The organism is Granulicella sp. dw_53 (genome assembly GCF_018449545.1).
In the GTDB taxonomy this organism is placed as follows: domain Bacteria; phylum Acidobacteriota; class Terriglobia; order Terriglobales; family Acidobacteriaceae; genus Edaphobacter.
This window is the reverse complement of the sequence record NZ_JAAVUR010000001.1, coordinates 633,955-691,625: the sequence shown is the minus strand read 5'-3', so window position 1 is coordinate 691,625 and position 57,671 is coordinate 633,955. Positions and strand designations below refer to the sequence as shown.

At 56.3% G+C, this 57,671-nt stretch carries 46 protein-coding genes and 1 pseudogene (2 of these 47 only partly in view); 22 read left to right on the top strand and 25 right to left on the bottom strand.

All coding sequences use genetic code 11. The features are described 5' to 3' along the window. On the top strand, nt 1-760 hold the 3' portion of the coding sequence (locus HB393_RS02905) for a CBS domain-containing protein (RefSeq protein WP_255550723.1). The gene continues 506 nt to the left of window position 1, outside the view; 760 of the gene's 1,266 nt are visible here — the last part of the coding sequence; the start codon falls outside the window, past its left edge; its stop codon occupies nt 758-760. A gap of 27 nt (nt 761-787) precedes the next feature. Further along, the gene (locus HB393_RS02900; RefSeq protein ID WP_213803620.1) at nt 788-2,041 is read left to right on the top strand and encodes an Nramp family divalent metal transporter; all 1,254 of its coding nucleotides are present in this window, start codon (nt 788-790) and stop codon (nt 2,039-2,041) included. A gap of 617 nt (nt 2,042-2,658) precedes the next feature. Here HB393_RS02900 and HB393_RS02895 read toward each other — a convergent pair. The 7 genes from HB393_RS02895 to HB393_RS02865 all read right to left on the bottom strand — a co-directional run bounded on the left by HB393_RS02895 (nt 2,659) and on the right by HB393_RS02865 (nt 9,170). Next, entirely contained in the window at nt 2,659-3,138 is a 480-nt protein-coding gene (locus HB393_RS02895) for an NUDIX domain-containing protein (RefSeq protein ID WP_213803619.1), read from the bottom strand. Nucleotides 3,139-3,226: 88 nt separating this feature from the next. After that, nucleotides 3,227-4,108 carry an alpha/beta hydrolase gene (locus tag HB393_RS02890; protein ID WP_213803618.1) on the bottom strand — a complete coding sequence of 294 codons (882 nt, stop codon included), beginning with the start codon at nt 4,106-4,108 and terminating at the stop codon, nt 3,227-3,229. Between the two features lie 414 nt (nt 4,109-4,522). Next, nucleotides 4,523-5,224 carry an alpha/beta hydrolase gene (locus tag HB393_RS02885; RefSeq protein WP_213803617.1) on the bottom strand — a complete coding sequence of 234 codons (702 nt, stop codon included), beginning with the start codon at nt 5,222-5,224 and terminating at the stop codon, nt 4,523-4,525. A gap of 380 nt (nt 5,225-5,604) precedes the next feature. Then, nucleotides 5,605-6,333 (bottom strand): HAD-IB family phosphatase, encoded by a 729-nt coding sequence (locus HB393_RS02880; RefSeq protein ID WP_213803616.1) that lies wholly within the window; start codon nt 6,331-6,333, stop codon nt 5,605-5,607. Between the two features lie 234 nt (nt 6,334-6,567). Continuing rightward, nucleotides 6,568-7,209 carry an outer membrane lipoprotein chaperone LolA gene (gene lolA / locus HB393_RS02875; protein WP_213803615.1) on the bottom strand — a complete coding sequence of 214 codons (642 nt, stop codon included), beginning with the start codon at nt 7,207-7,209 and terminating at the stop codon, nt 6,568-6,570. Then, nucleotides 7,209-7,754 carry a prepilin-type N-terminal cleavage/methylation domain-containing protein gene (locus tag HB393_RS02870; protein ID WP_213803614.1) on the bottom strand — a complete coding sequence of 182 codons (546 nt, stop codon included), beginning with the start codon at nt 7,752-7,754 and terminating at the stop codon, nt 7,209-7,211. Before HB393_RS02870 ends, lolA begins: the two co-directional genes overlap by 1 nt. 90 nt (nt 7,755-7,844) lie before the next feature. Continuing rightward, complete coding sequence (locus tag HB393_RS02865) at nt 7,845-9,170, bottom strand: pitrilysin family protein (RefSeq protein ID WP_213803613.1); 1,326 nt, start codon at nt 9,168-9,170, stop codon at nt 7,845-7,847. A 101-nt stretch (nt 9,171-9,271) separates the two neighbouring features. Between HB393_RS02865 and rlmN the strand changes: the two genes are divergently transcribed. After that, nucleotides 9,272-10,561, top strand: coding sequence for a 23S rRNA (adenine(2503)-C(2))-methyltransferase RlmN (rlmN, locus tag HB393_RS02860; RefSeq protein WP_213803612.1), 1,290 nt, complete (start codon nt 9,272-9,274; stop codon nt 10,559-10,561). Here the strand turns inward: rlmN and HB393_RS02855 are convergent. Continuing rightward, nucleotides 10,485-11,087 (bottom strand): GNAT family protein, encoded by a 603-nt coding sequence (locus HB393_RS02855; protein WP_213803611.1) that lies wholly within the window; start codon nt 11,085-11,087, stop codon nt 10,485-10,487. The two genes, rlmN and HB393_RS02855, sit on opposite strands and share 77 nt — an antisense overlap. A gap of 81 nt (nt 11,088-11,168) precedes the next feature. Between HB393_RS02855 and HB393_RS02850 the strand changes: the two genes are divergently transcribed. Further along, a complete protein-coding gene (locus HB393_RS02850) occupies nt 11,169-11,567 on the top strand; it encodes a DUF202 domain-containing protein (protein WP_345944989.1) in 399 nt (132 codons plus the stop codon). Between the two features lie 355 nt (nt 11,568-11,922). On the opposite strand, the pseudogene HB393_RS02845 reads toward HB393_RS02850, so the two are convergent. Next, a pseudogene (locus HB393_RS02845) lies at nt 11,923-12,249 on the bottom strand (transposase); the annotation flags it as partial. A 347-nt stretch (nt 12,250-12,596) separates the two neighbouring features. Next, nucleotides 12,597-13,319, bottom strand: a complete 723-nt coding sequence (locus tag HB393_RS02840; protein ID WP_213803609.1) for an HAD family hydrolase — start codon at nt 13,317-13,319, stop codon at nt 12,597-12,599. A gap of 97 nt (nt 13,320-13,416) precedes the next feature. On the opposite strand from HB393_RS02840, the gene HB393_RS02835 reads away from it, so the two are divergent. The 4 genes from HB393_RS02835 (at nt 13,417) to HB393_RS02820 (ending at nt 21,404) form a co-directional block, all read left to right on the top strand. Beyond that, nucleotides 13,417-15,516, top strand: a complete 2,100-nt coding sequence (locus HB393_RS02835; RefSeq protein WP_213803608.1) for a hypothetical protein — start codon at nt 13,417-13,419, stop codon at nt 15,514-15,516. Nucleotides 15,517-15,663: 147 nt separating this feature from the next. Beyond that, a complete protein-coding gene (locus HB393_RS02830) occupies nt 15,664-19,002 on the top strand; it encodes a serine/threonine-protein kinase (RefSeq protein ID WP_213803607.1) in 3,339 nt (1,112 codons plus the stop codon). Nucleotides 19,003-19,065: 63 nt separating this feature from the next. Then, complete coding sequence (locus HB393_RS02825) at nt 19,066-19,347, top strand: hypothetical protein (protein WP_213803606.1); 282 nt, start codon at nt 19,066-19,068, stop codon at nt 19,345-19,347. A gap of 275 nt (nt 19,348-19,622) precedes the next feature. Continuing rightward, on the top strand, nt 19,623-21,404 hold the full coding sequence (locus HB393_RS02820) for a hypothetical protein (RefSeq protein ID WP_213803605.1): 1,782 nt from the start codon (nt 19,623-19,625) through the stop codon (nt 21,402-21,404). A gap of 66 nt (nt 21,405-21,470) precedes the next feature. On the opposite strand, the gene HB393_RS02815 is transcribed toward HB393_RS02820, so the two are convergent. From HB393_RS02815 to HB393_RS02760, 12 genes are all read right to left on the bottom strand, one after another. Next, complete coding sequence (locus HB393_RS02815; RefSeq protein ID WP_213803604.1) at nt 21,471-22,961, bottom strand: MraY family glycosyltransferase; 1,491 nt, start codon at nt 22,959-22,961, stop codon at nt 21,471-21,473. Between the two features lie 32 nt (nt 22,962-22,993). After that, nucleotides 22,994-24,229: a glycosyltransferase family 4 protein gene (locus HB393_RS02810; RefSeq protein ID WP_213803603.1), complete on the bottom strand. Its 1,236-nt coding sequence runs from the start codon at nt 24,227-24,229 to the stop codon at nt 22,994-22,996. After that, the gene (locus HB393_RS02805; protein WP_213803602.1) at nt 24,226-24,822 is read right to left on the bottom strand and encodes a WcaF family extracellular polysaccharide biosynthesis acetyltransferase; all 597 of its coding nucleotides are present in this window, start codon (nt 24,820-24,822) and stop codon (nt 24,226-24,228) included. Before HB393_RS02805 ends, HB393_RS02810 begins: the two co-directional genes overlap by 4 nt. Beyond that, on the bottom strand, nt 24,819-26,072 hold the full coding sequence (locus HB393_RS02800; protein WP_213803601.1) for a glycosyltransferase: 1,254 nt from the start codon (nt 26,070-26,072) through the stop codon (nt 24,819-24,821). Before HB393_RS02800 ends, HB393_RS02805 begins: the two co-directional genes overlap by 4 nt. Continuing rightward, nucleotides 26,069-27,364, bottom strand: a complete 1,296-nt coding sequence (locus HB393_RS02795; RefSeq protein WP_213803600.1) for a glycosyltransferase family 4 protein — start codon at nt 27,362-27,364, stop codon at nt 26,069-26,071. Before HB393_RS02795 ends, HB393_RS02800 begins: the two co-directional genes overlap by 4 nt. Then, nucleotides 27,357-28,724: a hypothetical protein gene (locus HB393_RS02790; protein ID WP_213803599.1), complete on the bottom strand. Its 1,368-nt coding sequence runs from the start codon at nt 28,722-28,724 to the stop codon at nt 27,357-27,359. The genes HB393_RS02795 and HB393_RS02790 overlap by 8 nt, the downstream gene beginning before the upstream one ends. Then, complete coding sequence (locus tag HB393_RS02785) at nt 28,717-29,697, bottom strand: glycosyltransferase family 4 protein (RefSeq protein ID WP_213803598.1); 981 nt, start codon at nt 29,695-29,697, stop codon at nt 28,717-28,719. Before HB393_RS02785 ends, HB393_RS02790 begins: the two co-directional genes overlap by 8 nt. A gap of 404 nt (nt 29,698-30,101) precedes the next feature. Beyond that, the gene (locus HB393_RS02780; protein ID WP_213803597.1) at nt 30,102-31,310 is read right to left on the bottom strand and encodes a glycosyltransferase family 1 protein; all 1,209 of its coding nucleotides are present in this window, start codon (nt 31,308-31,310) and stop codon (nt 30,102-30,104) included. Continuing rightward, nucleotides 31,300-32,931, bottom strand: coding sequence for an oligosaccharide flippase family protein (locus HB393_RS02775; protein WP_213803596.1), 1,632 nt, complete (start codon nt 32,929-32,931; stop codon nt 31,300-31,302). The genes HB393_RS02780 and HB393_RS02775 overlap by 11 nt, the downstream gene beginning before the upstream one ends. Continuing rightward, nucleotides 32,928-35,270, bottom strand: coding sequence for a polysaccharide biosynthesis tyrosine autokinase (locus HB393_RS02770; protein ID WP_213803595.1), 2,343 nt, complete (start codon nt 35,268-35,270; stop codon nt 32,928-32,930). Before HB393_RS02770 ends, HB393_RS02775 begins: the two co-directional genes overlap by 4 nt. 35 nt (nt 35,271-35,305) lie before the next feature. Then, the gene (locus tag HB393_RS02765; RefSeq protein ID WP_213803594.1) at nt 35,306-36,325 is read right to left on the bottom strand and encodes a polysaccharide biosynthesis/export family protein; all 1,020 of its coding nucleotides are present in this window, start codon (nt 36,323-36,325) and stop codon (nt 35,306-35,308) included. A 221-nt stretch (nt 36,326-36,546) separates the two neighbouring features. After that, complete coding sequence (locus HB393_RS02760; RefSeq protein WP_213803593.1) at nt 36,547-36,948, bottom strand: helix-turn-helix transcriptional regulator; 402 nt, start codon at nt 36,946-36,948, stop codon at nt 36,547-36,549. 480 nt (nt 36,949-37,428) lie between these two features. On the opposite strand from HB393_RS02760, the gene HB393_RS02755 reads away from it, so the two are divergent. Beyond that, nucleotides 37,429-38,622, top strand: coding sequence for a glycosyltransferase (locus tag HB393_RS02755; protein ID WP_213803592.1), 1,194 nt, complete (start codon nt 37,429-37,431; stop codon nt 38,620-38,622). On the opposite strand, the gene HB393_RS02750 is transcribed toward HB393_RS02755, so the two are convergent. Together HB393_RS02750 and HB393_RS02745 are read right to left on the bottom strand one after the other, a co-directional pair. Continuing rightward, on the bottom strand, nt 38,588-40,318 hold the full coding sequence (locus HB393_RS02750; RefSeq protein WP_255550721.1) for a tetratricopeptide repeat protein: 1,731 nt from the start codon (nt 40,316-40,318) through the stop codon (nt 38,588-38,590). The two genes, HB393_RS02755 and HB393_RS02750, sit on opposite strands and share 35 nt — an antisense overlap. A 306-nt stretch (nt 40,319-40,624) precedes the next feature. Continuing rightward, complete coding sequence (locus tag HB393_RS02745; protein ID WP_213803591.1) at nt 40,625-41,764, bottom strand: hypothetical protein; 1,140 nt, start codon at nt 41,762-41,764, stop codon at nt 40,625-40,627. Between the two features lie 271 nt (nt 41,765-42,035). Here HB393_RS02745 and flgM point away from each other — a divergent pair, with 271 nt between their 5' ends. From flgM to HB393_RS02685, 12 genes are all read left to right on the top strand, one after another. Next, complete coding sequence (flgM, locus tag HB393_RS02740; RefSeq protein WP_213803590.1) at nt 42,036-42,317, top strand: flagellar biosynthesis anti-sigma factor FlgM; 282 nt, start codon at nt 42,036-42,038, stop codon at nt 42,315-42,317. Between the two features lie 134 nt (nt 42,318-42,451). After that, the gene (locus HB393_RS02735; RefSeq protein WP_213803589.1) at nt 42,452-42,880 is read left to right on the top strand and encodes a hypothetical protein; all 429 of its coding nucleotides are present in this window, start codon (nt 42,452-42,454) and stop codon (nt 42,878-42,880) included. Nucleotides 42,881-42,936: 56 nt separating this feature from the next. Next, a complete protein-coding gene (locus HB393_RS02730) occupies nt 42,937-44,205 on the top strand; it encodes a TolC family protein (protein ID WP_255550720.1) in 1,269 nt (422 codons plus the stop codon). Further along, a complete protein-coding gene (locus HB393_RS02725; RefSeq protein ID WP_213803588.1) occupies nt 44,202-45,314 on the top strand; it encodes an efflux RND transporter periplasmic adaptor subunit in 1,113 nt (370 codons plus the stop codon). Before HB393_RS02730 ends, HB393_RS02725 begins: the two co-directional genes overlap by 4 nt. Before the next feature lie 3 nt (nt 45,315-45,317). Further along, nucleotides 45,318-48,368 (top strand): CusA/CzcA family heavy metal efflux RND transporter, encoded by a 3,051-nt coding sequence (locus HB393_RS02720; protein ID WP_213803587.1) that lies wholly within the window; start codon nt 45,318-45,320, stop codon nt 48,366-48,368. Between the two features lie 198 nt (nt 48,369-48,566). After that, nucleotides 48,567-48,947: a copper resistance protein CopC gene (locus HB393_RS02715; protein WP_213803586.1), complete on the top strand. Its 381-nt coding sequence runs from the start codon at nt 48,567-48,569 to the stop codon at nt 48,945-48,947. Continuing rightward, a complete protein-coding gene (locus HB393_RS02710) occupies nt 48,947-49,858 on the top strand; it encodes a CopD family protein (RefSeq protein ID WP_213803585.1) in 912 nt (303 codons plus the stop codon). The genes HB393_RS02715 and HB393_RS02710 overlap by 1 nt, the downstream gene beginning before the upstream one ends. Nucleotides 49,859-49,880: 22 nt before the next feature. Beyond that, a complete protein-coding gene (locus HB393_RS02705) occupies nt 49,881-50,300 on the top strand; it encodes a hypothetical protein (RefSeq protein WP_213803584.1) in 420 nt (139 codons plus the stop codon). A 39-nt stretch (nt 50,301-50,339) separates the two neighbouring features. After that, a complete protein-coding gene (locus tag HB393_RS02700; protein ID WP_255550719.1) occupies nt 50,340-53,249 on the top strand; it encodes a TonB-dependent receptor in 2,910 nt (969 codons plus the stop codon). Between the two features lie 45 nt (nt 53,250-53,294). Further along, nucleotides 53,295-54,566 carry a glycoside hydrolase gene (locus HB393_RS02695; protein WP_213803583.1) on the top strand — a complete coding sequence of 424 codons (1,272 nt, stop codon included), beginning with the start codon at nt 53,295-53,297 and terminating at the stop codon, nt 54,564-54,566. Between the two features lie 132 nt (nt 54,567-54,698). Continuing rightward, nucleotides 54,699-55,733 carry an L-threonine 3-dehydrogenase gene (tdh, locus tag HB393_RS02690; RefSeq protein ID WP_213803582.1) on the top strand — a complete coding sequence of 345 codons (1,035 nt, stop codon included), beginning with the start codon at nt 54,699-54,701 and terminating at the stop codon, nt 55,731-55,733. Between the two features lie 56 nt (nt 55,734-55,789). Then, entirely contained in the window at nt 55,790-56,545 is a 756-nt protein-coding gene (locus tag HB393_RS02685; RefSeq protein ID WP_213803581.1) for a TIGR00266 family protein, read from the top strand. A gap of 101 nt (nt 56,546-56,646) precedes the next feature. On the opposite strand, the gene HB393_RS02680 is transcribed toward HB393_RS02685, so the two are convergent. Then, nucleotides 56,647-57,522, bottom strand: a complete 876-nt coding sequence (locus HB393_RS02680; RefSeq protein WP_213803580.1) for a hypothetical protein — start codon at nt 57,520-57,522, stop codon at nt 56,647-56,649. A 122-nt stretch (nt 57,523-57,644) separates the two neighbouring features. Here HB393_RS02680 and HB393_RS02675 point away from each other — a divergent pair, with 122 nt between their 5' ends. Beyond that, a protein-coding gene (locus HB393_RS02675) for an ATP-binding cassette domain-containing protein (protein WP_213803579.1) crosses the window boundary here: on the top strand, nt 57,645-57,671 show its beginning. Its footprint extends 786 nt past the window's final position; only the first 27 of its 813 coding nucleotides appear in the window; its start codon is at nt 57,645-57,647; its stop codon lies off the right edge, out of view.

Below are 57,671 nucleotides of genomic sequence, written 5' to 3'. Positions count from 1 at the left end.
ATGGAACTTCGTCGACCTGATCGACCGCGATCCGGCCAGAAGAGTGAAGCTCAAGATCGAGCAGGACAAGCTGGCCAGAATGCATCCGTCCGATCTGGCTGACATCCTGGAGGAGCTCGCTCCCGCTGAACGTCAGGCTCTCTTCATCAGCCTCGATGAGGAGGTTGCTGCGGAAGCCCTCGAAGAGGTCACTCCGAAGATGCAGCAGACTCTTATCGAGTCTCTCGACTCGGATCAGGTCGCTGGAATTGTCGAGGAGATGGATCCTGGCGCTGCTGCCGATCTTCTCTCTGAGCTCTCCGATGAGCGCTCCGAAGCCATTCTGCAGGGAATGGATCCCGAGGAGCGACAAGAGGTCGAGGAGCTGCTGGAGTTCTCTGGTGACTCGGCTGCTGGCCGCATGACGACAGAGTATCTTGCACTTCCGCAAGGTTCTTCGGTTGCTGACGCAATCGCAGCTCTACACAAGTACGAGGGAGATGTCGACGCGGTGAACGAGATCTACCTGCTTGATCCAGAGGATCGAATCGTCGCGCTGATTCCTCTCGCTCAACTTGTGCTGGCTGGAGCGGAAGCGTTCCTGGACGATCTTCCTCATGGTCACATCGTAAGCTGTAATGTAGATGCCAATGGGCGAAAGGTAGCCGAGTTATTTGACAAGTACAATCTGCGAGCACTTCCGGTGCTGGACTACGAAAAGAAGCTGGTTGGCGTGGTCCATGCCGATCAAGTCATTGCGTTGTTGCGGGCCAATCGATAAGCAAGGAGCGTCGAGGTTGGGACAGCGATGAAGGGTTGGCGCAGCTGGCGGACGCGTATCTTCCTGTTCCTGGCGGTTCTGGGACCAGGATTCATCACGGCCAATGTCGATAACGACTCGGGCGGAATCCTTACCTATTCGCAGGCCGGAGCGCAGTTTGGCTACAGCTTGCTGTGGACGATGATTCCGATCACGCTGGCGCTGATCGTGGTGCAGGAGATGTGCGCTCGCATGGGCGTTGTGACAGGCAAAGGCCTGAGCGACCTGATCCGCGAGGAGTTCGGGTTGAGGATCACGTTCTTCATCATGATCCTGCTGGTGTTGGTGAACTTCGGCAATGTTGTGGCCGAGTTTTCGGGTATCGCTGGAAGTATGCAGTTGTTTCATGTCACTAAATACATCAGCGTTCCTGTTTGCGCGTTTCTGGTTTGGGCTCTTGTGGTGAAGGGCGACTACAAGAGCGTTGAAAAGATCTTTCTGGTTGCGAGCGTTTTTTACATCGCTTACATCGTGGCCGGCGTACTTAGCGGTCCGGATTGGCATCTGGCGCTGGTGGAGACGGTGAAGTTTCCGGCGCGGAGCGTGTGGAGCGACCGGAGCTATGTGTACATGACGGTCGGAGTGATCGGCACGACCATCACGCCGTGGATGCAGTTCTATCTGCAGTCCTCGATCGTGGAGAAGGGCATCACTGTTCGTCATTACAAGGCCTCACGGTTGGATGTGATCGTTGGCTCGATCTTTACTGACGTAGTTGCCTGGTTCATCGTCGTGGCGTGCGCGGCGACGTTGTATACGCATGGAGTGCGCAACATCGGCGATCCTTCGGACGCGGCGGAGGCGATGAAGCCTCTCGCGGGTCAATACGCGTTTATCCTGTTCGCGGCCGGGTTGTTCAACGCTTCGCTGTTTGCTGCTTCCATCCTGCCGCTTTCGACCGCTTATACGGTTTGCGAAGGGCTGGGCTTCGAGAGCGGGCTGGACAAGGGCTTCAAAGAGGCTCCGTTCTTCTACTGGCTATACACGCTGCTGATCTTCTTCGGCGCTGCCATTGTGCTGATTCCGGCGTTTCCGCTGGTGAAGTTCATCATCCTGTCGCAGGTGTTGAACGGGATCCTGCTGCCTGTGGTGCTGATCTTCATGCTGCGGCTGATCAACAAGCAGGAGTTGATGGGGAAGTACACCAATTCCGTTACTTTCAACGTCGTTGCGTGGCTTACCGCGGGAATCGTGATTGTGCTTTCCCTGATCCTGGTGTGGAACGGGCTGCACGGGTCTTGAGGCTGCGGGGTGACCCCCTCCCCCCTTGCCTGGGTGTAACCGCCTTTTATTTCAGTGAGATGCGCGACGGGTGGAGCTGTAAATTCTTCTATCGGCAGGGCTTGTGTCCAAATATGTGTCCGGCAAAGAGTTATGCGTTCTCTTCCGCCTGTGCGTCCCCGATTTTTTTCTCTCTGGTTCTATTTTACGAAATGGGCCGAAACTAAAGTGCCACTTTGGATGGGTATATTTTTTGGTTGTAAGTCTTTTGTTTCTTGTTATATGGGTGGAGATTGAGGTGCGGCGTTGTGTGTTTTGGGGTTGACATGGGATTTTGTTGGGTTTTGGGGGGATAAAGACTAGGGAGGGGCTGAGGGATGGGTTACTTCCCACCCTTCGCATGAGACAAGGGCGCGAAGGATGGGGCACCCGGGCTTTTGTGGCTGGGACGGAGGTTGTCGAGGTTGTTCGGGTTGTGTCCATTCCTCCGCGTTTTTGGGCGGAGTAAGGAAGGCGGTCGGGCTTTCGCCCGATACCCCACCCTATTTGCGATGAAGCTGCAAAAAGGGTGGGGCACCCGGATTGTGCCGGGGGTGGATTTTGGGTGATGTTTGTATCTGGGGCGGGTGGGTGGGTGGTTAGAGGAGGCGGCCTTCGGCCAGGTCGCGGATCAGGCCGTGGTCGGCGGCGAGGAAGTCGAAGCCGGGTAGTTCGGCTAGGGGCGCCCAGCGCATGTCGTTGAAGATGCGGTTGTTGAGGTCGCCGTTGAATTGGTCTACTACGAAGAACTGGAGGTCGATGGCTCCGCCGTTGCGGTATTTGTGGCGGATGCGGGCGACGCGGCGTCCGATGGTGGCGGCGATGCCGAGTTCTTCGTCCAACTCGCGGGCCAGAGCCTGTTCGGCGGTCTCGCCGGGTTCAATCTTGCCGCCGGGGAACTCCCACTTGAGGCTCATGGGCTGGTCGGGACGGCGCTGGCAGACCAAGACCTCTGTCTGAAGCGCTGCCGACTCTTGCTGGTTGGAGGAGTTGCGCAGGATCAGAGCCGCGACCACAAGCCGGAGTGGTTTGAGGGCTGTCGATTCACCGTTTCCGAGCTTTCGTATGGTCTCTTTCACCTGTCTACATGGTTAGACGGGGGAAGGACTGTAAAGGCTTCAGAGGGATGGCGCAGGGGCTTGGCGACAACGGTTCCTCGAGAGGCTTTTATGTCTGGAGATGCCGGAGTATGTTCGTGGCGACTTCGTCCGGGGCTTCGCGATGAGGGAAGTGACCCACCCCATCGAGGAGGATGCGTTGGTAGCCGCCGGTGAAGCATCTCTCGAGTCCTTCCGATTGGCTGGGCGCATCGCAACGGTCAGATGCTCCCTGAAGCATGAGGGTGGGGGTGGATATTGATTCTGTCTCGGCGAGCTTCTGTTGGAGGAGCTCGTATCGTGGATCCCAGGTTTCGCCGGTGCGCCAACGGGAGCGGTATGCGTTGCCTGTGATGTCGACCCAATCTGGATTGAGAAAGGCTTTTGCGGTCTCGGAGAACTCTGTCTCGTCGAACCAGCCGAGAGGACTCCAGGTGTCCCACTGAATGCGCGCGAAGCCGACAGGGTCGTCCTGGACCTTGGCCAGACCGCCTTCCACGCAGAGGAACCACTGGTACCAGAAGCGTCTTGACTGATCGAAGGATGGGACTGTGAAGAGGCCGTGGGGCTGGTAGGCGAGGGCCAGGGCGCTGACCGAGGTGATTCGCTGGGGGAAGAGGGCGACGAGGGTATAGGCGGCGCGGGCTCCCCAGTCGTGTCCAACTACGGCGAAGCGCTCGACTCCGAGGCGGTCCATGAGGTCGATTGCGTCTTGGGCGAGGGCGACCCCGGTGCCTACTCGAGGAGTGTCGGGATGCAGAAATCTGGTTGGCCCTGTGCCGCGCAGGTAGGGGGCGATGGTGCGCCAGCCTTGGGCGTGTAAGCGTTGAGCTATGGGGTTCCAGCCGCGTGGGGCGTCCGGCCATCCGTGGAGGAGAAGTACAGGTGAGCCGTCTTGCGGGCCTCCTTCTTCGTAGGCGATCTCCAGAATATCGGTGCGGATTGTCTTCAATGTTCTTCTCCGTGTCGTCGGAGTATTGGATGCGTTGGATTTGGGAGAGAACGTGTGTCGAGGGATTGAAAATGAGTGCTGTTTGGAAGGGATGACCGGAGCTAAAGCCTCGCTCAATCCCAAGACATTGGTCGTGGATTTTGAGTGCCTCGTGGAAGAGATTGGCGCTTCGGGCGAACCGCGGGTCCTTCGGCTGCGCCCCTCGCGATGAGACTGCGAGGGGATTCGCTCAGGATGACAAATTTGTTCGTTAGGGGAAGGATTTGTGAGGATAGAGCGAAAGCTAAGGTTGTTGATGGGAGAGGGGCGAAAGACAACGGCCAAGTGGTTAAGGAGCGGTTGTGGCCGCTTCTATCGTGTTTGCGCAATCAGCGTGCGCTAACGGCAAGCCCTACTTAGAGACCGTATGCCCAACTAGACGTACTCAAGTAACAATTCCGTTAGTTCGCCGGGACGATCGAGCATAACGGCATGTCCGCAGTCGACCGTGCTGGTCTTCCATCCTTTGGCCTTTGCCCGGTCGTGCGACGGTTGAAGGATTGGAGGATAGCCCGTGGCAAGAATATGGGTGACATTTTTAATGTCAGCAAACCGCTGCGTGAGTTTGATGGGCTCTTCCCAGCATGCGAGCGACTGTGAGGTGCATTGTGCGTCGACCCAGGCTGAGTCCTGTTGATTCACATTGAAGAATTCAGCGGGAGTGGGTGCGACCTTCCAGCCGTCGCCGCTCTCTTGTGTCTGTTGGCGTACGAACTGTACCCAATCTTCCCTGGCGAGATCAAAGAGGCATTCTCCGTCTTCGAGCACAAAGGCATCGAGATAGATGAGTGCGCGAATCTTATCGCTGATCTGGTCGGCGGCTCCGCTGATGACGCAGCCACTATAGGAGTGGCCGCAGAGAATCACGTCCGAGAGCCCTTCCCATTTTATTAAGTTCACGACGTCGTTAATGTGAGTGGAAAGATTGACGTCGCGCGAGTTGAGGTGGGAGCGTTCGCCTACTCCGGTGAGGGTCGGGGTGAAGACTTCGTGGCCCGCTGCCTGGAGTGCTGTGCGCACTCGTTTCCAACACCAGGATCCGTACCAGGCGCCATGTACAAGGACATAAGTTGCCATAAATTTTCTCTTTGCAATATTTCTGGATTATCGACTTCGGTGTATTAGGGAAACACGCGAGGGCCCTGTTTATTCGTCATGAGGGCGAATGATTTTAGGTGGGGATAGGTGGGTACTGAAGCTGTGGGCTGGGATGTGCCAGGGCAGAGGAATGAGGTCCCACCCTTCGCTAGATACAAAGGCGCAAAGGATGGGGCACCCGGGCGTTTGTGCTGGGGTGAGGAGAACAACGGCAACCGCGGGTCCTTCGACTGCGCCTCTCGCGATGAGACTGCGAGAGGCTACGCTCAGGATGACAAATTTATGATTGAGCGTGTGCTTAAGCGTGAGGAAGATCCAGCTAAAGCGCTGTGCTAATCCCGAAGACTGCTGATATCTGTTTAGGGTTGGGGTGGGGCTACCGAGGAGGGGTAGTAGACGGGCCAGCCCTCGTCGGCGGCGCGTTCGAGCAGGGCGGGGGTGGGGTTGATGGGGAAGGCGCGGCGGGCGATGGCGAGCATGGCGGCGTCGTGGACGGAGTTGCCGAAGACGGCGTCGGGGTGGGGGATGCCGGCGCGGAGGAGAGAGGCGACTTTACCCTCGTCGGTGGGGACGTCGGTGAGGGTCTCGGTAACGAGGCCGTTGACGACCTGCACGCGGGCGGAGAGGACTCGGTTGGCGGGGATGTTGAATCGCTGGACGCCCTCTTCGATGACCCAGTCGTTGGTGGAGCTGACGGCCCAGATGTCGACGCCTTTGGACTGGAGGGCGGTGACGAGCTCGAGCATCTCGGGGAAGATGTTCTTTTCGATGCGGGCCTGGAAGAAGGCGCGGGCGGCGGAGCGCATCTCCTCTTCGCGGAGGCCGTGGTACATCTGGACCATCTGGCCGCAGATGTCGAGCTCGGAGACCTCGCCGCGCTTGTAGCCGCGGTATTTGGCGTCGATCCAGTCGGCGGTCTCGCGGGAGACGAGGCCGGTCTCGATGGTCCAGGTCATAAAGGAGGAGCCTGCGTCACCGGACCAGAGGGTGCCGTCGCAGTCGAAGACGGCTACGGTGGGGGAGAGCTGGTGGACGGCGGCGTGAAACTCGGAGGTGTTCAGGTATTGCGTGGAAAGTGTGTTCGACACGGGAAACCTTTTTCTTTGCAACGTTCGTGCTGCTGCAGATGGCCTGCCATTTGCAGGCGGTTGGGTGATTTTACCTTATGGGTCTTATGGGATGAGGTCGATTCGATGGCTGGAGTGTTGCAGTTTGGTAATTTCGAGGCGGTGGGACGGCTTAACACCGATTGGCGCCGATGGCACCGATTTTTAAGGCGTAACGGTGATTAGGGGGATAAAAAGCTGATAGGAGGGATGGTGCTAGATGGGGGAGATGCCTTCGATGATGGTGACGCCGTCTGGGGGGGTGAAGAGGAAGTCGCTGTCTTTGACGGGGGCGTTTTCCTGCATGTCGGAGAAGGCGAACTCGGTGATTGCGCCGTCGACCTCTTCGAGCCGCATCTGTTGGATGGCGCCGGTGGGGGTTACGACCAGGGTAAGGAGCTTGAGCCGCTGGGCCATGCCTTTGGGGACGCCGGCGATGCTGAATCCGGCGGGGTCGGGGGTGACGGTGATGTGTTCGAGCTCTTTGGAGAGCTGGGTGTGGCCGAGGAGGAAGCGGAGGGGGGAGCGGAGGTCGTCGAGCTGTTTGGCGGGGATGCGCTGGGCCTGGGAGTCGCCGGGGGTGTAGAACCAGGCGAACTTGCCGTCGAGGACGAAGATCTTTCCGACGGGCTGGGCATAGCTCCAACGCATGCGGCCGGGCTTCTTGAGGACGAGGGTTCCCTCTTCGGCGCGGTCCATGCCCATGCCGGTGTAGCGCTCACGGTAGTGGGTGCGGAGGCTGGTGAGGTGGTTGTAGTGGTCGTCGACTTTGCGGAGGATGGAGGTGTCGCTCTGCGCATCCAGGGGCGCGCAGAGGACGAGCAGAAGAGCGAGGGAGAGCTTAGGTGAGGACCGCATTACTGGAGGGCGACGGTGCAGTTCGTGCCTCCGGTGGGATCCTTACGGATGGTGTTGTTCTCGTCGGAGCAGAAGCCGTTGTCGCCGGTCTTGCCGATGGCCTGGGGGACGGCGGTGATCTCAAAGGAGGTGTACATGTCCTGATTGTTGACGGTCACCTTGCTGCAGTTGGTGATGGCGAAGGTGTAGCCGGCCTTCTGGCCTGCGGCGAGGTCGGGGGCGACGAGCTGGGCGGCCTGGGCGGTGGGGGCACCGGATTTGGGGTCTCCGCCGAGGGAGGCGAGGGAGCAGGCGAAGCCGTTGGCGGGGTAGGCGGAGTTGTACTGGAGCTCGGCCTGGGCGATGGTGCGGACGGACTGGGCGGCGGAGGTCTCGTTGGCCTGCTTGCGGAGCTTGAGGAGCTGGGGGACGGCGAGGGTCATGAGGATGAGCATGACGGACATGACGATGAGGAGCTCGATGAGGGTGAAGCCTGCTTCGGGGCTGACGTCCAGATGGCGAATGGCTCGGTTGCGTAGATTCAGGGCGTTGCTGGTCGGATTCATTGGGTGTTCTTCCTCGATCTCGGTGGTTCTTACGGCCTCAGTACGATTGGTGCGTTTGCTTCACACGTCCAAACTTTACCAGCAGATGGGTTAGCAGGCCAGATGCTCGCGTTCGATCTTCATGGTTCCGAGGTTGCCGAGCAGGGTGAGGGCCATGAGCTCGGGGCGGAAGAGCTGTTGGGCGAGGCGCTGGATGGTGGCGGGAGTGACGGCTTCGATCTCACTGGTGATCTCCTCCACGCCAAAGAAGCGGCCGAAGTACATCTGCTGGCGGGCGAGGTTGGCCATTCTGCTACCCGAACTTTCGAGGCCGATGACGATGTTGCTTTTGAGCTGATCCTGGGCGCGTTTGAGTTCCGCCTCGGAGACGGTCTCTTGTTTAAGACGGGTCAGTTCGACGAGGGTAAGCTGGAGGAGCTTTTCGGTCTTGTCGACGGAGGTTCCGGCGTAGACGGAGAGCGAGCCGGTGTCGTCGAAGGGGTTCATCTCGGAGTAGATGGAGTAGGCGAGGCCCTGGTCTTCGCGGATGGATTGGAAGAGGCGAGAGCTCATGCCGCCGCCGAGCATGGTGTTGAGGAGGTAGACGCCGTAGCGGTCGGGGTCGTTGACCGGGGGCGCGGGGACTCCGAGGCAGAGCTGGACCTGCTCGAGGGATTTTTTGCGCTTGAGCGTGATGTGGGGGTTGGAGACGGGCGGCTGGCGGGTGGTGGCGGGTGTCGTGGTGGAGGCCAGGGAGTTGAAGTGGTGGGCTACCTGCTCGACGAAGGCGTCGTGGTCGAGGTTGCCGGCGGCGGAGAAGACCATGTTGCGGGGGGTGAAGCGGTCGGCGTAGAAGCTGAAGAGGGTGGGCTGGTCGAAGCTAGAGACGGTCTTGGCGGTGCCGAGGATGGGGCGGCCGAGGGCGTCGTTCTTCCAGAAGTTCTGGGTGAAGAGCTCGTGGACGAGGTAGTCGGGGTTGTCTTCGTCCATCTTGATCTCTTCGAGGATGACGCCTTGCTCGCGGGCGATGTCCTCGGGCGTGAAGGTGGGGTGGAGGACGAGGTCGGAGAGGAGATCGAGGGCGGGGGGGACGTTCTCGTCGAGGACCTTGATGTTGAAGCAGACCATCTCTTTGCCGGTGAAGGCGTCGAGGTTGCCGCCGATGGTGTCGACCTCGCGGGCGAGCTGCTGGGCGGAGCGGGAGGTGGTGCCCTTGAAGACCATGTGCTCGACGAAGTGGGAGATCCCGTTGAGGGGGGCGGACTCGTCGCGGGAGCCGGTGCCGATCCAGGCGCCCATGGAGACGCTGCGGACGTGGGGCATGGACTCGGTGAGGACGAGGAGGCCATTGGGGAGCACGGTCTTGCGGATGTTGCGGGGGGTCTGATTCAGGGTGAAGGGGGTGGTGCTGAGCTGATCTGTGGCGATTGCTGGCATGCTTCTCCTAGTGTGTCTATTGTTTCACAGCGAAGGGAGGGATTGGGCTGGGCACGGTAGACTGGAGTGTAGGCCTTCCCAAGGTGGATTTGAACGGATACATGGAACAAGAGATATCGAATTCGGAGTTGCTGGTAGGGCAGGCGAAGGCGGATGCCGGGGATAAGGCTGCTCCGCGGGCGCTGTTCGGTTTGACGCGGGCGGAACTGACGGACCTGCTGGCGGGGTTGGGGCAGAAGGGCTATCGCGCAGTACAGCTTGGAGATGCGCTCTATAAGCAGCGGGTGAGTGGGCTGGATGAGGTTACGACGTTTCCGGTAGCTTTGCGGGAGGCTTTGCGGGGTGAGGGCTACTCGGTGGGGTTGCCGGAGATTGTGCAGGCGGCGAAGTCTGTGGATGGGACGGAGCGCTATCTGATGCGGATGGCGGATGGGGAGACCGTCGAGACGGTCTGGATGCCGGATGGGGATGGTGGCGAACGGGGGGACGGGTCGGAGGCGGCAGCTGAGGAGTCGGGCGAAGAGGTTGCGGCTGAAGAGGCGGTGAGTGGCCGGAGGGTCGATACGAGGAATTGGGGGGCGTTGGCTCCGCAGGGATTTCGGCGGGCTACGATCTGTATTTCCAGCCAGGTGGGGTGCGCGGTGAACTGCCAGTTTTGCCTGACGGCGAAGCTGGGGATCAAGCGGAATCTTACGGCGGGGGAGATCGCCGGGCAGGTGGCGGCGGTGCTGAACCGGCATGGGATTCAGATTGGCAAGGACCGGATCAACCTGGTGTTTATGGGGATGGGTGAGCCGTTTTTGAACTATGCGGCGTTCATGAAGTCGGTGCAGGTGTTGGTGGAGGGGATCGGGATCTCGGAGTCGCGGATGACAGTCTCGACCTCTGGGATACTGCCGGGAATCGAGGCGTTTGCGAAGGAGACGCTGCGGCCGAAGCTGGCTTTGAGTTTGAATGCTTCTAACGACGTGGTGCGGGAGCAGGTGATGCCGATCACGCGGAAGTGGAATATCGCGAAGTTGCTGGAGGCGGTGCAGAAGATTCCGTTGAAGACGCGGGAGTGGGTGACATTCGAGTATGTGCTACTGGGTGGGGTGAACGATCAGCCGGAACATGCGCGCGAGGTGCTGGCCCTGCTGGCGGGGATCCGGGCCAAGGTGAATCTGATTGTGTGGAATCCGGGGCCGGGGATTGACTACCATCAGCCGGAGCCGGAGGATGTGGTGGTGTTTCAGAAGATGCTGATCGCGGGTGGGATTCCGACTTATATCCGCAGGCCGCGGGGGCGTGATATCTATGCGGCTTGTGGGCAGCTTAAGCGGACGGTGGATGCGCCTGTGCCAGCCGGTGCTCTAGTTGAGATTTCACCTGCGGCCAGTCTTCCTGGATGATGCTGAACCATACGCTGTGGCGCTGGGAGCCGTTGTCCATGATGTAGTGGTTGCGGAAGGTGCCCTCGTATTGTGCGCCTAGTTTGCGCATGGCGGCTTGCGATTGCAGGTTCTCGTGGTGGGTCTTGAGAGCTACGCGGCGGAGGTTGAGGGTCTCGAAGGCGTAGGTGAGTTGGAGGAGCTTGGCTTCTGGGTTGGCGTGGGCTCCGTGGTATTGGGGTGAGAGCCAGGTGTTGCCGATCTCGACGGTGCGGTGGTGGAGATCGAGGTCCATGTAGCGGGTGCTGCCTATAACTTTATTTTCGGACTTGAGGATGGTGACCCAGGGTATGACGGTGCCTGCTTGTTTCAGGGCTAGGGCGGTCTCGGCCCATTTGCGGAGGTCTTGTGGGGTGTTGACGGGGGTATTCATGTAGCGCCAGATGCGGGGATCGAAGGCTACTTGTTCCAGGGCCGGGAGGTGGGCAAGGGTTAGGGGTTCCAGGCGGATGCGTGGGCCTTCTAGGGTGGGAGTGGTGGGTTTCATCGGCTGTCTGTGTTGTCCATCGGCTTAGAAGAGCCTACCTCATGGGAGAGCGCGTAGTCCCAGGGCTCGAGATTGGGCTCTGTGGGTACAATTCAGGCTATGGATGGGAGCGGGGAGAAGGATCCGAGGATTTATTTTGCGGCGGAGCGGACGTTTCTTGCCTGGATTCGCACTGGTCTGGGGTTGATGGGGGTGGGCTTTGCAGTTAGCCGATTTGGACTGTTCTTGCGGGAGATGAGTGCCAGCCAGGCGCATTCCGTGACGGATACCCATCCGCTCTCGGTTTGGTCTGGCGTTGCGCTGGTGTTCATGGGGGTGATCGTTAATCTCAATGCGGTCGTGAGTCATGTGCGGGTGGTGCGGGAGCTGAGTTCGGGTAGTTGGGTTCCGGGGCGGGTTTCGCGGAGTGCGGTAATTCTTGCACTGGTGCTGGCGGCGATTGGTTTGGCGATGGCGATGTATTTGTTGTTTCTTCGTTAGCTGTTGAACTCAAAGTCGAATCGGTGTGGTTCGATAGATATCTGCTGAGATCACTTGAAGAAGGTGCCGCTCCGAACAAACCACAGGTCCTTCGACTGCGTCCCTCGCGATGAGACTGCGAGTGACTTCGCTCAGCGACTGTCTGTTTTTGTCAAGCGGCTGGTGGAAAAGACGGCGATGGGACTGCCTCGGAAAACGCTTTGCGTTTCCCGCTTTCCCACCATCCCTGCTGCTGATTCTTTATGGAAGAGCGAGAGCGCGGTTGTCTTGCTGTGGGTTGGGTGCGATCTGGATCTGGCGTCTGACCTCTCGTGCCTTGGCGTTAAGTCGGATGAGTAACTTGTGGCGCGCTGGAGCGCACGTCGGCGAAGTGGGCGATGAGGCCGGCGTCGAGGCTGTCGGTCTTTTCCAGCAGGCCGAGGCCCTCGGCGAAGCGGCGCACCTGGCGGGGGTTGAGGATGGCGACGGGCAGACCAAGCTCCCAGAGACGGGTGAAGGCCTGTCTTTCGTAGCCGCCGGTGGCTTCCATGGCCACCAGTTCGACGTGATGATGGTGGCAGAAGCTGGCCAGCGAGGCGATGCCGGCTGGGGTGTTGGCGAAGCTGTCCTGGGCGCCGCGAGAGCCGATACGGGCTGCAAGCGAGGTTGATGAGATATCCACTCCACAAATAATCCGGGTCACGGTAACCTGCCTTGTAAGTGCGACTGGAGAGTCGGGCGACTGTTCGGTCGGACGCAACCTGGGATGCGGTTCCTCGCTGAGCGACGGTGGCAAAACCACCTCAGGATGAACGGATGCCGCACGCCCGTGGGGAACCAGAAAAACGGTTCCCCCCTCTGACTTACAGTCTTACCGCCACTCATATAGAGATACAAGGATGACAAATTTTTAGATAGGTCCTAGTTCGTCTTTCCTTTTTGCCTTTTTAGACAGGTCCTTTTTGTAGATGCCCAGTTTGTAGACACACCCAGTCCACAAATATCTTCCTTACAACCGTCTTCTCATTGATGCCTTCCATGCTTCACCAACTAGAAGTATTGGGTGAGGTCGGCGAAGGTGGGGAGTTCTAGGAGGGTTTGGCCGGGTGGAGGTTGGTTGACGACCTCGTGCTCGAGGACCCAGGTGAAGTCGTGGGGAATGAAGATGGCGTGGAGTCCGGCGGCGAGGGCGGGGTTGATGTCGGAGCGGGGGCTGTTGCCGATCATCCAGGTGCAGGCGGCTTCGCAGGCGTGGTGGGAGGCGAGGGAGAGGTAGGCGTCGGTGTGTTTTTCGGGGAGGACCTCGACGGCGGAGAAGTGGGGCGCTAGTCCGGAGCGGCGGAGCTTGTCCTGCTGTTCTTCGGTGTTGCCCTTGGTGACCATGATGATGCGGTGGCGGGTGGCTAGGTCGGCGAGGGTGGCGTCGACGTTGGGCAGGAGCTCGATCTCCTGGTCGGCGATGGACTGAGCGAAGCTGACGATGCGGTCGTGCTTCTCCTGGGTGATGGGCTGATCGGTGAGCTGCTCGAAGCAGGTGATGAGGGACTTGCGAAAGCTGTGCAGGCCGTAGCCCTGGGCGGCGATGGTGGCGTGTTCGACGCGGTTGAGGTGGCCGCGGACCTCTTCGGCGGTGTGGATGCGGTGGTCGAGGTAGGAGATGAAGGAGGCGATGGCTCGCTCGAAGTAGACGTTGTTCTCCCAGAGGGTGTCGTCGGCATCGATGAGGAGCGTCTGGCGCACAGACCTGTGGTTTGCTTCGAGTGGCGTGTTCATGCGGCCATTATAGGGGTTTCTGGAACGACAGAGAGGATGAAGTGAGAGCGGTGGTAGACTTGCGGACAACTTTCGAAGTTCGAAAGACAGTGAACGTTTGAGTTTCTATACCTATCGGGATATTGCGGGTTGTCTGGTTGCTGCGCTGGGTTTTGCGCTGTTGGCTGGGCCAGGGTACGTTGTGGGTTGGGTGACGGATCTGCTGGGTTTTCGGGGGCGGTCGCTGGGGGAGCGGCTGACCTGGAGTGTGCCGCTATCGTTTGGAGTGGTGACGTTGCTGGCGGTGATGGCGGGGAAGTATGTCTCGCTGAATGTGGCCTGCTGGGTGGTGGTGTGGCTTGGCGTGACGGCGGTAGCCTTGGTTGGGATAGAGCTGATTCGTGGGAGGCGCTTTCGTCTGGGCCGGACGGGACGGCTGGTTGTGGCTGCCGGGTTGGGGGGCGCGGTCTTTGTGGTGGGGGAGTTGGTCGATGTGGGGTTGGGGAACAAGCTTTATATGAACGTGGCCGTCTATGACCACGCGCTGCGGACTGCGTTTGTGGATGCGGTGGTGCGGACGGGGGTTCCGCCGGGGAATCCTCTGTATTGGACGGTATCGGATGGGGGAGTGGGCCATGCTGCTCCGATGCGCTACTACTACTTCTGGTATGTGGTGTGCGCGGTGGTGGTGAAGGTGGCGGGAGTGTCGGCCCGGCAGGCGATGATTGCGAGCTGCGCGTGGTCTGGCTTTGGGCTGGCGGCGGCGATTGGGCTGTATGGGCGGTATTTTTTGACGCCTGCGAAGGATGTTGCAAGGGCCAGGCGCAGGATTTGGATTACGGTAGGGCTGCTGGTGGTGACGGGGCTGGATCTTATTCCGGCGATCGTGGCGTATCTGCAGGGAATGGACACTGATCCGGATATGGAGTGGTGGTCGGCGGGTCAGGTGACTTCTTGGATGGATACGATGCTGTGGGTGCCGCATCATCTGGCGGCGCTGGTTTGCTGCGTCTTCGGGTTTCTGCTGATCTGGATGTCGGAGGGGCGCGGGGGGAGGCAGAGGGTTCTTTGTGGGGTGATAGCCGGGGTGGGGTTTGCGGCTTCGTTTGGGTTGTCGACCTATGTGGCGGTGGCCTTTGCGATGGTGATGGCGGGATGGCTGGTTTGGGCGTGGGTGCGGAGGGATGGACGAGACCGGTGCGCTGTTTTGTTGGGCTCGGGGTTGGTGGCGGTGGTGTTGCTGGCGCCTTATCTGAGGGAGCTGCGGGCAGCGGGCCCGAATGCTGGAGGAAGGACGGCGGTGTTCGCGTTGGCTGTGCGGCCGATGATCGATCCGATCTCGGTGGCGAAGTTGCCGGGGTTCAAGCAGATGCGGACGCGGAGTGTGGGGGTTGAAGAGCAGGTTGCGGCGCTGGTGTTGATGGCTCCGGGGTATGCGGCGGAGTTGGGCTTCTTCGCGGCGGTGCTGGTGGTCGTGTTGCTGCGCAGGTGGAAGAGCCTTGGGGATGGGGAGCAGACGGCGGTGTTTCTGGTGGTGGCGGGGCTGGTGGTTTCGAGCCTTGTGAAGTCGACGGTGATTGGGACGAACGACTTTGGGATTCGTTCAATGCTGATACCGCAGTTTTTTTTGCTGCTGCTGGCGGGGTTGCTGCTGGATGGAACGATTCGCGCTCCGCGGCGGAGTGTGAGGGTGGTGTTGGCGATTCTGATGGTGGTGGGGATGGGTGGGACCGTGTATCAGGCGGTTTTGCTGCGGCTTTATCTGCCGGTGCAGGACAGATTGCAACGGAAGGGGCTGGGGGGGCTCGCAGAGAGAAACATGGCGCTCCGGGAGATTCGGCGCGATCTGGATGGACGCTCACCGAAGATGGCGGTGGTGCAGTATGACACGCATCAGCCGAGCGACTTCTTCAACTTTGCGCAGTTGCTGAACACGCCAAGGCAGACGGCGAATGCGGCTCCGGAGTGCAATGTGGCGTTTGGAGGCGATCCCGGGCCGTGTGAGGGGATTAAGGCGGAGCTTGCGCGGCTTTATCTAGGGGCGGCGGAAGATGCGGATGAGGCCCGTGCTACTTGCCACAGACTGGGTATCGATGAGTTGGTTGCGACGCAGTGGGACCCGGTGTGGAGGGTTAAGGACGGGTGGGTATGGACCTTGCCGGTGGTTGCGGAGACGGAGCGAGCACGGGTTCTTGCCTGTGGCACTACCACTAGGTAGGGATATGGCAGGCGGTGGGCAGCGGGTATGATTGGGGTCGCGAGGCGGACTTGGATCGATTTGAGACCCATAGCTTGATCATTCGTTGGGGTATAAGGCCCGAATGGACCTCTCTAGCAGGAGAAGGATGGAAGGCATAGCAGGCGCATGATTCCAGAGGTAGGCCAGAGATTCGGGCCGTACGAGATCCTCGGCAAGGTGGGGGGCGGAGCCATGGGCCTGGTGTTCCGGGCGTGGGACGCACGCCTGCATCGTCAGGTCGCGATCAAACTGCTTCACGAAGATTATGAGATGCCGGGGATGCGGGAGCGCTTTCTCCAGGAGGCGCGCGCCGTTTCGGCGTTGAATCATCCCCATATTTGCACGATCTTCGACATGGGGGAGCAGGACGGCGAGCCCTACATGGTGATGGAGCTGCTGGAGGGCGAGACGCTGAAGGACAAGATCTCGCGGGGGGCGGTGCCGGTCGATGAGATTATTGCCTACTCGCAGGAGGTGGCGGATGCTTTGGCGGCAGCCCATGCCAAGGGAATCGTGCACCGTGACATCAAGCCGGCAAATATTTTTCTGGTGGAGCACGCGCGCGGACGACCGCAGGCGAAGGTGTTGGACTTTGGATTGGCAAAGATCGGACTGGCGACGCGAGGAGGACGTGCGGCGCGGGCGTTGGATCTGACCTTGGCGGGGGCGACGGTGGGGACGCTCGCCTACATGTCTCCGGAGCAGGCCAGGGGACAGGACCTGGATGGTCGGTCGGATCTGTTTTCGCTGGGCGTGGTGATGTATGAGATGGCGACGCGGCATGTGCCGTTCCAGGGAACGACCAGCGCGCTGATCTTCGTGCAACTTCTGAACCATGCGCCGGAACCGATTCACGAGTGGAACGACTCTATTCCAAAGGAGCTGGAGAAGATCATCCTGAAGCTGCTGGCAAAACAGCGGGATGACCGGTTCCAAAGCGCAGAGGAGTTGGGCCGGGCGCTACGGAAGATTCCGTTTCGGACGAGTGGTGGGTGGTTGAAGCGAGCCGCAGCAACGGTGCCCTTGGTGAAGGCAGTGGATCCGATTGCGCGGATTAAACGACCGATGCGTCCGGTTTCGGGTGCAAACCGTTTGGGTAAAGTGGCTGCAACGCCTGAGGTCGTACCCGCGGTGGAGAAGGAGGAGGGTAAGAAGTCTAGCGGCGACAATATGATGATCCGTCCGATGCTGCGTATTCCGCAGTCTGACGGGAATCGAGACAAGGGTGTTTTGAGTGGTCAGCGGCCAGCTCCTGACCGCGCGGTTGTTGAGAAGGAGCCTTCTCATGATTCGGTGAAAGCAGTAGCCTCTGGCGGTGGCTCGGGGGAGCAGACATTGCCGGTTCCTGATGACGAACAAAATGGGGCTGCGCAGCAGGTTGATGGGATGGCTGTGGAACCGTTTAGCAGCGAGGCGGACCCTGAGATGCGAGTTAGTCCCCGAGTGCGGCAGGAGAGCGCTGGGCGACAGGTTGAAGGTGGTGCTAAGCGCGGAACGGAATCGGATCCACGGAAAGATCCAGAGAGAGCGGGGGGGCTCGCCAAGGTTCGGATTGCGATGTTTGCCGGGGTGGCGGCGTTGGTTATAGGGGTTATATTTCTGGCGATGAACAATGGCTGGTTTCGTCCCGTGGTGCTGCAGCAAGGGGATACTCTACTCCTTACTGTGGTTCAGAATCGGACGGGCGATAAGACGCTAGATGGAGTGGTGATCGAAGGGTTGGAGTTGGTGCTGGGGCAGATGCAGTATCTGACCTTTCGGGGAGGCGAGGCCTACAGGGCGGGTCTGCGGCAGGCGGAGGCAGAGGGGGCCACGAGTGGTTTGATTTCGAGCCGGCGCGTCGCGCAGATCGTGGGGGCAAAGGCTTATCTGTACGGGGAGATCAAAGGCTCGAGCCCACCTTATACGATCAGCATCGATGTGCTGAAGACGGACTCGAACGATAAGTTGACCAGTATCGAGGAGAAGGCGGAGGACAAGGAACAGATTGCTGCAGCTATCAGCAGGGTCGCGAGCCGGATGCGCTCCGATATGGGAGAGAGTGAACGGACTCTAGCCAAGACGAGCAGACCGCTAGATCGGGAGGCTACTGCGAATCTCGGCGCCCTGCAGGCGTATGCGGTAGGTGAGATCGCGTTGCAGAGCGGCCGGGTGCGAGATGCGATTGATGCTTACGAGAAGGCTAAAGCGACGGACCCCAAATTTATGCAGGCACACTTGCGATTGGCTTGGCTCTACAGTGAGGAGCGAGCGGAAGGTGCGGCTGTCGCAGAGGCACTTTTGGCGCGGGAGACGGCCGCGGGCAGGGAAGAACGATTGAAGCTGTTGGCTGAGTTCTGCGTAGCGATGAATGCGACGGGCGATTACGGCCGGGCAGCAGGAGTGATACGACGGCTTAAGGAGTTGTTTCCGAGGGATGAGGCGGGGTTTCTCTACCTGGCGCGTGTATTGCGAGCGCAGGGACATTTACCCGAGGCTCTCCAAGCGGCACAACAAGCCTACGCGGTCGACCCGTATGATGCCGATGCCTATGCCGAGGCCGAAGACGTGCTGATTGGGCTGAACCGCTTCCAAGGTGCGCTACAACTTGAAGGACAAGCAAAGCGGCTTGGGGTAGTGCGGACTGGGAATACGCTGGCTGCTGCTTATCTTGCGGACGACAAAGAGGAGCTGGCGCGGCAGACGGCAAGCATCGAGGGAGTTCATGTGGATCCTAAAGCTCCAGGTGTACGCGAGTCGTTTGGGAGGTTGGCGACCTATGGTCTGTATTTGGACAATGAGGGGCGGATGACCGCCGCAGCGGCGTTCTGGATGTCGGCGACGGCGAACGGCGCTGGGGATTCGAGTCTAAATACGGGACGGAGTGCCGTTCAGCCTTATTTTATGGCTCAAGCGGCGCTCGACCTGGCGTTAGTGCGGTCGTGCAGTCATGCGGTGAGTTTTGCAAAGGAGGCAGAGAAGTCGGAGTCGGGATTAGTCTCAAGTTTTAATGCGGGCATGGCAACGGCTCTCTGCGGGAATTCTGCTGACGCTGAGCGAACGGCGTTCGATCTGCAACGCCGCTTTCCTGAGAGTACGGCTGTGACGGGATACTATCTTGCCGATCTGAGGGCGGCGGTGGCGCTTGGAAAGAATGATCCACGAGGAGCGCTGGCTGCTTTAGGCTCGACGGCTGTTTACGATCAGCTTGCGTTGACTCCGTATCTGCGCGGGTTGGCCCACTTAAGTGCAGCGGAGCCGGCGTTGGCTGTGGCGGACTTTCAGATCATTGTGGATCATAGGGGAGCGGCATTTTTAGGGGGCAGTAATGTGTATCCAATGGCACAGATAGGATTGACAAGGGCGTATGCGGCGATGGGAGACAAGCCCAATAGTGTGGTGGCGTACAGGCGTTTCCTCTCACTGTGGCATGAGGCGGATCGTGGGCAAGGATTGCTGGCCGAAGCTGCCGCTAAAGGCCGGTAGTGTTTCTTGAAGTACGAATGGATCATTGCTGCGTTTTTCGATAGTTCAAGGAATGAATGATTGATGGCGATTTTTTTTATACAGGTTACTTTGCAGGGTCAACCGGAGATCGAGATATACAAAAAGCTGGATGCTCTGATGGAGATACATGGGTTTAACCAATCCATCTCCGGGTTGCAGGATAAGACCATCCTGACTCAGGCTTTCTATTATGGAAGATCTCTGCTGACAGCTAACTCACTTTGTGATTGGATCCATTCGCTTGCAGCAACCGGCGTCTGGCCGAATGTAGCTGTGTTAGTGATCGAAGCCTCGAATTGGGCGATGATTCGATCTAATTCCTAAGTTAGGCTGGGAGCTTCATCACGATTAGTCCCCCTAGGTATTTTGCGGGAGGGCTCACGCCTTATTGGAAATACTTTTCATCACGCTAACGTGAACTACGTTCGCTGCTTCTTGCGTGTCGTCGGGAGACGACACTTCGCTATCTTTCTCCTGTGGCAACTGATACCTTCCAGTGCATTATGAGCCTAGCACTGCCATTGTTACGGTCTGTTCTTCACTTTTTCCGAGACTTGTGGGGATTAAGGGCCTTCCGAGTAAAGACTATTTTGTCCGTTATGGCGATTGCTGCCGCGATAGTCAGCGTTGTCGCGTTCGAGAGGCAGACGATTGCGGAAACGAATCTAAAGGTTACTTATGGTTCAAACGGGGTTCAACAAGTGTCCTATGCGGGAGTCTTATTAGAGGATTTGGCCCAATATCCTTCCGACTTATTTCACATATGGCATATGAAGATGACTGACCTGCAAGGGAACCTCATGTCAGGCGGTCAGTTTGCCTGGGGCGAAACTAACAATGGCCGTAGCTGGAGTTCAGAGACGAATACATGGACCTATAACTACAGTTGGGGGTCTATTCAGGTGCAGTTCTTGCAGAGTGGAGACACTCTCGATATGCGAGTCACTGAGACCAACAAGCCCGGCTCGGGGGTGATTCTCGATGGTGCTGTGATCTATCCGTTTGGAATTCATCTTCCAAAACTTCCCAAGAGCTTTGGTAACGCGAGTTATCCCCAACTTGCCTTCAATACTACGGCTCCAAGTGTGACGATAGCTGATTATGGATCCGGCGAAGTCGTCGCTGTCGTGCCAGATGCGTCGAAGCCGCTTTACAGTGGGTTTCTTCCAACAGGTACTGGAGTTGCTTATTCTCCAATCATTAGTGGGACTGCCCCGGATGGGCTAGCGACGTTCCAGCCGCATAACGATCGGCCAGTATATCCGGGTAAAACGGACACGCTTGTCGTGTCATTGCGGTTCGCATCTTCAGGAACTTCCTCTGTAGCGCTGGCGCCAGATATCTATGCAAATTGGGCGCGGACATGGCCAGCGCAGTTGAACTGGATCGATCGCAGACCTATTGGCACGGTTTATTTAGCTAGTTCTCCGAGTGGGGAGGCGAGTAAGCCCGGGGGGTATTCTAATAATCCTCGACGATACTTCAACGAGAGGAATGAGGGTAACTTTGATATCAGGACGGTGGCAGGACTTGCTGCATTCCAAAGGCGAGTTCTGGAACAGGCTACTAATATTGTTGCGAACATGGAACAGCTTCACGCACAGGGCTCGATCACCTGGGATATCGAAGGGGAGGAGTACCCGCAAAGTACCAGTTATGTCTGTCAGCCGGATAGTATCGCGCAGATCTCTCCCGAGATGGAGAGCATCATTCTTGACCATGGTTCGCCGTATTTCGGATGGAAGCTAGATGATGCTTATTTCAAAGTAATCAGGAACACCGGGTTTAGAGTGGGAGTATGTGCGCGGCCGCAACACTTCACCCGAAATCCGGATGGCACGGCGCAACAGGTAACTCTGCCGAACGCGGATATTGCTGCCGAGTTGATCCGCAAGATAAAGTTTGCGCATGATCGCTGGGGAGCCACTTTGTTTTACGTTGACTCCTCCGTCGAACCTAATGGAGCCGTTCTTGACGCCAGTATCTTTCAGCAAGTGGCCCGGACCTTCCCGGACTCTTTAATCATTCCCGAAGAGACCACCTCGAAATACTTCGCTTACACCGCTCCCTTTCAAACCTTTCTCTTTCATGGTGATCTTGGAACCGATCCGATAGTACGTGCATATTATCCGCATGCCTTCAGCGTCAATCTGATCAATGATGTCGATGCCGCCAAATTAACTGAGAAATTGCCGCAATTGATTACATCGGTAAAGGGCGGCGACATTCTCATGGGCCATGTAGGCTATTGGGATGCAAATGATACGACGATTCTAGCTATCTATAAGGCTGCCGGTGTTTCAATGGATTCTTCAGGGATTAAATCGCCTCCAGTTTCAACTTCTACTTCGCCTCGCACGGGCAAGGGTCGCGCTAACTAGCAAGTGGACGGATTCCACGACGACGATAAATGGATAGCTCGGAACTTCTGACAGCCAGCATTCTAACTACGATCGTTCTTGAGTTGCGGCGATCCGATATTTCGATTCTCGATGTAGTGCGGAGGCATTAATAAAAGATGCTGAGGTCTGTTGCATTTGTGCTCTTTTTACGAGGATCTCCTGTAAGTGATCCAAGGTCGAAATCATAGTCTTTGGCGATTTCTCATAAGCGGAACGGCTAAGTGAAAGATAACCTGAATCGCCCAAAGGCAATGTGATTCTCCACTCGTGTTCCAGTGTGGCCGGGTCTAGAATCGTTTCAAAGCGGTTACCTTGAAACGACATCTCAATTGTCGCGAAACGCATTTCGGCGCAGGCCTTCTTTACAACCATCCAGCAATCATCAGAGGTCTTGGAATCGAGGAGAGCGCGACCGAGATCGTGCAAATATATCTCTTCGCGTACCAGCCCTAGGATGTGTCTACTCGAAAGCGCCCGAGTAGCTGCTCCGAGCTCGATGTAACCAAGATAATTTACTCCAGCCCACACTAATATCGAGAAGACTATAACTACGATGCTGCGTAGATAAGGCTGGAAGCTTTGTACTAGAGCTAAGGAGGCAGCGAGAGCGCATACTCCATATAGGATCAAGGCAGTGTCTCGTGGCTTGAATCCACGCGCTTGGACCATATGGTGAATGTGGCCGCGATCTGCCCGAAAGATTGGAACTTTGCGAAGATAGCGACGGCAGATCGCCAACCCCACATCTATGAGCGGCAATGCAAGCGCCATAAGAGGAGCTGCCATGCCCAGGAGCGTTCCGCTGCGCTGACTCCAGACTAGGCTGAAGCAACCGAGCATGAACCCAACAGTCAGGCTGCCACAATCTCCCAGAAAGATGGAGGCCGGACTGAAATTGAAGCAAAGGAAGGCAAGTAAGCACCCGGCTAACGGCATGGTCGTAAGTAGTAGGCCGGTATTGCCATTGAAAGCTGCGGCAAGAAGCATCGTGACGGTTGCGAAGAGACCTACACCAGAGGCTAGTCCATCAAGTCCGTCTATAAGATTGACCGCATTTGTGCAACCTATAAGCCATAAAAGACTTAGTGGAATGTTGATCCAAGGCGAGGCGAACCACGAATGCTCGACGGAGACTGCAAGGTCACCTGGAGCTAGATACGCACCTAAGCCCACGGCGAGACCAGCCCCGAGAAATTGACCGGCGAGCTTCTGCCAGGGTTTTAGACCTATAAGATCGTCGATAAGGCCTGTAATAAAAATAATGGCCGCAGCTGGCAGGAGAGCCCACAGTATTTCGTGGTGTCGGATGTAAACCCGCTGAGTCGCTGGCGTGAAGACAAACACAAGAATTAGCGCGCCGGAATACGCGAGGACGATGGGAACGCCACCCACGCGAGGAATTGGTTTCTTATGAAACTTACGTTCCGTGTCGGGATGGTCTACCAGGTTGAGGCGAAGTGACAAGTCACGGCACAGCGGCGTGAGAATGAAACAAAGGATAAACGCTGTGACACCCAATGCGAGAATGGTGTTCATTGCATTGCTCCAAGCATGCCCAAAGGCAATGATCAGCTTACGTGTGAATGCTGGCCAGCAGGTTCCGCAGGAAAAGCTGCGTACGTCTTTTCAGGCGAGACCTGTAAACCTGCGCCAACGATGCCGGCGATTCTTGCGACGCCGAGTGGTCGATCAAAGTGTTCAATCAGCGCTTCACGCGCGCGCTGACCAGTCGTCCAGACTTCACCAGGATTCTCTGCTAAGTGAAGCAAAAGTTTAGTAAGCGATTTGATATCGCCACATGAAACATGCCAACCGCAATTAAATTCCTTGATAATACGAGCCGGGGTTGCTTCCACCGGCCCTATGAACAAGATGGGACGGCCCGCCGCAAGTAGGCCGTAGACTTTGCTTGGAACAACAGAGCCACAGCACTCTTGACGCTGTGTCACAAGCCCGATATCTCCGATAGCAAGGCTCTCGCTGAGAGTCGCCCTTTGTACGTAGGGCCGCAATTCGACGGTGTCGAGTCCTTCGACCGTGGCGAACTTAGTAAGTTCGTCACGCCGAACTCCATTGCCTACGAAGATAAAGCGGAAGCGAGTATCTTCTTTCAGCCTGAGCATCGCACCTTTGATGGTATCCAGGTCATGAGCTAGCCCGAGGTTTCCGGAGTAGAGGATGTTGAGACTGTCAGGAGTTCCTTGTCGAGGTAATACAACGATCGCTCTACTATCGGCCCAGTTGTGAGCCACGAAGATGCGTTCGGCGGATATGCCGCGTTTCACTAATCTCGCTTTCATGCATTCTCCGAGCGCGATAATTCCGTCAGCACGATGGCGAGACCAGTCAGCGAGCAGGCCTGTAACTCTTTCACAGAGGCCTCCCGCTTTGAAGTATCCGAGGTCTATGGCAACGTCTGGATACAGATCCATCTCCCAGATGAAATGACGCGAACCTCGCAGCGTTTGAACGATATTTCCTAAAATTGAGAGCAGCGGAGGTGTCGTCAGCGTGATGACGAGATCTGGCTTCGGCAGTGTGATGCTGCGAATCGCCGCAAACAAGTAGAAGGATGCGTATGACAGGACTCGTCCGATGCGGCCCCTTGTGAAAGGGAGAGACTTAACCCGGTGCATTTGTACTGCTGGAGCGTCCTGGACGTCGACAAGGGCGTAACCACCATCTGCACTAATAGCGTAGACATCATGTCCATCACCTACCAAGCCGCGTGCGAGGTCAGTTAGGAGCTGGCTCGTCGCTGAGGAATCTGGCCAGAAAAATTGGTTGAGCAAGAGTATTCTCAACGGGTGACCTCCTCGAATCGCTCTACTTGGGCGTGAACATCAACGACGCGTCGGTTGCGGAGAAAGACTGCTGGATTGCCAGCGAAGATTTCGAAAGATGGAATTGCGCCGGACACTACACTGCCTGCGGCCGCTATCGCCCCTTCAGAGAGAGTCGCGCCTGGTAAAAGCATAGATTTCGCGCCGACCCAAGACCCGTCTTTCAGTTCAATTGGGCGGACCATCAAGCCGAAGTTGGGATCGCTCCAGTCATGATTGCCGGTGCACAGATAAGCGCCCTGAGAGATGCATACGTTGTTGCCGAGGCGTACCGAGGTGAGAGAGTCGATCCAACTCCTTTCACCAATCCAACAATGATCTCCAATCGTGATATGCCATGGGTACTTAATGACAACTTCAGAATGAATGACTACGCCCGCCCCAACCTTTGCCCCGAAGAGACGAAGTAGCGAAACCCGCAACGCAGAGAAGGGTAGTAAAGAACAGCGAAATAGCGGTAGTCCAAAAAACAACCAGGCAGACCGCCAAAGAATTGAACGTCCAGGTCGATACCATGAGTTGTTGTAGTTACGCAGCTGGATGGGCACGCTCATGATCGTCCTCCCAGCAGTTCGAAATTGAGTTCTGTGGATTCGTCCTGTATCCAGTGATAGAGTTTTGCCATCTGGTTTCCGACTGCGGACCAGGTGTAGCGGTCGGCAACGATTTTCCGGCCGCAATTGCCTATTTTTGCATTGGTGGCAAATTTGTTTTGCAGCACTTCTTCAAGTGCCTCGGAGAGAGAAAACACATCTGTTTTAATGACCCATCCCGCACCTAGGTCTTTCACTTCAGGCATGTGGCAATTCTCGGAGATAATCACTGGCACACCCATGCCCATCGCCTCTAGCGTTGCCACACTCAGCCCTTCGGAGTAAGAGGGCAGCACGAAACAATGAGCGTTGGCGAGTGCGCTCCATTTAGTCTCCTCGTCCAACATGCCTGTAAAGACCACCCTCCTCGGCGATAGGCCAAGGCCTACAATCAGCTCCTCGACAGTTGCACGCGAGTCTTCTGAGTCCGGACCAGCTAGCACTAGCACTGCGTCGGAGAAACGCTTTTCCAGTGTTGCCCACGCCCGAACCAGGATGTCGAGTCCCTTCTTGAAATGAATGCGGCCAAGGAAGAGGACGATTTTTCCGCCGCGAAGTTCTGGGAAGTTGTCGAAAAAGATTTGACGGCGTATTGTGGTGGGTATGTTAACTCCGTTCGGTATGACCGCAATAGGCTTTTGACTACCAAAACGGCGATAATCCTCGGCTTCGGCCAACGTAAGTGCGTGGAGGCATGCAGCCCCTTCGATATTGCGGCGTTCGATGAGAGCGGAATATATACGTTTTTTTATACCCTTGTTAGCTAGAGCCCAGGGTTCCAGCATTCCGTGGGCGGAGATGATGTAGGGTTTTTTAAATGACCGAGCTGTCCAAGCAGCGATGTTAGTACTGTTCTCCCACAACCCATGAATATGAAGTCCATTGATGCGGCGTACTATCTCCTGAAATCTAGCTCGCAAGTCGCGGTTCCGTAACCATTCAGCTCGGCTTGGGGGCCAGCGGGTAACTGATATCTCGGAACTGAGTAGTAAAGATGCTTGTTCTTCTTGTCTGCAAAAACCTGCGATACTAATGGAAAGATCCTGTCCTAAAGCTAACTTCGAACTGAGTTGCGGTACTACTGCACTGAGTCCACCATACTTTGGATCGAGATGAGATAAGACCTGAAGCCACCGACTAGAAGGCGACAGCAGATCGTCCATCGCCCGATATTGTTCTATAAGTTCAAGTTCATGTATCAAATTACTCATGGAGTTATCTCCCGACGACCGTGTGGTAAGTTCGACGAGTCGCGAGTGGAAGTAGCTAAACCTGAAGAAACTAAGATCGGTGTCGCAGTTAGGAACTCTTCATCTGAGCCATGTCGATAGTTGAGTATGAATGCAATCTCCTTGCCAAAACTTAGTGGAGAGTAATCTGCGATTTGAGCTGCGGATGCTCTTCCCATCTCTTTCAGACCTCCACCCGAAAGCTTTTCGATCTTGCTCAAGCAATCTGTAAGTTCAATTTCTCTGTCCGGGTTGAAGACGAGTCCATTGTGTCCGTGTCTAACAAGATCTTCAGCACAACCGCATCGGTTCGACACGATTACCGGCAGGGATGAGGCCATAGCTTCATTGACTACTAATCCCCATGGTTCGCGAATACTGGGAAGGACGAAGCAACTGGCAAAACTAAGGCAGGGTATGAGTTCTTTCGAGCTTTTGTGACCAAGAAAATGAACGTCTTGGCGGTATGCAGATGGTGCGGCGAGCGCCCTCAGTTCTTGGGCCTCAGGCCCATCGCCGACGAGCACCAGCGGCCAAGTACCACCTTGCTCGCGGTATAAAAACCAGGATCGTAATAGCCCGCTAACGTTTTTCTCCGATGCTAGGCGGCCTATAAAGAGGAAATAACGATCTGGCAAGCCATGGTCTTTTGGCCGGGTAAGACGACGAAGCTCAAGGGTGTTCTCGCGCAAACTATTGTTATCAACCACATCATAGAATCGCGTAATTCGATCCGGGCTGAATCCCAACTGAATGAGATAGCGTACATGTGCTGCACCGCCGGTGATTGCCCAATCGAATAAGGAACGTATAATCGCTGACTTAAGAGACTCTCTCCAGCTAGAACGTTTGTGGTCTTCTGCGGTGCTCTCCGTCATAAGTACAGAAGTTCGCGAATGTATCTTCGCCCACAGAGCAGCGGTAATTCCGGGTAAGGTGTAGTAACCGGGTACGAGCACTATCTTCGGATTTAGTGCGGAGAGTCGATGCCAGAGCATCACCGACAAACGAATCTTGCTCGCTTCATGCCAGCCTGCTTTAGGCATCAAAGTTTCCACGGGCAGCTCCGGTGGAAGATCTTCGCGGAAGATAAGACCAGCGTGAACTCCGATACCACCTACAAGCTCAATTCCGGCGACTTCACTCTTTATTCCCAACGCCTCTTGCAGTCCCGCGAAACGAGCACGATGGTAGGCATACCAATCGATCCATATTGCTACTACATGGCATCGATTCGGCCTCGTACTCGACTGTGGCTTTTGAGGTTTAGACATGATCGAAGTTCCTGAAAGCGGCTCTACGTGCTTCAAAGGCAGGCTGGTAACGGTTGTCCATAAATTGATGGGCTCGAATTGGCTCGTGGAGCGCCCATTTCCAGGTGAGCCAGCAGGGAATCGATAGCAAGAGGGTCCGGAAGATCACGGCTTCCATTGTTTGCATGACGAGGTAAATGGATAACGCAGAAAATATGACGAATTGGCTCGACCATGGTCCGCCTTGTGTAATTGCCTTTTTCCAGGCAAAGCCGTACAGCCAGCCGATTCCTCCAATTAGAGGAACAGCTAACCACCATACTTCGATCCATAGGTCGGCAACTATTCCTGGGGCGGAGCCATCAGCGCCGACCCATCCTAATGCGTCTCCGAAGCCTTCGCCGGTTCCGGCGTTGGTCCGAAGTTCGCCAACGCCGAAGTCCTCATATTTTGTTGGCCAGATTGCACTGGGAATAGGACGTATCAGAATCTGGGCCAAATATCGACGCATCCAGAAATAATGGCCGCGGCGCTCCGAACTAAGTACGGATCCGGCGCCATAAATCCATTCATTTCCTGTATCCGGTTTCTCGACTACATCGCTGACATCAGTATTCACATCGAAGCTAGAGCCAATGTAGATGCTGCCACGATTTGTCACGAGAAAGAGCACTAACCAGCCCAGACATAGACCGGCAAGGCCAACGGCAACCAAGGGGGGGCGTTTTGCGCGATTAATATACCAACCCATAAGAAGGATGATGGCGAGTTCGAAGGTTGGACCACGTCGAGCCATAAGAAGCGCCCCAGATAGCCACGGCAAGCCGAAAATCGCAGCCATTCCATAACTGGGCCAACGAGGTCCACCTGCTGATCTAACTGTGACGGCAAAGAGTAGTCCTACCAAGAGCAGCATGCTGCCGTCGCGCACATAACCACTGTCGTCCCAGCCACCTGAGTAAGAACTGCTGTATGCGTTGACGAATCCACCTACATTGATGATGGTGATGCCCCAGCACATAAAACCGATGAAACCCGCAATTGCTCCCCCTACTAGCAGACGTCGTAACGCTTCTTCAGACAACTGAATCTGGGGCTGGAATTCCTTCTTTGGAATTCTTACGCCGACGGTTAGACATGCGGCTACAAATGCCAGTATTCCGAGTAAGTTGAGGGTTTGTACGAAGAGAAGCTGATCGTCGTCAAAAAATCTCGCCAAACCATCCGTTGAGGCGAGTTTCCAAGGCATCCAGCCATAGAGAAATGCCAGCATGGGACCGATAAACACAAGAGGATGAAAGACGTCACGGCTACCATCTAGAGCGAAGATCACTCCAAAGATAGCGATTGCAGCTCCCGTAATGAGCATAATTTCAAACATCGGAAGCCCTCGTTATCAGGTCGGTTTGATCGAGATACCTGTGAGTGGCATTTGCTACGCCACTACGAAAACGCTCCCAAGTGAAGTGTTCTGCGCGTCTCCGCGCTATAACACGCATGTCATCTAATTGATTGCGATGGCTAAGAGCCCACTCAATTCGCTCCGCCATTAGTGCCGGTTGGCGAGGTTGGACTACGAACCCCTGAATACCGTCGTCGATAAGATCTGGTGCGGCAGTGTGAGTCGTAGAAAGAATTGGAAGTCCGCAGGCCATGGATTCTAACAACACTTGACCGAAGCCTTCCCCTACAGAAGGAAAGACAAACAGGTCTGCAGACTGGTATGCATCGATAAGATCCCTTTCACTTACCGACGGACGTATTTGGACCTGGGACATAAAAGATTTAAATAGGCTGAGATCATCAAGTACACGACCACAAACTACTAGTTCGACTTCCCTGGTTCGGAGGAGGCGCATAGTTTCCAAGAGGTACTTCACGCCTTTTCGCTGGTTGATGCGACCTACAAATAAGAGTCTTAGCTTGGAGTTGTTTGAACGTAATCTAGCAGGATCTGGTCGATATTTTTCAAGGTCTACTCCGTATGGAACAACAGTAATTCGGTGGGCGGAGGCGCCATTTTCGATAAGACTGCTTCGTGTGAATGACGAGGCCGCTAGAAAATGGGAGGCCATCTCGACCTCGCGAACAAGATGTGAGAAATCAGCTTCTGGAAGAGAGAGTTCCCACTCTTGCTTCAGAGATGCGGCACATTCGGGATGCTGCCGCAGCTCCTCTAGAAGGATACGTCTCATCGTAGTGGGATGCGGATGCACCTGGAAGAGCAAGCCCGGGCGACCATAGGCTTCGAAGGCGTCGTAGCCGGTGTAGCTGTAGCTGAGCAGCCCCGCACCCAAACGGTTCGCACGCTGGCCGGCGCTACGACCTAATTTTCTGTCGGCGGTACGGACCATACGTCGCTTCCAGGTAAAAGGAACCCGAGGGAGTTTATCCAGCAGGAGTCCACCCAGTCCGGTTGTAGGAAGTGTCATAACCTCCGTTCCGGGTAGACCTGGAGCACTACGACGGCGGAGTAGGTTCAAAATCGATGGGGGGAAAAAGGACGTTAGTGTTTTAGTCCAACTAAGTTCTAATGGCCAGAATAGGTCCGTGACTAACTTGTCGAGCAGCCCTGCTTCGGACAGGGCTAATGCAAGTTGATATGCATCCCGCGCCCCCGCGTGGACCAAGACAACTTTTCTCCTATTCACTAACTGAGAATCTCCGCGTCTTCCACTGAAATTCTGAGGAGTGGTTACTGCGGTAATCGGATTAGGAGTGAGTAGGTCCGGCATAGTAGTTTCCTAATTGGTGATTTCTAGAGGAGAGTGTCGAAGCTTTCTTTAAGCTGTGCCGCTGAAGAACTCCATGTGAATCGCTTCGCATGAAGTTTGCCTGCTTCGGAAAATTGCTCACATGCAAGTGTGTCTGTTAGAAGAGAACTGATTGCCCCGAGATGCGCATTTGGATCTTTAGGATCACATAGTATTGCCGCATTGCCAGCGATCTCCGGGATTGACGAAGAGTTACTGGCTACTACTGGTGTCCCACATGCCATCGCTTCGACGACGGGAAGGCCGAAGCCTTCATAGAGGGATGGAAACCATACAATTTTCGCCATGGCATACAGAGCGTGAAGTGCGGAATCCGAGACAAACCCAAGCAGCTTCAGTCGCTCTCCTAAGCTGTACGCGGCAGGTAGGTAAACCGGATTGTTGTGATTAACAATCACAATTTGTAGATCTGGGAATCGCCTTAGCAACACTCGAGCTGTCGTCAAGATTAGGTCGGCATTCTTTCGATAATGGAGACCTCCTGGAACGAGCACGTAGGGTCTGTTGGCTAATCCAGCTTGTGTCACAAAGTCACGGCCTTCAGTCTTTATGGGCTCAAAAAAATGCGGTGTCACACCGTTATGTACATAGCGAATACGCGAACGAATCTGAGGGAAAAAATGCGCAAGGCGATCTGCCGAAAACTGTGAGACGGTATGAAACATATCCACATGTTGGGCTAACTTATTAAACAAGAGTGACCACTTTAGGCGTTGTTTCCAATAGGACTTATCGCGAAGGTGTGCCTCTGGTTCAAAGTAACCGGCGTCATGGGCAGTAACAACAAGACGCGCTCGTTTGACAGGTACGTAGGACTCACCAGTGCAAAACACGATCTGAGCGTCGGACCAATAGCTCTCTGCCCGCGGACGATTGAACAAGAACCACTTTGTCTGTTGCCGGGAGGTATCAGTGGAGAAGGTGTGATAGCTGTAGTTAGACCATGGAGCTTGAACTTGTGGGAGGATTCGTTCGCGATCTTTCGCATCAGCTAAGACGTGCATATCAACATCAGTGCGAGCTGCGAGATGTTCGACGATTTGGCGAGCGGTACGGCCTGCGCCGGTAGATTCGTGAATGTTCCGCATATGCACGTAAGTCAATATCTTTATCTTGGCCAGTGGTGAATGCGTATCGTTCTTGATCTGACCTACGGCGTCCATGGAGGATTCCAAAACGGAGTCAGTTTTCATAGGACCTCCTCCGGAAAAAAGTGTGAACCGTACGTCTAACGATCAAGGTCGTAGACTTTCTCATATGCTGTATGGCCGACGTTGTCGGGAACCATCCATATTGTTTGCCGAGAATGACCAACGCGGCCAGCGTTAGCAGGAATAGTAAAAACATCACTGCTGTAATTGAAAGACCGTGGCCGACATATCTTTCACGCAAAAAAGAGAGAACCAACAGTACGAAAACGCCACCTGTGCTGAGAATAAATAATTTCACAAGGCCAGCTGGAACATGATCTTTACGAGAAAGCGCAAAGAGCACTAAGGCAGAAGACACGATATGTGCCGCAAAATAAACGGACATCGCAAGCGCTGCACCGCCGCCACGGTAAAGTAGAAGTGTTCCAACGCATGCAACTAATAATGCCCAAATAGTGTTCACTATGCCTGCGTATCGCAGGGATGCGATGGTTAGACGTGCGGCTGCGGGGGCATTTCCCATGTGGACCAAGGCTATTGCAAATGCTACTGCGACAGCCAGACCTGCGCTACGATAGGCTGAACCATAGAGCAGATGTAAAAGCCACGGTGCAATCACGATCCCTAAAGAGGCAATCGTGAAAGTCGTGCCGGTTGATACATAGGTACATAAGGCCATCACTCGTTGGGGAGTGCGCAAATGTTCACCGGTGGTATCGGCCATGGTTGAATAACTACCTTCAGTCAGTAGTCCGGGCAGAAGGCCGGTTAAGTTACGCAACTGACTGGCTATTGAAAAGAAGCTTATTTGTTCTAGGGTCACATCAGAGCGGGCGACCAATGCTGTGAGCCACCATCCTGCGAGATTTACTCCAACCAGGCCTACAAGCTGGACAAATCCAAAAGACCAAACCTCGCGCAACATAGGAATAAGCGGTAGGGAACTACTTGTTGTCGCGAACAGGTTCAATTGTCGAGCAAACAAAAGACAGACGGCGACGGAGACGAGCGTTATGCAGCTTTGCACGACGATCATAGGAACTGCTCGTCGGGTCGATGCCATCCATGGAAGAAGCGTGACCATTCCAGTACCGACTACCAATGAGAGCAGCACTAGGGCTGCAAGCCGTCGTTGGCCAACAAAGAACCCGCGAGCACATTCGAGCAAGATCATGCCCGCTGCCGAAATCGCTGCCCAATGCAATAGATTTGTGAGATCAGTCTTATGCAGCAGATGTGCGATTGGAGCAGCTCCAAACCATAAGCCAAACGCTGCTGCTATTGCAGAGACAAGAGAGACGATCGTAAGTACTCTGGCAAGGGTGGCGTAACCAGAGCTGTCGAACGGATACTTCCCGGAAAATCGGGTTGCCGTTGCGCCAATACCACCTGCTGCATAAGTAGAAACGTTGTTAGCGGTGCCGATGGCTAGGGAATATGCTCCAAACGTCGAGGCTCCTGCCAACCTTGCCGCAAGTATATTGGCTAAGAATCCAGCTCCACGTTCAAGGAAGATACCAAGGGCAAGTGCAGAGGTGCCTTTGAGGACATCGCTTGCTACATGGGAGGGGATCGGAGTTTCTGGTGCAACAGTGGGAGCTAGCTCCTCGGTAGAAAACTCACCTTCGATTACCGGGTCGGATAGAACGGCAGGTAGACTCATGAACTCACCGCTAAATGATCTTCCGATTCACCATTATGTTTGTAGGCGTAATAAGAGCTGTAGTAACTCGATTTGCCCTCTTTTGTTGGATTAAAATCATTGAGAACAGTCCCCACTACGGGGACTCGATCGTGATTCAGGAGACTGAGTGCGGTTACCGCTTCATCACGTTTTGTCACTCCAGATCGGAGGATGAGGATCGCTCCGTTTGTATGTCCGGCGATGATTCGAGCATCTGCCATATGTAGCATAGGGGGAGTATCCACAAGGATCACGTCAAATTCATGGGTGAGACGTTCTAACAGATCACTTAATCTGGATGAATGCAATAGTTCGACCACCTCTTCATGGCCTTTACCAGACGGAATAACAGACAGCTTCGGGAACGCTGTGGGCTTGCAGAACGACATAAGTGAAGAATCAGAGAGATTCACTTCCCCGCGTAGGACATCCCGGAGGCCAATTTCGTTCGAGACTGATAGAGCTTTGTGAAGGCTTGGCTTACGTAGATCACCATCAATCAAAACAACCCGAAGTTTTGATTTACTTAAAGCAATACCAAGATTCGAAGTTACTGTAGTCTTACCTTCACTCGCTCCAGGTGAGGAAATAACATAAATGCGCGCGCCCTTAATGGAATCGGAAAGTAGAAGAGAATGGGTTGTGTTGCGATAAGCCTCCGCAACAAGCGAAAACTGCTCATTCCAACCTACTGCCTCCATAGCATTCTTCTGGCGGGATTTGGTCACAGTTGATGACAGATCGATTGTAGTAACAATACGATTTGAGCCGCTCCGAGCGGAGATCATGTTTCCACCGCTTGTTGGGGATGGGATAACGCCAAGTTCATGGATATGGAGAAGCTGGGCACTATCACCTGGCATTCTGAGAACCTTCACATTCCGATCCTTGAAGAAGGCAATAGCCAAACCACTGAATGATCCTAAGATCAGTCCAATGACGGTCGTGGTCAGGTGTTGCGGATAGACAGGTAGATGCGGCGTGCGTGCTTCGTCTACTATACGAATCGTCGAGGCTTGCATAGCTGATGCGAAGCCCGCCTCTTTTGCACGCTGCAGCAACGTTTGGTAGAGCTGTTGTTCCGATTCGACCTCACGCCGCAAGAGGGCGACCTTCGAGCCTTTTTCAAGGTCGGATGAGACGCTTGCTTCTTGAGAATGATAGGCAAGAGTAAGCAGTTCTTCCCGATGCTTTGCCGCCATGTACTCGTTGTGGAGACGCTTAGCGCTGTCGGTTCCCGCCTTTGCGATAGTCTCTTCCGCTTGCCGTATCTCTGAACGAAGATGGATGATCTTTGGGTTTGCCTCGGTCAGAGGAGGAATCAATGCCGCGACTTGATTGCGAAGTTCTGCCAATTTAGCCTGTGCGGCGGTGTAGGTCGCGTCATTTACTACAGTCGGAGTTAATTCGACAGCCGCGGTCTCGGCTACTCTTGCTTGTGCTTCTTTTTCCATCCGATCCGCCTGTGCCTTTACTAACTCCCCCTGTAGTTGACGTAGGTGATCTTCACCAACCGTATTACTCTCCTGAGACAAAATAAGGCCATTGCCGCCAGTTTCGCTCATGAGCCGTTGTTCTGAATTCTCGGCCTTTTGACGAATATCGCTCGCCTGTCGCATTAGCCAATCGCTCGTCCGTTTTGCCTCTGAGCCGCGACTTTCCAGGTCTTGCGCCTGAAACTCGCTCGTAAGGGTGTTGCAAAAATGAGCTGCGAAGGCGGCATCCCATGAGTCACACGAGACTTCGACCAGGCGTGTAAGACCCAGTGGTTTAACTTTTACAAGTTTGATCGTTTCGTCGAGAAGTGCCGGAAAAGGAATTGGCTGAGATCCATTAAGATGCAGCGTTCGGCGAGTCTGCGACAAGAGATCTGTACGCTCTATATAGTCTTGATGCGCCTCACTCGTCAGCTTGGCACGCACACGGTCCATCAACGAATCACTTTGTAAAAGCTTGATTTGCGTTTGGACATTTGTTTCGCTTGAGGATGCTCCTGTTGGATCAATCGATCTCATATTCATAAAGTCGCCGTTGAGGCTTTGAATATCGAGCGACGTGCGGGTGCGGTAAATCGGCTGGGTCGTTAAATGTGAAAATATTCCGGCAATTGCTCCACAGACCGCGATAGTGAGGATGAGGCGACGATATCGGACTATGGTCCGATAGTATTCAACCATCAGACTGCTTCCAGTATCCCCATCTTCTGGTCGTATGGAGTTGGGCGAGTACTCCTGATTGGTTGTGTGCGATATAAGAGCGCTATATTTATACGGAGGAGGTCGCCTATCTATGCCAGCTTCGGCGGATACGGATTTCATCGGTCCTCCTCCTTTGGTACAAATGCGAGAGCTTCCTATCTCGCGTAAATTGCGACGCCTGTGGCCATCTGCAACACAGCCTCAGCCGCCCTGCGGCTACCAGACTTTGCAGCACTATTCGGAATGAACAAAATGTCATTCGCGAAGAGTGGAACGTCTGGCGCTTTCCCAGCAAAGATCTGTTTTACGTCGACCGGTATTTCTTGTGGTTTGTTGTCACTACCTGGTATAGGCCGTAAGATTTTTGAATCCTTCATTGCTGCATTTGGTGACAAGCCTTCCGCCAAAGAGAGGGCTTGAAGCAACGACATTTTTTCGTGTGAGGCTAATGGGAAGCCGCCAGCGCGCCGAACGTTGCCGATGACATAGACGATATCGCCTCTGGGAATGGAGATCACATCATTCGGCTGGATTGAAATATTATCCGCTGGGGTTTTTGACGATAAGAGATTGTCGAGGGACAGAGTCGCCGTGGTGAATGCGCCGGTCGCATCTTGAGCAGTGTTTGGGAGCGGTAGGGGCCCCCAACGCATTTGGCGTGTAACGATCACCTTGGAGCCGGCATCGTTTTTAACTCCACCAGCCAGCGAAATAACTTCGATCAGATTCAGGGGGCCTGGTAGTTGGTGTACCCCTGGAGCATTAACTTCCCCAATCACAGAGACAGGACGGCTTTGGTTGTCTGTCACGTTGATTGTGATTTGAGGATTGTCGATGTATTTTTTTAGACGTTCCGCTAGATCAGTTTTGAATTGACTAAGCGTAAGGCCGGCTACATGGATGCGCCCGATGAGAGACAGGTCGATCTCACCATTTGGATCAACCCTTATCGGCTTATCTGAAATTTCATCAAGGTCCGCTACATGGATACTCAGTTGATCGCCAGGGCCGAGCACATTTTGGCCGCGATTGAGGCTAGCCTTCAAATCAACGTCGCGAACGGCTTTACCAGCCGTATTACTTCCATCGCTTTGCAGTGCCAGAGACGTATGTCCGACAAAGCACAGAGCTGATACTTGAAGTAATAAGCAGCGTGTAATGATGTGCGATCTCATGGTAGTTGACCGAGCCTTCTGAAACGTACTTTACATCCCTTTGCAATCTCCTTGGATAAAATGTAGTCAGTCGACGATATTAGTTTTGTTTACCTTATGATCTTAATTTTAGGTAACAACTATTTTCATTATTAGTAACGATAGTTAGATTACTAACAAAGTGAATAAATAAAATACTAAGTGAAGTAGGATGGATTGGCCGGGTGCGTGCATCTGAATGCTCACAAATCTTTAAAGAGTTCAGAAAGGCTAATCTCGAATCCAAGCGCTATTACCTCTAGCAACGGAAGTGATATCGATTTCTTTCCACGCTCAACATCGCTAATAAAACTACGATCGATTCCGAACTTCCTCGCTACATCCAGTTGGGTAAATTCACATCTGGCTCGAAGCTCACGCAAGCGTTTACCAAACCTTACGTTTACATTATCTCCATTCGCTGAGATCGTTTGATGCCTAGCTCGAATGGAGTAAGCCATATTATTCGCCGGTATAAGCGAGGCATTGGAGTTTATTGTTGAAAAGCCCGGAGTCGATTCGCCCACAGCCTGTCTGCTCTGTGGATCAATTTGCCGGCCGATAGATAATTGGTTTGCTGATGAGTTTAGAAATAGAGTTCCCATTGGCATATCCGATCCCCAAAGAAGTCGTGCCGTTCTAAATCCGTCTATTCTCAGTCCGCAATTTTATGCCGACTAAGTTATTACGAGATGAGCAGTCGTCCGCATTCACGCATCGGAGACAGGTCTTAAGAGGGACCTTATGCAGAAAAATTTCTTCATTTTCTGTCCCAGAATTCAAAGAATAAACTCTAAATAAATAGATAAATTCATCTGTTGTCCAAGAGCGACGTTAGATAGATCTTGAATCTATACCAATAAGTAGTAAGGGCGCCACACAAACGCTTATGGAATGGCATGCGCTGACTGGAATAAGGCTATTTACTGCGAGAGTGGCATCATAGGAACATAGGTCAAATGATCGATTTATCCGAGGAATAAGCATGTGAAAGGAAATGGTCATATCGAATGCAAATGTGTGCATAGTGCTATTTGTTTAAGATGAATGCGGGTTTAACCTCGAAACTAGATCAGCGAGGAAAGATGGAACTTCTGGCGAAAAATAGACGGTGGCAGGTTCTCGATGTCGGCAGTATCTGGATGAAGGAATTTGCTTATGCACTTAGTAAGTTGGAAGACATTGTTTGTTGGTCCCCAAAGATAGAATCTTTGGGTTTATTCCAGACTTGGCAGAGACACATCAGACTAACCAATCCAGAATTACAGACTTTGGAATTTCCTCTACAACGAGGATATGCAAAGTGGCCGATCAGTTGGCTCTTTCCATTCGAAGAGTCATTGATCCATCGTCTGCTTGCGGAGACAGCTTCGCCTGAGGAATCACCCCTGATTTGTTCCACGCCTTTTTATGCGCCGGTGGCCGAAAGGTGGCCTGGACCTGTAATTTATTACGTGACCGATTTAACCTTCGCCTATGAAGGTATGAATCCGGAGCAGATTCTTGCTCTGGACGTTCGCATGTGCAGGGTAGCTAGAGTGGTATGTCCAAACTCAAGACGTATCGCAGAGTACCTCGTGAACGAGGCAGGCTGCAGTGCGGACAAGATCACAATCATTCCTAATGCGACGAGAGAGAGCAATGTAGCTGCGAGCCCGCGGTTCGTTCCGGGGCAGCTTCCGGAAGATGTCCTAGATCTGCCCAGGCCCATAGCTGGTGTGTTAGGTGATCTATCTGGCAACATGGATTGGATCTTGATCGCCGAAGCAATCAAGCAAACTCCCAATTTCTCCTGGCTCTTCGTTGGGCCGACCACCCGAACTATTGTCGATCGAAAGCAGGACGCGGCACGCGAGTGGGTTCAAAAGCAGGGCCGATTTGTGGGAATGAAGCAGTATGGTGAGCTTCAAGCGTATGCGCGATGTGTGGATGTCGCGGTGCTTCCTTACAGGAAAAAAGAGCCGACATACTCTGGTAGCTCGACCCGGTTCTATGAACATCTCTCAGCAGGCAGGCCTATGATTGCAACTCGTGGATTCGCTGAGTTGCTCGAAAAAGTTCCTTTGGTAACTCTGGTAGATACTGCTGAGGAGATGAAGTCTGCTCTTCTATATTTATATTCAAAGGACTTTTCCGACGGATATGAGACCGCACGTTGGGAGGCAAGCAAGCAGGGCACATGGGAGCAGCGAGCACGCGCCGTACGCGATGCGGTCTATCCAGCCTCTACAGACGTCGACTGTTCTAGAAGTGATACGCTTGCGCAGAAACTAGGTTGATCGCACGGGTACTTATTTGTTCAGCAGGAACCATGGGAGTAGACGAGCCATCGGCCTGCTCCTTATGGAGGAAGCTTTTGGCGGTGAAGACCTCGGGACGCTGTGTACGTTCACCACCACCTGTAACCTTCATAAGCTGTGTGAAGTAGTTGAGAGCTTCTTCAGGCTTACCTGCGGCCTCCGCCGCGCGGCCAGCGTTGTAGAGAGCGTTGAAACGATTCGGACTTAATTTCAGAGCTGTACGATATTGTTCAAGAGCTTCGACAGGACGATTGTCGATGAACAGCATATCTGCATACATCTCGCGTGCAGGGATGTCCACCTCTGCCTGTCCGACGCGGTCCTGAATATCGGCAGCGGCGGCGATCTGTTGGAGGGCTTGCTCGTCCTGCTTGTGAGCGAAGCTCTGCCAGGCTTTAATCGTGGCCTGAGTTGTGGCGATCTCTGCACCGATGGGGCTACCTTCCTTTTCAGCTTCTGCTGCAATCTGTCCGGCTGCCGCTGCTGCTTTATCGGCGGCATCAGCATCACGAAGACGGCCTGCGGCAATGGCCTGTGCCCAGAAGCGGAAGTACTTCGCAGAAGGAATGGAGTTCGGCGGCTCTGGAATAGATAGAACAGCCTTCCAATCATGCATCTCCAGGTAGTAGATGCTAGGGAACTCAACCTGCGCGTAGGTCAGATAGTGAGCCATCCCGTCGTTTGCAAGATCGGGCATAGAACGCAGATGAGCGGCCATCGGTTCGGCGATGTCGAGGATCCGCTTGGCGTTGGCGTCATCGCCCTGCTGAAGATAGGCGTACAGAAGAAACTCATATGCGTGGAGTTCGTGTGTCACGCCAGCCTGATGATTTTTCTCTGCGAGTTCGGAGGCCCGCACAGACGCTTCATCCGAGTCAATGTCTTCCTGCCACATGCCAAGGCGGGCAAAGATATGTCCTGGCATATGGAGTGCATGAGCCGAGGAAGGCGCGATGGCAGCATACCGTTCGGCTGCGGGAAGAGCTTCGCGGGCGAGCTGGGGACTGTCGCAAGTATGAATGATGTAATGCGCGAAGCCTGGATGGTCGGGATGCGCCTGGAAGCCAGGTTCGAGGACAGCGAGCGCCTTGCGGGCATCGCCGACCGGGTCCTGCGTTCCGATACTGGCTGCGAGTGCGAGGCCATAAAATGCTGTGCCTTCAACATCGTCGGGATATGCATTGTGCAGAGCACCCATCGCACTTGCATAGGCATGTACCGCCTTCTCGTTCTGAGATGGATCGGCGTGCATATAGGCGCTGAGAGCTGCAATGTAGCGTCGCTCGCGATCCGTCTTGGCGTTCAGTGCAGTGGCCTTATCGATGTCGACTATACCGATCTTGCGGCGATCCTCCGGCATCCCATCCCAGAAGGGTCGATACTGGGCCATGGCAAGTCCCCACTCCGCCATAGCGCACTTCGAGTCGGCGATAGCTACAGCTTGAAACTGCTTTTCAGCCTCTTCGTACCAGAACGAGTGGAGAAGGGCGACTCCGCGCTCAAAGGGAGCCTGCACAGAGGCAGTGCACGAGATGGGCATGTGGATGGAACCGAACTTCTCAACCGCGGCGTTGGGATCTCCGCCCTCTGCTCCGTGGTGATGATGCTGCCCCAGAAGAGCTGTCGAATAGGTTGCGAGAGCAAAACCAAAGAACGTGCGAAGGAAGTACTTCATCGTAATCATCCGTGACGGCCGCGGCATATGCGAATCAGCTTGCCCGCTTGCCACCTTTCCCGAAATTCAAAATATATCTAACAACTGCTAAATGCCTAAATGCCGCGCGACCGAAGGCATCGCTCGCATCGTCAGCAGTAGAAGATTTGTATTTGCCTCTTCAACAACACTTCTTCGTCGAAAATATTCCCAGTCAATTATCTGGGCATTCTGACTTATTACCAAATGTGCCAGATTGCGGAACCGAATAAAGTGACAACCATGGAAGACGGTCCCGGACCGTTCTAGTGAAAGTCCGGCTATCTCTCAATTCCGTTGCATCGTGACCGCAATTCCATGGTTGTCGGGTATTTCGCCGATAGGCATCATGGAAAAGGTATTGAGATCGATCAGGACGACTCCGCCATTCGCGGGTTTAGCATTTGGCTTCAACATGCTGGCGGGGACACGAACGTTCGACACCCAGGCCCGTCTTCCATCCGGAATGATTTGAAGGGGACTGCCCGTCTCAATGCGATGCTCTACAGCTCCCGTGATTGCATTAACCATCAGGACAACACCATCCAGGAGCGCAGGAGCGAGGATCCACCGTCCGTCCAACGTCACGGCTGGGTAGAAGATCTGTCCACCGCCAAGATCGCCGAAGCGGTGGATGACGGACAAGGTCTCGGGATCGAGGAGAACCAACTCATTGAGACAGCCAACGATGAGTTGGCGCTGGTCAGCCGTCCAGGTAAAACCACGAGGAGAGGATAGTTTCGCTGTAGCCGTAACCGTGCCGTGGTCCGGATCGATGCGAAAGATCTCGCTCGTCGTCGCAAAGGCGAACAAGGCCGTTCCATCCGCGTTGAAGATAAAGTTGTGCACCCCGTGGGGAAGAGCAAAGTGCCGGCGGACCGCTCCCGAGTTTGCCTCGAAGACGATCATCTCTTCTTTGCCTTCTTCTGTATTGGTAAAAAGTTCCTGATAAGCCGGCGGACGGAGTTTCAATCCGTGCGGGGCGGTCAGACCCTCAGGAAGATGAAATCTGGTCCGTTCGACACCCCCTTTTATGTCCAGGACAGAGATCGTCGTTCCAGGGGTCCCGACGCGATGATTGGCGTCGAGGAGACCGAAGTTGGAGACAAAGGCTGTTTCGCCATCTTCGGTCAGTTCGATCTCGTGCGGTTTTTCGCCCACGTCAACCGTCTTACTCTGGGAAGGATTGAACGCGGAGAATATAACAACTTTTCCGGGGCCCTCCTGTACGACAAGAACGGTCTCTCCACGCCGCATAGTCTTTGAAATCGCGTTGTGATTATTCGTGACACGATGCGAGGCGGCAAATAGCGGCTTCGACTGGGTCAGCGAACTAAGTATCAGCAAAGCTCCCAGAAGCACCCCGTGCGGAGTAATGATTCGTCCTGAGACCAGGACATCTTTGCTATCAGAATTATTTTTCCGCATAGCCGCTAAACCCTTACAGGCATTTTTTATTCCGCTTCCGGACGATTGTCACTGATCGCTATCGAATATCTAGAGTCGTTTCGACTGGATGGAGATTCATTTCTTAAGTGTGAAAGCCTGGTAGGTAAGGGCACGCATCTCAACACGCTGGGAATTCTTCCATCGAACACTGGAAGAATTGTTCATGCTCTTTTTTTCAGATATTTGTCTCGCGGGCTAAGATCTTTGTTGTCGCTGCCGATAAGCGTACCGTGGAGACAGGAGGTTTTGAATGAAGATTCAATTGAATGATGTGGCTTCAGTTCAGGCGGTCACCGAACGAAGTTCGAAGCAAATCTCCAGTGACGTTGTGGCGACTCCGAGGACAACCACGGATCGAGCCACATTGAATGCGGACAGTGCCTCCGTCCAGGCACTCGTTACCCAGGCGCTGAAGACACCCGATACGCAGCAAGGTAAGGTAGATGCGATCAGACAGGCACTCGATGCAGGCCAATATCAGATCGATCCAGAGAAAGTTGCCGACGCCATCATAAGTCAGCAATCAAAGTAACTTGGAGGGTTTGAACTCTGTCCAGGGGAGTGGATTCATCTCGATAGCGGATGTTCCAATCCGCACGCTCTGCCCGTTGAGTGAGGAACACCACCTAGCCATCGCTCCCAGCGATGTTCTATACTCGCATTTAAGTGGAGCTTCTCCTCAATATCGCATGGTTCTCGGTCTCCATCTTCCTGACCGTGTGGTGGATGAGCGCGCTGCGTCGTCGCGGCTCTGCTATCAAATGGACGGCTTGTGTCGCTCTGGCGTTGCTTGTTGTGCTTTTGCTCCCTGCGATCTCGATTACAGATGACCTAATGGCGTCACGGGCGCAAGCAGAGGTAGAGCATGCACTTCCCGGAGATCAGACGGGGCTTCCGCCTGCCAGTTCAGCGGCCTTGATGGATGCCGTCCCGTTCTATACTCGGGTTCTCTCTGTGGGTCCGCTCTTAGGGATCGAGTCGGCACAACTGCGGCCTCGTACTGTTTCGACAGTGGTATTGACGGGCTTCGTTAGAGCACTCGGCGTTCGTCCACCTACTGAAGCTGTCTCTGTCGGCCTGCGGGACATTGCGTAACTGATCGTCCTTCCCTTTTAAAACCTCTTTTTACTTGAACCAGATTCGGGAGTTGTATGCCCCCAAAACGTTCAGGGATGATGTGCCTGTGGATTCTACTGTCAGCATCTTCAATGTATGCGCAGTCAAATCCGCCACCCGTCTCTACAGCACCTTTGACGATGCAACAAGCCGTGGAAAGAGCGCTGGAGCGTAACCCGGCTCTACTCGCGGCCCGCGAGCACCTTGCAGCGACCCGTGCCCAGCGCATCACCGCGGCGCAACGCCAAAATCCCACCTTGACGCTTCTTGGCCAGGGCGTAACCTTGCCCGAGGTCAACAACGAGGGTGGAAACCCTTACTACTATTCGGCAAATGTCTCACGTCTCTTCGAGCGGGGGCAGAAGCGGCGTTGGCGCATGGATAGCGCCACAGCAACCGGCGATCAAACGGAAGATCAGTTGAAGGATCAGGAACGTCAGGTCACCCTGAACGTTCGCCAGGCGTTTACCAATCTGCTGGTCGCCAAGGAATCGCTCTCCATCGCCGAAGAGAACCTCACCGACTATCGCAAGACCGTAGACCTGAGTAAATCGCGGCTCGATGCCGGCGATATCACCCGCACCGACTATGAGCGAATCGACCTCCAACTCGCTCAGTTTGAGTCCGACGACGACAATGCGAAGCTCACCATCCAACAGAACAGCGCACAGCTTCAACTGCTCTTTGGGGTAGAACATCCCGATCCGACCTTGGACGTAATCGGGGCTCTCGATCTCCCGGCTCTCACCAAGACCCGGGAGGAAGCAGAGCAGGCCGCAGTCGCCCAACGGCCAGATCTCGGTGCCGCTCAGCAGGGCCTGGTGGCCGCCCGCGCAAACGCGCAGTTCGCGGTGGCTGGTGGAACCGCAGATCCTACAGCCGCGCTGGAGTACGAACGGAGCGGAGCGAACAACACGCTGGGCGCCAGCATCGCCATCCCTCTGCGTATCTTCGATCGAAATCAAGGCGAAAAAGAGCGGACCCGCTTTGAGGTGAACTCCAGCCAATTCGCCGTCCAGGCGGCGCGCAATCAGGTAATCAACGATGTGGATCAAGCCTGGAGCGCGCTAGAGACCGCGAGACACCTCGCCGATCGCTACAACTCTCACTATCTCGAGGAAGCAGGCCGCGTTCGCGACAATCTCCAGTTCAGCTATCGCAATGGCAACGCCACGCTTCTGGACTATCTGGAGGCGCTGCGCGACTATCGCGCCATCCATCTGAGCAGCCTGAACGCCAACGCTCAGGTCTGGCTTGCGCTTCATCAACTGAGCTATGCAACCGCGACGGACATGACGCCATGAAGACCAGCATACGAATTAAATCCGCCAGCCTAGTCCTTGCGATTGCCGCAGGCTTTACCCTCTCGACAGCCGGATGCAAAGAGGCGCCCCCCGCCGCACCTGCGAATCAGCAGGCGAACGTGGGAGTCGAGACCACCACCGTCATGTCGCAGCAGAATATCGACTCCCTGGATGTGCCTGCCCACGTAATGGCAGACCCCACCAAAGTCGTCCACATCTATCCTCCGTTGAGCGGACGCATCTTCGGTCTGCGCGTTCTCCCCGGCCAGGAGGTCGGGAAGGGTGACGTCATCGCGATGCTGGAGAGCAGCGATGTCGCATTGGCGCGGACTGACTTCCAGAAGGCGAAAATCGAGGTGCTGCGTGCAGACCGCGCTCTGGCGAGAGGCAAACTGCTGCTCCAGCATGACGTGCTCTCGCAGGCGGACTACGCCGAGTTGGAAGCAACCGACGAGATAGCCCACTCCGAAGTAGAGCGAGCGCGGCAACGCATCCACGAACTCGGCTTCGATGAGAACGGAGTCTCCGATCAGGTAGCTCTTCGGGCTCCCATCAGCGGAGCGATCCTCGATGTGGGAACAGCGACAGGCGAGATGCAACGCTCCCTTGATAACGCGACCACCATCGCCACCATTGCCAATCTCGATACAGTCTGGGTGAGCGGAGACGTATTTGAACGCGACCTGTCTTCCTTGAAGACTGGAAGCCACGTTCAGGTACTCGTGCCCGCATATCCCGACACCAAACTGACAGGCACGATCGCGAATATCTCAGACGCACTCGACCCATCGACCCACACTCTGAAGTTGCGTGTCGTGCTGGTGAACAAGGGACACCTACTTAAGCCCGAGATGTTCGCCACCATTCGGATCGAAGGTGCATCCCGCCGGGTCTACCTCTTGCCTGAGACGGCTGTGCTGCACGAAGGGGAGAAGACGAGCGTATTTCTTCTGAACAGTCAGGGCAAGTTCGATCAACACCCCGTCCAGACCGGCCGCACCTTCGACAAGGCTGGCGTCCGGCAGGTAGAGATCCTCAGTGGTCTGAACGACGGCGATAAGGTCGTCACCGTGGGCGGCGCTCTTCTTCGCCCGGTTACAGGAGACTGATCGATGAAAGCTCTGATCCGCCGCCTGATCCAATTCCGGGCGATCGTCCTGATCGTCTTCTTCGTAATGCTCGCCGCTGGCGTCTTTGCTTTGACGCGGCTCGATATCGAGGCCTACCCCGACCCCTCTCCGCCTCTGGTCGAGATCATCACCCAGAATCCCTCCTGGTCTGCCGAAGAGATGGAGCAGCAGGTAACCGTTCCTGTCGAGACGACGTTGAACGGAACCCCTCACCTCGAAGAGGTCCGTTCTATCAGCATCTTCGGCCTCTCAGACGTCAAACTCTACTTCAGCTTCGGCTCCGACCAGTTTCGTGACCGTCAAGAAGTCTTGAACCGGCTTCAAACCCTGTCGCTGCCGAACAATCTGCAGCCTCAGCTGTCGCCATGGTCTCCCATCGGAGAGATCTACCGCTATCAGCTCACAGGTCCGGGATACTCGCTCAACGAGATCAAGGCTACCCAGGATTGGCTCGTCCGCCGCGAACTGAAACAGGTTCAAGGCATCATCGACATCACGACCTTCGGCGGAACCACGCGGCAGTATCAGGTGGAACCCGACCCCAACCGGCTCCTAAGCTATGGTGTCACGCTCACACAGGTGATCAACGCCTTGCAATCCAGCAACGCCAACGCCGGCGGTAACTATCTGCAACTCGGGGATCAGAGTGTCAACGTACGTGCCTTGGGACAGGTCCATGACACAGGAGACATCGGCGCCGTAGTCGTCGCGGAAAAGAACGGCGCACCGATCCGTATCAGCGACATCGCGGCCGTGAAAGAGGGCTTCCAGCCGCGAATGGGCCAGGTAGGCCGTAATCACGAAAACGACGTCGTCATCGGCATTGTGCTGCTCCAAAAAGGAGAGCAATCTCTGCCTGCCCTGCAAGGACTCAAGGCCAAGATTGAAAAGCTGAACAACGGCGGTCTCTTGCCTCGGGGCATGAAAATCAGCACCATCTACGACCGTACTAAGCTGATCGACAACACCACCCACACCGTGTGGCACGTCGTCATCACCGGACTCATCCTCGTCACGCTGGTGCTCTTGGTGATGCTGGGTGATCTGCGTATTACCTTCATCGCAGCCGTCACCATTCCGTTTGCGGTCTTGTTCGCCTTCGGACTGATGGTGGTCACAGACCACGCCGCAAACCTTATCTCCATCGGAGCGATCGACTTCGGCATCCTCGTCGATTCGTCCATCATCGTGCTCGAGAGCATCTTCCGAAAGCTCACGCGCCGTCTCCCCGGAGAGGACACTCGCGATCTGATCGTCGAAGGCGTCATGGAGGCGTCGCGGCCGGTGCTCTTCTCGACTGCCATCATCCTCATCGCCTTTGTCCCGCTGTTCACCATGCAGGGAGTCGCTGGACAAATCTTCTCCCCCATGTCGGTGACCTACGGCTTCGCGCTGATGGGAGCCCTTGGCTTCGCGCTCATCTTTGCCCCCGTACTCGCCTTCGTAACCGCTCCCAAGCAAGAGGCGAAAGGGGCAGGGAACACCTGGCTCAATGTTCGCTTGCGGCGCGGCTATGGCAAGGCCCTCAAGGCCACGCTGGGACATCCCAAGACAGTATGGCTTGGTGGCGCGGCGCTCCTTGCGGCAGGTGTCATCCTGTTCATCATGGTCGGTGGTGAGTTCATGCCGCCGCTCGAAGAAGGCAACCTGTGGATTCGTGCAACGTTGCCGCAGGACATCGCCTTCTCGACCTCCGCAAAGTTGGCCGGAGAGATGCGAAGCGTCATCGCGGAGTCCCCGGAGGTCTTACAGACCGTCTCGCAGATGGGCCGTCCAGACGACGGCACCGACGTCAGTTCCTTCAATAACATCGAAGTCTCCGTCACCCTAAAGCCAGCCAGTGAGTGGCGGCCGGGGCTGACCAAACCCAAGCTCATCGAAGAGATGAATCACCGCCTCTCGCGTTTCCCAGGCGTGGACCTCAATTTCTCGCAGAACATCCAGGACAACGTCGAAGAGGCCATGTCCGGAGTGAAGGGCGAAAACTCGCTCAAACTCTTCGGCGATGACTTCGACACATTGACCCATGTCGCCCAGAAGATCTCGGAGGTCATGACCTCCGTCCCAGGCGTCGCGGATGTCGGCGTGTTCAAGGTCGGCGGTCAACCTTCGCTGGTCATTCAGATCGACCGGCAACGGGCCGCCCGCTACGGAATTCTCTCGGGAGACATCAACGCAGTCATTCAAGCTGCCGTAGGTGGAGCTCCAATCTCGCAGGTAGTTCAGGGAGATAGGCGCTTCGATCTGACGGTGCGCTATCCCGATGCAAACCGCCACAGCGCCGACGCGATCCGCGGCATTCTCGTTCCCACCGCCGACGGAAGCCGCGTCCCGCTGGGCCAGATCGCCGATGTCTCAATCCGCGAGGGCAGCTTCATGATCTATCGCGAGGGAGGACGCCGCTACATCCCCATCAAGTTCAGCGTACGCGGACGCGACCTCGCCACCACCATCAACGAGCTCCAATCCAAACTCGCCCAACAGGTAAAGTTACCCTCCGGCTACGAGTACACCTGGGCCGGGGAGTTCGACTCGCTCAAGAAAGAACAGCGGCGGCTTGCGATTATCGTTCCTGTCTCCCTGGCGGTCATCGTCGTGCTTCTGTTCGTGCAGTTCAACTCCTGGAAAGACGCCCTGATCGTGCTTGCGACGCTACCCTTCGCCGCAGTAGGCGGAGTCGCCTCGCTCTTCATCACACGAACCCCCTTCAGCATCTCGGCCGCCGTAGGCTTTACCTCGCTCATAGGAGTCGCGACCCTAGGCGCAGTTGTCTTCCTTTCCGGAGTGCGCCGCTCCGAGCGTGAAGATAACAGCCTGGAAGGCTTCATGCACGGCTGTCTCGACGAGATGGTTCCCGTAGTGATGGCCTGCATGGCCGCCAGTCTCGGCCTGCTGCCCGCCGCGCTCTCCGACGGCATCGGAGCCCAGGCGCAACAGCCGCTGGCCCGCGTCGTCGTCGGTGGCATGCTCACCACAGTGCTTGCGATCCTCTTCATCCTGCCCCTCTTGCTGCGAAGGAGAGATCAGCCATAACGCGGTTGCGGGCGAGTCCCGCAACCGCCACGAAACCCAGAAAATCGGCTTGATACTCCCGTCAAGCCGATCTATATTCGGCTCCATGCTACATTTTGAGAATACGGAGGACCCCGTTGTTCCTCTCCCGGCCGCCTTCGGCGCGCTGGGATTTCCCGCAGAGTTGCAGGCAATCATTCAAGAATGAGAGGACTCAATATGATCCAAAGCTCCCGGCGGAATTGTCTCTCCCTGGCCTTCGCAGCAATCGTCGTCTTCGCACTCTTCCTCGCGGTCCCCTCTGCCTTCGCCCACACTCATCCAGAAGCGATGATGCCTGCGGCGGACTCAACCGTCACCTCGCCAAGCGTCGTCATGATGCACTTCAGCGGCGCGATCGAGCCGAAGTTCAGCCATCTCACCGTGACTGACGCCACCGGCCACGTCGTCAACAAGGATTCCTCCGCCGTCGGCGGAGACGCCAAGTCGATGACTCTCGCCATGCCAACGTTGCATCCCGGCGTCTACATCGTCAACTGGGTCGCCGTCTCCGTAGATAGCCACCGCTCGCAAGGTGAGTACAAGTTCACGGTCAAGTAGTGGCCAGTCCGATCCTCTTCTTTAGCGTTCTACTCGCAGCCTCCTCGGATGCCTCTTACGCCCTCATCCTCGGTATCGGGCTGGCCGGATGGTGGCTGGCCGCTCCCAACGCGGAGCAGCCAGCTTCACCTCCTTCCGCCTACCCACTGCGAAGCCTGCTTCTAGTCTGCATCGGAGTTCTGATGTTGGCGCATCTCGTCCGTCCCTGGTTTCTCGCCGCCAGTATGAGCGGCTCGACCGGCTTTGCGGAAAACCTCGCCCTCGCTCCCACAATCCTCTCCTCCACCCATCAGGGCACGCTCTGGTACCTTAACTCCCTCGGGCTCGCGATCCTGCTGGTAACGGTCCTGCTAGGCAGAAAACCCGTCGCCATCTGGTCCGCCATCGGCGCTCTCTGCCTGATAGCCTTCGCCAAGGCGGCCTCTGGACACGCCGCCGACCAAGGCGACTTCACCCTCACCGAACTCACCCAACTCCTGCACATCCTCGCGACCGCTGTCTGGGCCGGTTCGGTGCTCATCTCCGGTCTCATTATTCTGCCCCGGCTGGCCCGCCACGCCGGCATCGCAACGCTCTGGACCTACGGAAATCGTCTCTCGCAGACCGTCACCTGGGCTCTCATCGTGCTGGTCCTCTCCGGCATCTACACCTCCGACCGCGAGCTCAACAACTCCTTGCCGGCGCTCTGGACCAGCACCTGGGGTAAGATATTGCTCATCAAGGTTGCGTTTGTTCTTGCGGCGCTCTCCCTGGGCGCAACCAGCCGTCTCTTCTGTCTACAACGTCCCGCGACCGGGAGACGAACTACATTGCTGCTTCGTCTAATACTTGCCGAAGCAATCGTCATGGTCTTTATTCTTTGCCTCTCGGGTCTACTCGCCAATACAGCACCCCCGATGGCAAACATGTAATCTGGATGGACCGAGGATAAAAATGCGCAGTCTGGCAACAGCACGTCGTGGAGGGCAGGGAAGACTCACTGCCGCCACTCTGCTCGCCTCGCTGCTGCTCCTGCTCTGCCAGGCATTCTTCTCCGATCCCGCCGGCGCAACCACACCCTTGCCAGCCTGCTGCCGTGCTCATGGCAAACACTTCGCTGGGATGCAGGGCGAGTGCAGCGGCCGGCCCGCAAGTCAGTCCGGCCTAACCTCTGTCCACGAGAAGTGCCCCTACTCTCCGCTCGCTCCGTCCAGCGTACATACACCATCCTTCGCGCTCAGCGACTCCTCTGATCTTCTAGGACTCGCGACACTAGCCTCAGCTTCATCCATCCAGCACACCCCCTGGATCCCCACTAGCTTCGACAGCTCCCACCCCAAACGCGGTCCTCCTTCGGCAATCGTTCTTCTCTGAAGATCTTCCCCTCAGAAAAGCTCCGCATGGACTCCATCCATGCCCAACGACCCCGGAGGCTCCACCGTGCACTCGCCCATGCGCAGCAGCTTGCTGCTCGTCGCGCTGTCTGCTTTTCCCTTCTGCGCACTCGCTCAAGAGACCGTCAATAACGCGTCTCTCAGCGGTCGCGTCACCGACACCTCTGGAGCGGTCATTCCCGGAGTCTCGGTCACCGCTCGTCAAAACGCCACCAACCGTACCCGAACCATCCTCACCGACTCAGAGGGCCGCTTCCGCTTTGCTTACCTGCAAGTAGGCCCGTACGAACTTACCGTCACGCAGTCCGGCTTTGCGGACGCCCACATTCCAGTAACTCTCACCATCGGCGCTGCCTTTGACATCCCCGTCAAGCTCGCCATCGGCTCCGAGCAATCCGTGGTCAACGTAGCTGCCGCTGCGCCTCTCCTCGAGACAGACCGCAGTCAGATCGCCGGCACCATCTCCCAGACCGAGGTCGCCAACCTCCCCTTCAACGGACGCAACTTCCTCGACCTCGCCCTTCTCGTCCCCGGGGTCTCTCCCACCAACACCGGAGCCAACCAACTCTTCGCCGAGACCTCCGCCGTCGGAGGGCAGGGCATCTCCGTCAACAGCCAACGCAACTTCTCCAACAGCTTCATCGTCGACGGCCTCTCCGCCAACGACGACGCAGCGGGCCTCGTGCAGACGGGCTTCGGCATGGACGTCATTCACGAGATGCAGGTCGTCACCAGCGGTGGTCAGGCGGAGTTCGGCCGCGCTCTCGGCGGCTACATCAACTTCGTCTCCAAGAGCGGCTCGAACGACCTCCACGGCAACCTCTACGGTTACCTCCGCAATCAGCGCCTCAACGCCGCCAATGCGCTCTCCCGCACCAACCTCCCGCTCACCCAGGCCCAGTACGGCGCCTCGCTGGGCGGCCCCATCGTTCGCGACCGCACCTTCTACTTCGGCAACTTCGAGCAACGCAACCTCAACCAGAACGGCATCATCACCATCACCTCCGCCAACGCCGCAGCCATCAACACCGTCCTGCAGAACACTGGCTATCAAGGCCAGCAGCTCGCCATCAGTCCTACAAACCCGACGACCCTTTACTCCAACCCCGTGCGCTCCAGCAACTTCTTCGTCAAGCTCGATCACCACATCAGCCAGCGCGATCAGTTGAGCGCCCGCTACAGCCTGTACCACGTCGCCAGCCAGAACTCCCGAGGCGTTGGAGGTATCAGCTACACCAGCGCCGCTGCGGGCCTTGAAGATCTCGACCAGACCATCGCCATCAGCAATCTGGCCATCCTCACCCCCCGCACCGTCAATGAAACTCGCGGCCAGTTCACCAACAGCAATCTCCAGGCTCCCGTCAACGATCCCATCGGCCCTGCAGTCAGCATCTCCGGCATAGCCTCCTTCGGTACGCTCTCCGCCTCGCCCACCGCACGTTACGACCGCCTCTACGAGCTCGTCGACAACCTCTCCCATCAGGCCGGAGCCCACGCCCTCCGCGTCGGAGTCGACCTCCTCTACAACGACCTCACCATCACCTTCCCGCAGTCCATCCGTGGCAGCTACGCCTTCTCCTCCCTCGCCACCTTTCAGAAGGGAACCTACACCACCTTTACCCAATCCTTCGGCAACACCATCGTCCCTCAACTCAATCCCAACATCGGCTTCTACGCCCAGGACGAGTGGAAGATCAGCCCTCAACTCACCCTCAACGCTGGCCTCCGCTACGATCTCCAGTTCCTCAAGCAAGTCTCCACCGACACCAACAACATCTCCCCACGCTTCGGCTTTGCCTGGTCTCCCTACAAGAATCGCAACACCGTCATCCGCGGCAGCTTCGGCCTCTTCTACGATCGCGTCCCGCTCCGTGCCCTCTCCAACGCTCTCGAATCTGACAACAACGGCACAGCCATCAACAACTCCACCTTCACCACTCTGGCGCTCTCCTTCGGTCAGGCCGGAGCGCCGACCTTTCCCAACATCGCCACCGGCTATACCGCTACCACCATCCCGTCGAACACTCGCCTCAGCCTGACCACCATGGATCCTCACCTGCAGAACGCCTACTCCGAGCAGTCCAGCATCGAGGTCGATCAGCAAATCACCCAGAAGAGCAGCCTCGCCATCAGCTATGAGCACCTACGCGGAGTACATCTTCTTATCTCCGTCAACCTCAACACCCCCACATGCCTCTCCAACGTCGATCCCATCAACCTCTGCCGCCCCATCACTACCTACGCCAACAACAAGGAATACGCCGCAGCGGCAGACTCCTACTACGACGGCCTCTCCGTCTCTTACGTCCAACGGCCCAGCCGCTGGGGCAGCTACCGCATCTCTTATACCTGGTCCAAGGCCATCGATAACGTCGGCGAGTTCTTCTTCAGCTCTCCCATCAACAACTTCAACCTCGCCATGGACCGCAGCCGCTCCGACGACGACCAGCGCCACCGCGTGGTCTTCGACGCCACCCTTCACACCTCGATGGAGCCATCCCGCACCCTCGCCGGACGTCTTACCCACGGCTTCCAACTAGGCGGCATCCTGCAGTACTACTCCGCTCTCCCGTTCAACATCACCACCGGCGCAAACTCCATCCAGACCACGCCTCTGCGCCCTTGCGTATCCGGCCTCGTGAGCTGTACCGCCGTGCTACCGGGCACTGTGATCGGACGCAACGCAGGCATCGGCTTCGACACCTTCACCCTCAGTGCACGTCTCAGCCGCACCATTCCTATCGGCGAACGCTTCAAGCTGCAAGGCATCGCCGAAGCCTTCAACGCTCTCAACCATCGCAACAATCAGATCCCCAACGGAACCTTCGGTACCGGTGTCTATCCCACCAATCCATCATCTACCTTCGGAACCCCCACCGCCGTAGGCGATCCCCGCAACGTACAACTGGCCCTGCGCCTCTCGTTTTAGCGGAAAGGCTTTCTCTCACATCAGCCACAAAAGGAAAAGATTGCCATGAGATTGAAATCCTTCACTGTCACCGTTGCCGCACTGCTCCTGCTCTCAGGCGTACCCTTCGCCCTCTGGCACTCGCGTCACCGCTCTGGCTTCACTCTCACCCAGGAACCGGCGTACCGCTTCGAGCCTCAACCCCGCCCGCTCTTCAGCGCACGCCGCCCAGTCGTCGGCAGCACAGTAGCGGGTGGCCTCTACCTTCTCACCGTGGAGGGAAGCCACGAAGCCAGCACCCTCCAACTCCGCATGTCGCACGACGGAGGAGAGCACTGGATGGCCCCGCAACGCCTCAGCGCCGAAGACGCCACCGTCAACGCCTCCTCCGAAAACGCTCCGCAACTCGCCAGCCGCGCCATGTACGCCTACGCCCTCTGGATGGACCGCTCAGAGTCCTCCGGCTCTCGCATCCTCCTCGCCCGTTCCAGTGGCATGGACGCCAAGCCTCCCGTCGGAGTCCCCGTCACCGATAAGCTCCCCACCGACAAGTCCTACTCCGGCTTCCCATCCCTGGGCCTCGCCCCCAACGGCGACGTTTACGCCGCATGGCTCGACGGCCGTGACAACACCAGCAACGGCACCTTCAACATCTACCTCGCCCGCTCCACCGACAAGGGACTCACCTTCCACAAGAACGTCAAGGTCGCTATCCTCTCCTGCCCCTGCTGCCGCCCCTCCATCGCCTTCGGCCCCAACGGCAAGGTCTACGTCGCCTACCGCCACGTCTACGGAGACAACGAGCGCGACATCGCCGTCGCCACCTCCAACGACTTCGGCGAACACTTCAGCGAACCCGTTCGCGTCAACCTCGACCGCTGGCGCATCCTCGGCTGCCCCGAGTCCGGCCCCGTCATGGCCGTGCAGAACGGTAAACTCCTCGTCGTCTGGTACTCCGCAGCCAGCAACCACCCCGGTCTACGCCTCGCCCAGTCCACCGACGGCGGAGCCTCTTTCCATGCACCTCTCTCTATCGACGGCAACATCCCCGGCGCTAACCACCCCTTCCTCACCGCCACCGACGACGGTCGTATCGCCCTCACCTTCTCCGGCCGCACCTCGGGAGAAAACGGCACATGGGGAAGCTTCTCCTCCTTCCTGGTCACCATCTCGAGCGACGGGAAGACCACACCGCCTCAGACTCTTCCCGGAACCGTCAGTCTCGACCGCTACCCAACCGTCGCCCTAGACGCCGACGGCAGCGTCTTCGTCGCCACCAGCAACAACGGAGAAGAGAGCCCAACCGCATATCTCTACCGAGCCCGCCCCACACAATAAAAGAGTCCTCGATATGTCAAGCCCGAATCAGCAGGGAAGGAACGAGCCTTCAGCGTAAAATGACGAGGGCTCGACCAAAGCGAGTCACCGCGTCCCATGTCGGGCGCTGGGCACTCTAGAAAGGCATCTCCCTTGAAGGCACTTGTAAAAAGCCGCGCAGAACGCGGCCTCTGGCTCGAAGACGTACCCGAACCCGAGATCGGCATCAACGACGTCAAAATCCGCGTCCTCTACACTGGCATCTGTGGCACAGACCTCCACATCTACGAGTGGGACGCCTGGGCCAGCTCCGTCATCCAGCCCGGCCTCACCATCGGCCACGAGTTCGTCGGCGAAGTCGTCGCCATTGGCTCGAACGTCGACGACCTAGCCATCGGCCAGATCGTCTCCGGCGAAGGTCACGTCGTCTGTGGCCGCTGCCGCAACTGCCTCGCCGGCCGCCGCCATCTCTGCGCCCACACCATGGGCGTCGGCGTTAATCGCAACGGTGCCTTCGCCGAGTTCGTCGTTCTGCCCATGTCCAACATCTGGCAGCACTCCAAGGGCATCTCGCTCGAGATCGCCTCCATCTTCGATCCCCTCGGCAACGCCGTCCACACCGCCCTGGCCTTTCCCGTCCTCGGGGAAGACGTTCTCGTCACCGGCGCGGGCCCCATCGGCATCATGGCCGCAGCCGTAGCCCGCCACGCCGGAGCCCGCCACGTCGTCATCTCCGATCCCAATCCCTACCGCCGCGCCCTCGCCGAAAAGGTCGGCGTCACCCTGGCCGTCGATCCCCGCACTACGCTTCTCGCCAAAATTCAAAATCAGTTACATATGCAGGAAGGCTTCGACGTCGGCCTGGAGATGTCCGGCAACCCCTCCGCCTTCCGTGACATGCTCTCCAACATGAGCCACGGCGGCAAGATCGCCATGCTAGGCATCCCCTCCGAACAGATCGCCATCGACTGGAACCAGGTCGTCTTCAATCAACTCACCCTCCGCGGCATCTACGGCCGTGAGATGTACGAGACCTGGTACATGATGACCGTGATGCTCGAGACCGGCCTCGACATCTCCTCCGTCATCACCCACCGCATGAACTGGCGCGACTACGAGGACGGCTTCTCTGCCATGCGCTCCGGCAACTCCGGCAAGGTCATCCTTGACTGGCGTGATGTGTCATAGACTGGCGTGATCTGGCATAGCCGTATACTGCCCTCGGAGCACAACGGAGAACTGTCATGAACCATCGCATCACCGGCACCACCATGCCCGTCCTCGAGTTCGCCCTCGACCCCAACGACGCCGTCATCTCCGAAGCCGGCGAGCTCTCCTGGATGTCCGCCTCGATCCAGATGACCACCCACACCCAGCACGCCGGTGGCGGAGGCTTCCTTGGCGTCATCAAGCGCGTCGCCGGCGGCGGATCGCTCTTCATGACCGAGTACCGCGCCTACAGAGTCCCCGGCGAGGTCGCCTTCGCCACCCGCGTCCCCGGCCACATCGTCCCCGTCCCCGTGGGCAACGGATACGAATACCTCATCCACCGCCACGGCTTCCTCTGCGCCACCGCTGGCATCGAACTCGGCGTCGGCTTCCAGCAATCTCTCGGCGCGGGCATCTTCGGCGGCGACGGCTTCCTCCTGCAGAAGATCTCTGGACAGGGAACCGCCTGGCTCGAGCTCTCCGGCGAAGTCGTCATCAAAGACCTCGCCGCTGGCGAAACCCTCCGCGTCCATCCCGGCCACGTCGGAGCCTTCCAGTCCAGCGTCGCCTTCCAGATCCAGCGTATCCCCGGCCTTAGGAACATGATCTTCGGTGGCGACGGTATCTTCCTCGCGGCCCTCACCGGCCCCGGCCGCATCTGGCTCCAAACCCTCCCCATCTCCCGGCTCGCCCATCAACTACAGGAGTACATGCCCTCCCACCGTGCCGAACAGACCGAAGCAGGAGTAGTAGGCGGCATCGTAGGCAACATCCTAAGACGCATCGACTAAACCAAATCCAATTCCTTTGCTCTTATCGCTCTTCTTATCCCCCTGATCACCGTTACGCTCTGCCATTTTTCTGGAGCTGCGCAAATCGCGGTCGCACCGAATCAAGGCACCTTAGGATGACGTCTCTCGCGCCACCATCTCGAGACATCCGGCGAGAACTCGAGAGCGAGATTCCCCAGCGCCCCCTCTAGCGTCACGACCGAAGAGTTCACCAACGACAGCCCAATGCCCGTCTCGTCGGAAGGATAGTAAACGTTCGAGATTAACCCCGCGCTGAAGTTTCCCAGCACATTCGAGTAGTTGGGTTGGCGCTTCCCGTTATCTCCACGACAGATAAACGCCCCTAGCAGCGCATGACGAACCCGCGTCCGAATTGTGCCGCTCCCTTTACGGAAAAAACGAGGATCCTGATGCAGCAGAATCGGGTAAACCGCTCCCGCCAACATTGTTCCATCCACGATATCGGCGGCATTCGCTCCAACGCGTTTGAAGTAACCCTCAGCTCCCCAACCATATCCACGATGCGTTCCCGCAATCTCGCTGAACCCCGCCAGCACAAACGCCCCCACCCCGTTGAATGGGTCGAACGTCGAGTGCAGCGCCAACACCGTCTTCTGTCCCTTCGAAAGCGGCACGGCACGCCCGCTAATCACCGTATTGAAGTTCGGCACTACTGTCATGATGCGCTGCTGCACTTGACCCTCAAGCTCCTTTTGAGCCTGGGCATGTAGTCGCGCCTTTCGCTCATCCTCAGTCTCCTGCGCCTCTCGTTCTCCGGAACTCTGTATTGCTCCTTCCTGTTGCAGCACGAACGAAGGAGCATCGGGCAGCGCGGCAGGAATGCCCTCCGCCGTGGTCAGCATCGCAACCTCTTCCGACTGCGCGCGACAACGCTCAGCACTGGTAAGAGCAGAGAGGACAAGGGCCCAAAGGCCAAGATGCAGGGTGAAGTTGCGCATGATGAAAACCGGAATCAATCGACAAATCCAATTGGTACTCACATGGATGCCGGCTGCCTTCATTCGGAGGTATCGCGGTCCATAGCCACCGCTATGTCCGCCGCGTGACGTTACCGCCGCTACGATCTATCCTAAGAAAGATGCTTCCTTTTCTTGATCTCCGACAC

Coding starts and splice junctions, on each gene's coding strand:
- HB393_RS02865 (WP_213803613.1), bottom strand. CDS start 9,170: ATGCCAGCAATCGCCACAGATCAGCTCAGCACCACCCCCTTCACCCTG.
- HB393_RS02900 (WP_213803620.1), top strand. CDS start 788: ATGAAGGGTTGGCGCAGCTGGCGGACGCGTATCTTCCTGTTCCTGGCG.
- HB393_RS02840 (WP_213803609.1), bottom strand. CDS start 13,319: ATGAACACGCCACTCGAAGCAAACCACAGGTCTGTGCGCCAGACGCTC.
- HB393_RS02870 (WP_213803614.1), bottom strand. CDS start 7,754: ATGAATCCGACCAGCAACGCCCTGAATCTACGCAACCGAGCCATTCGC.
- HB393_RS02780 (WP_213803597.1), bottom strand. CDS start 31,310: ATGAAAACTGACTCCGTTTTGGAATCCTCCATGGACGCCGTAGGTCAG.
- HB393_RS02825 (WP_213803606.1), top strand. CDS start 19,066: ATGGCGATTTTTTTTATACAGGTTACTTTGCAGGGTCAACCGGAGATC.
- HB393_RS02695 (WP_213803583.1), top strand. CDS start 53,295: ATGAGATTGAAATCCTTCACTGTCACCGTTGCCGCACTGCTCCTGCTC.
- HB393_RS02685 (WP_213803581.1), top strand. CDS start 55,790: ATGAACCATCGCATCACCGGCACCACCATGCCCGTCCTCGAGTTCGCC.
- rlmN (WP_213803612.1), top strand. CDS start 9,272: ATGGAACAAGAGATATCGAATTCGGAGTTGCTGGTAGGGCAGGCGAAG.
- HB393_RS02795 (WP_213803600.1), bottom strand. CDS start 27,364: ATGTCTAAACCTCAAAAGCCACAGTCGAGTACGAGGCCGAATCGATGC.
- HB393_RS02770 (WP_213803595.1), bottom strand. CDS start 35,270: ATGAAATCCGTATCCGCCGAAGCTGGCATAGATAGGCGACCTCCTCCG.
- HB393_RS02790 (WP_213803599.1), bottom strand. CDS start 28,724: ATGTTTGAAATTATGCTCATTACGGGAGCTGCAATCGCTATCTTTGGA.
- HB393_RS02820 (WP_213803605.1), top strand. CDS start 19,623: ATGGCGATTGCTGCCGCGATAGTCAGCGTTGTCGCGTTCGAGAGGCAG.
- HB393_RS02705 (WP_213803584.1), top strand. CDS start 49,881: ATGCGCAGTCTGGCAACAGCACGTCGTGGAGGGCAGGGAAGACTCACT.
- HB393_RS02760 (WP_213803593.1), bottom strand. CDS start 36,948: ATGGGAACTCTATTTCTAAACTCATCAGCAAACCAATTATCTATCGGC.
- HB393_RS02730 (WP_255550720.1), top strand. CDS start 42,937: ATGCCCCCAAAACGTTCAGGGATGATGTGCCTGTGGATTCTACTGTCA.
- HB393_RS02765 (WP_213803594.1), bottom strand. CDS start 36,325: ATGAGATCGCACATCATTACACGCTGCTTATTACTTCAAGTATCAGCT.
- HB393_RS02745 (WP_213803591.1), bottom strand. CDS start 41,764: ATGCGGAAAAATAATTCTGATAGCAAAGATGTCCTGGTCTCAGGACGA.
- HB393_RS02715 (WP_213803586.1), top strand. CDS start 48,567: ATGATCCAAAGCTCCCGGCGGAATTGTCTCTCCCTGGCCTTCGCAGCA.
- HB393_RS02800 (WP_213803601.1), bottom strand. CDS start 26,072: ATGAGTAATTTGATACATGAACTTGAACTTATAGAACAATATCGGGCG.
- HB393_RS02805 (WP_213803602.1), bottom strand. CDS start 24,822: ATGAGCGTGCCCATCCAGCTGCGTAACTACAACAACTCATGGTATCGA.
- lolA (WP_213803615.1), bottom strand. CDS start 7,209: ATGCGGTCCTCACCTAAGCTCTCCCTCGCTCTTCTGCTCGTCCTCTGC.
- HB393_RS02720 (WP_213803587.1), top strand. CDS start 45,318: ATGAAAGCTCTGATCCGCCGCCTGATCCAATTCCGGGCGATCGTCCTG.
- HB393_RS02815 (WP_213803604.1), bottom strand. CDS start 22,961: ATGAACACCATTCTCGCATTGGGTGTCACAGCGTTTATCCTTTGTTTC.
- HB393_RS02830 (WP_213803607.1), top strand. CDS start 15,664: ATGATTCCAGAGGTAGGCCAGAGATTCGGGCCGTACGAGATCCTCGGC.
- HB393_RS02725 (WP_213803588.1), top strand. CDS start 44,202: ATGAAGACCAGCATACGAATTAAATCCGCCAGCCTAGTCCTTGCGATT.
- HB393_RS02785 (WP_213803598.1), bottom strand. CDS start 29,697: ATGGTCCGTACCGCCGACAGAAAATTAGGTCGTAGCGCCGGCCAGCGT.
- HB393_RS02750 (WP_255550721.1), bottom strand. CDS start 40,318: ATGAAGTACTTCCTTCGCACGTTCTTTGGTTTTGCTCTCGCAACCTAT.
- HB393_RS02855 (WP_213803611.1), bottom strand. CDS start 11,087: ATGAAACCCACCACTCCCACCCTAGAAGGCCCACGCATCCGCCTGGAA.
- flgM (WP_213803590.1), top strand. CDS start 42,036: ATGAAGATTCAATTGAATGATGTGGCTTCAGTTCAGGCGGTCACCGAA.
- HB393_RS02775 (WP_213803596.1), bottom strand. CDS start 32,931: ATGAGTCTACCTGCCGTTCTATCCGACCCGGTAATCGAAGGTGAGTTT.
- HB393_RS02755 (WP_213803592.1), top strand. CDS start 37,429: ATGGAACTTCTGGCGAAAAATAGACGGTGGCAGGTTCTCGATGTCGGC.
- HB393_RS02700 (WP_255550719.1), top strand. CDS start 50,340: ATGCCCAACGACCCCGGAGGCTCCACCGTGCACTCGCCCATGCGCAGC.
- HB393_RS02885 (WP_213803617.1), bottom strand. CDS start 5,224: ATGGCAACTTATGTCCTTGTACATGGCGCCTGGTACGGATCCTGGTGT.